Below are 55,565 nucleotides of genomic sequence, written 5' to 3' on the forward strand. Positions count from 1 at the left end.
GCCGTCCACGGAGGAGACGTCGGTGAGGACGTCGACCTCGACTCCGTCGATGCCGTGCCCGGCGAGTTCGTCCAGCAACGCGGTGTCCACCACCGCGCCCGGCGGAGCCGAGGCGCTCAGGTCGCCGCTGTGCGGACGGGCGCGCGTCAGGCCCAGGCCGACGACGAGACGGCACCCCGCGGGCCGGTCGCCCGCCAGGGTGAGCAGGGTGCCGAGGTCGTTGACGACCACGGTGAGCGGCCCCCCTTCGGCCACCGCCCGCACCCGGGCGACGAGCGTGCCGGCGGTGCGGGGCCAGGCGATGGGGGAGACGAGCACGGCGTCGCGGCCGGTGGCCCTGATCGCCGCGAAGGCGTCGAGGAGGGCGTCGGTGTCGGGGAGTTTGGTCAGGCACCCCTCCTGGCCGATCCCGATCGCGTCGACCGGCAGGCCGAGCGCTTCGGGCAGTCGGGTGGGCGTGCTCAGGCGGACCTCTACGGTCGTCATCGGTGGCCTTTCACACGAAAGCGCGCTGTTGCGGGGTGTCGCGGAACCGGCAGCGGCTCTTCTCGCAGAGCCGGGGCACCCAGCCCATCTGCCACATGAGCTCGACCCGGTCGATCGCCTCGATGACGTCCCCGATCGGCATGCGCGCGGCGTGGCCGTCGAGGGCGCGGCGGTACATCTGGGTGATCTTGGCGTTCTGCCGCAGGTTGGGGCTCTCCCGCCCGGGGATCTGCACGGCGGTGACGCCGACGTCGACCAGGACGGGGACGTCGCACAGCGCGCAGTCGGACGCGCCGTCGAGGAAGGCCCCGAGGTCGACACCGTCGTCGGCCACGTAACCGGCCCGGCAGCCGAGCCCGACGTCCGGGGTGTCCTGGAGACGGCAGCGGGTGCAGTCGAGGCCGGAGCCGGTCTGCACCGGCATCTCGATCTCCAGGTCCTCCAGAGCGCAGAAGTCCCCGACCTCGCCGAGGGTCAGCGTGTGCGGCAGCACCACCCGCCGCACGCCGTAGGCGTCGCGCAGGTGGGCGGCGTACCCCACGGTGGACACGCCGAGCGCGCCTCCGGCGACCAGGCCCGGCCCGCCGTCCCGGCCGGCGAGCAGGGCGCAGGTGGCGAGATTCCCGGCCACCACCGTGTCCGCGCCCGCGTCGGCCGCACGCGCGACATGGTCGAGATAGGCGTCGTGGAAGGCGGCCGGGACGACCGGGGCGTCCGCGCAGAAGTGGACGCGCAGGCCCGCGGCGTGCGCGGCCGACACGAGTTCACCCAGGAGCGCCGGGTTGGAGACCTGGGTGGGCTCGGCGTCCCGGCGCGCGGGCAGCGCGTCGAAGCTGACCGGGACACCGGCCGGAGGGAGGAGGGCCAGGTAGACCTCGTCCGCACCGGCGGCGATCTGCAGTTCCAGCATCTTCAGTGACCGCACCGGCGCGTTGAGCCGTGGGCCGCCACCGCTCACGACGCCGCGCCCGTGGTGCTGAACGGACGGGCACCGGACACCTCGCGCAGCCGATGGACGGCGGTGACGATCCGGCGGGCGGCCGTGTCGATGTCCTCGACGGTGGTCGTGTGCCCGAAGGAGATCCGCACCGTGCCACGCGCGCGGTCCCTGTCGATGCCCATCGCGGTGAGCACGTGGGACGGCGAGTCGTCGCCGGAATGACAGGCCGATCCCGTCGAGACGCACACCCCCTGCATGTCGAGGACGTCGGCCAGCGCGTCGGCCCGCACCCCCGCGAAGAACACCGAGACGGTCTCGGCCATGACCGGATCGGACGCGTTGACCTGGACACCGCCGAGCTCGGCCAGGGCGTCCAGCAGACGCAGGCGCATCCCCCATCGCCGGGCGCGGTAACCGGGATCACCGGTGTGTTCCAGCGCGGCCGCGGCGGCCGAGGCCATGCCGAGGATGCCGACCAGGTTCTCGGTGCCCGCCCTGCGGCCCGCCTCCTGCCCGCCGCCGCAGACGATCGGCTCCAGCACGTGCCCCGCGCGCAGGCGCAGCGCGCCCACGCCCTTGGGCCCGCCGAACTTGTGCGCCGAGACCGACACGAGGTCGGCGTCGAGCCGGTCGACGGGCAGCTTGCCCGCCGTCTGCACCGCGTCGACGTGGACGGCCTTCCCGGCGGCGTGCACCAGCCGGGTGATCTCCTCGACGGGCTGGATCGCCCCGGTCTCGTTGTTGGCGTGCATCACCGACACCAGCACGGTGTCGGGCCGCAGTTCCCGCGCGACCGCGTCCGGGTCGACGTGACCGGACGGCAGCGGGGGGACCACCGTGACGTCCACCCCGCGACGGCGCAGGGCGCCGGCGGACTCCAGCACGGCGGAGTGCTCGATCCCGGTGGTGACGAGGTGGCCGCGGAATCCGGCGGCGGCGAACGTCCCGCACAGCGCGAGGTTGATCGCCTCGGAGCCGCCGCCGGTGAACACCACCTCCTCGGGCGCGCACCCGAGGAGGACGGCGACCTGGGCCCGCGCGGCGGCCAGGGCCTCGTGGGAGGTCTGGCCGACGCTGTGGCGGCTCGACGGATTGCCGAACAGGTCCAGCCCGCGCCGCATCTCGGCGGCGGCCCGGGGGTGCAGCGGGCTGGTGGCGGCGTTGTCGAGATAGATGACGGGTGGCTCAGAACGCGCAGGTGATGGGGTCATCGTCATTCATCCCCTTGCGGTAGTTGTCGACGAGACGGTGGGCTACGTCGGCGGCGAGCGCGGCGACGTGACGCTGGTCGGGGGACAGGCCGCCGGTGAGCGACTGGATCCGCTCGACGTCGAGCGCGCTGATGTCGTCGAGGGGCGAGCCTTCGAGGACGGTGGTCAGCAGGCTGGCCACCGCGAGGGAGGCCGAACACCCGAAGGCCTGGAAGCGGACCTCGGTGACGGCGTCGTCGCCGATCGCCGCGGTCAGCAGGATCTGGTCACCGCAGACCGGGTTGCCCACGAAGGCCCGCACGTCGGCGTCCTCGATCCGGCCGGGGTTGCGGGGGTTGGTGAAGTGGTCGACCACGACCGGGCTGAAGCGCGCCATGGCCGCCTACTCCGCGGACGCGGCGGCGGGCACCGCGCACTCGGCGACGATCTCCTGCGACTCGATGAACTTCTCGATCGACACCGCGCAGCACCCCAGCTCGGCGCCCTGCCGACGGCGGCGGAACGACACCGACTGCCCGGTGCGCCCGCACGCGCACGGCGACTCGTCGACCTCGCCGACGTCGTCGGACAGCAGGAAGCCGGGATAGGAGGTGTTGAGTGCGTCGAGGATCGCGATGCCGCCCGTGGCGCCGGGCTCCAGTTCCACCAGCGGGTCGGTGACGTCGCGGATGGAGATGTAGCACCACGGCGGCACGTGCTTGCGCTTGTACTCACACTCGATCGCGAGCATGTTCGACTCGATCATCCCGTACATGTCGCGGATGCGGTCGGGCGCGACGCCGAGGTAACGCTCCAGCTTGGCGTCGAAGTCCTCCCGGCTGATCGACTCGCCGGTGTACCGCTTCCAGCCGCCGAGCGTGATGACCAGCGACTCGGGGTCGAGCTTGAGCTCCCGCTCCTCCAGTTCGAGGAAGCGCAGCAGCCGGTTGACGAGGAACGGCGGGCCGACCACGTGGCGGGTCATCTCGCCGTCCCACCGCCGGAGGTAGTCGACGGCCTCCTCCGGGTCGAAGGCGTAGTCGCGTACGAGGTAGGTGTGGTCGTCGAGCAGGCCGTTGAGCAGGTTGAAGACCTTCACCATGCCCATCTCCGGCGTCTCCGCCGTCGACGGGCACAGGAAGAGGCCGGCGCCCTTGGAGACCGCGAAGAACTCGCGGTACTGGCTGAAGATGGCGCTCGCGGTGCGGGTCACCGTCTCGGAGTCGCGCCGCGCCACGCTCGGCACCCCGCCCGTTCCGGTGGAGCGGATCTCCAGCTCGATATCGGTCAGCGGCGCGGTGAGAAGCACATGCGCGTCGGGACGTTTGAACATACTCACCGGCAGCAGCGGAATACGCGCCAGGTCGTTCCGGGAAGAAATCTGAGCCGGAATCACGTTCACCGCATCGCATTGCGCACGGAAGAATTCGTTGCGGGAGAAATGATAGTCGAAGGCCTCGCGGAGCACCCCGGTCACCGCGGCCGGCCAGCCGCCGTCGGTGGAGCGCAGCGCCATTCCGGGCGCGCCGAGCATTGTCGCCAGTTCCATGCTGAAGGTTCCCCTCTATGGATCCCCATTAGCGGTCGGGAACGGAACTCCCAATTAGGTCAATTACTACGGCACCGTTACAGAGGTAGTCAACTACCATGGTAGTCACTACGTAGGTAGTCAACGCGTGTGAACTGACCTATACTCGGCGCCGTGGTACGGCGAGGGGAACTGGAACGGGCGGTCATGAGCTGCCTCTGGAGTGCTGGACGGCCGATGGCCGTGCGCGAGGTGCACGAGATCCTGTCGGCCGACCGGCAGATCGCGCCCACCACCGTGCTCACCACGCTGCAGCGCCTGACGCGCAAAGGCCTGGTGGAGCAGCTGACCGAAGAGAAGCCCCAGCAGTATCGGGCGCTGGCCACCCGAGGTGAGATGTTCGCCGAACTCCTCACCGACGCCCTCGGCGTATTGGACGGCGAACCGGGAGCCTTCGTCCGGTTCATCGATGAGCTCGACCCGGAGAATCGCACGGCTTTGCGCAGAGCGCTCGACGGCGAAGCCAGGAATTCACCGGCGAACGGAGAATTCACCGACATGTAACTCATGGCCTGAGCATGAAGCCCAGGAAGGCAGTGTATGGGGCCGTTAATTTCGACTACCATCACCATTTTGTGTGCTTACATGATTACAGAGGCGGTGGTGGGAGGTCGCTGGGCTTATCTCATTCCCCACACGGCGATCGTCCTGTGGGTGGGGGCGGTGCTCGCCGTCCCGCTGGCCGCTCTCAGCGCGACCGTCATGGTCCTGGTCGACAGGCACGCCGCCGACGCCGACTACCGCTGGGCCTCGGCCGCCGCGCTGATCGGGATCCTCGCCCTGGTGGCCGCGACCGTGCACGTCGGCCGCTCCTTCGCCCGCATCCACGCGGTGGCGCGGGAACGCTGCCGGCGGCACAACGTCCTCGTCGACCTGTTCGCGGTGGAACGTCCCGACCTCGGCAGAGTCGTGGTCGTGCCGGACGGGCGGCTGTTCGCCTACAGCCTGCCCTGCCTGATCTCGGGCCGGATCGTCCTGTCGTCCGGCGTGCTCGACCGGCTGGATGAGGAATCACTGGCCGCCGTGCTGGCGCACGAACGGGCCCACCTCGCCGCCCGGCACCATCTCATCCTCCAGCTGGCCACCGCGATCACCGCGGCCTTTCCCCGCGTCGCCCCCGGGCTGCCCAAGAAGATCGCCCAGCTGATCGAGATGGCCGCCGACTGCTCGGCCAGCCGCGCCGTCGGCCGGCAGCCCGCCATGAACGCCCTCAGAACGCTGGCCCACATGACGATCCCGCCGGGGGTCCTGGGGGCCGGCGGGCGCGCCGTCGTCCTGCGCCTGGCCCGGCTGCGCAGCGGCCGCGACTGTTGCGCGCGTTCGCTGTCGGTGGGCAACTACGCCGCCGCGGCCACCCTCCTCCTCCTGCCCGCCATGGTGGTGCTCGTCAACCAGAGCATCGACCTGTGTCTCTGGATGGCGACGCTGTGAACACCGTTCTGCGGGCCGCGCTCGGATCCCACTACGCCACGCTCACCTCGCCGCCGGTGCCGCACGGCGGTGCCGAGGAGGCCGCGTCGCCGGCGGAGTTCCGCGCCGTCATGGGCGCGCTGCCCACCGGGGTCAGCCTGCTCACGACCCGGCACGCGACCGGGGTGTGGGCGATGACCGTCGGGTCGCTGACCTCGCTGTCGCTCGACCCGCCGCTGCTGCTGGTCTGCCTGCGCCGATCCTCCGCGACCTTGGACATGATCGCCGGCCACGGCCGCTTCGCGGTCAGCGTCCTCGCCGCCGGGCACGCGGCCGTCGCCGACACCTTCGCCCGCCCCCGGGACCGGGCGGCGGTCGAGGCGACCCCGTTCTCGACCTTCGACGACCTGCCCGTGCTGCCCGGTGCGCTCGCCTGGCTCACCTGCGGCCACGAGCACACCTACACCAGCGGCGACCACGCCATCGTCATCGGCGCCGTCCGCCGCGCGCGCCGCGAAGGCACCGGCGAACCGCTCGTCCGGCACGACTCCCGCTACCGCGACTTCCGTTAGGAGGGCTCATGGCCCGGCAGACCCATGTCGAGGAGACCGTCGACATCGCCGTCCCCCCGGACACCGTCTACAGCCAGATCGTGGACGTCACCCAGATAGGGAGGTTCAGCCCCGAGTGCACCGGCGCCACGGTGCGGGGATCCGCCGGACCGCTCAAGGCCGGTGACCGTTTCACCGGCCACAACCGCCGCCAGTCGGTGCGGCGGTGGTCCACCCACTGCACCGTGGACACCGCGGAGGCGGGCCGGGAGTTCACCTTCACCAGCGCCGCCATCGGCCTGCCGATCGCCACCTGGAGCTACCGGCTGGAGCCGCTCGACCAGGGCGCGGCCACCCGCGTCACCGAGGTCTGGGACGACCATCGCGGCCTGTTCATGCGAGTTCTGGCGGTCATCGTCTCGGGGGTGCGCGACCGGGCCGCGCACAACCGGCGGACCATGCGGCTCACCCTGCGCCGGCTCAAGGAGCACCTCGAATGATTCAGGATTCCCTGAATTCAGGGTCTACTGTATTGTTCTAGACCTGCTGTAGCACCCACTTGCGGCCTGACGCGCCTCGCGATGCCACGCCGCCGGTCCGGCATGCCTTCGTCCATCCGAATCGGAGTTCGTCATGTCCCAGCTCACCTCGCGCCGACGATGGTTCGCGGTCGGCGCGCTGACGTTGTCAGTGCTCACCATCGGCTTCGACATCACCATCATGAACGTGGCGCTGCCCACCATGGCCGCCGAGCTGTCCACCGGCACCGACGGGCTGCAGTGGATCGTCAACGCCTACATCCTGGTCTTCGCCGGCCTGTTACTTCCCTTCGGCGCGATCGCCGACCGGGTCGGCAGGCGCCGGATCCTCCAGGGCGGACTCGCGATCTTCGCTTTAGCCTCCCTGCTGGCGGCGTGGGCGGACTCCGTCGGCCTGGTCGTCGGCGCACGCGCGCTGCTGGGCGTCGGCGCCGCGATGATCATGCCGAGCACGCTGGCCGCGCTCACCGGCCTCTTCCCGCCCGAGGAGCGGGGGAAGGCCCTGTCCATCGTGGTCATGGGCATGGGCGCCGGGGTCCCGCTCGGCCCGATCATCGGCGGCTACCTGCTGGAGCAGTTCTGGTGGGGCTCCATCTTCCTGGTCAACGTCCCCATCGTGGTGGCGGCCATGATCGCGATCGCGGTCCTGCTCCCCGAGTCGCGCGACCCCCACCCGCCGCGCACCGACGTGGTCGGCGCGCTGCTGTCCACCGCCGGGCTCATGATCTTCGTGTACGGCGTCATCGAGGCCCCCGACCTGGGATGGGGTGACCCGCTGGTGCTCACCGCGCTCGCCGTCTCGGGCGTGCTGATCGCCGCCTTCGTCTGGTGGGAGTTGCGCACCCCGCAGCCGATGATCGACCTGTCGCTGTTCCGCGGCCGGCAGTTCCTCTGGGGCAACATCAACGCCACCATCACCAGCTTCGCCCTGTTCGGCCTGCTCTTCGTCGTGCCGCAGTACCTCCAGTTCGTCCTCGGCTACGACGCCTTCGACAGCGGCGTGCGCCTGCTGCCCCTCATCGGCGGCTTCGTCGTCGGAGTCGGCGGCGGCACCCGCATCGCCGGGCGCATCGGCCACCGGATCCCCATCGTGGCCGGTCTGCTGATCACCACCATCGGCCTGGTCGTCGGCGCCAACACCGACATGTCCAGCGGTTACGAGTTCGCCGCCCTCTGGTACGCGATCGCCGGACTCGGCATCGGCGCCGCGCTCACCCCCTCGATGGACGCCGTCCTCGCGGTCCTGCCCCCCGAACGCGCCGGATCGGGCACCGCCATCACCATGACCCTCCGCCAGGCCGGAGGCGCCGTCGGCGTCGCCCTGCTGGGCAGCCTGCTCTCCCAGACCTACGTCGACGGCGTCGACACCACGGGCCTGCCGCAGGCCGCCGCCGACACCGTCCACGACTCGGTGGCCGGAGCCGTCGCCGTCGCGGCCCGGCTGGCCAACCCGGCTTTGGTGTCCACCGCGCAGTCGGCCTACATCGACGCCGAGAACGTCGTCCTGTACGCCTGCGCCGCCGTCACCCTCATCGGCGCGATCCTGAGCATCGTCTTCATGCCCGCCCGCCAGGCCAAGCACGTGGACGCCGCCGCCGAGAGCCTCACCGGCCGGTGAGGCCCCTTGCGCAGGCCCGCCCCGCAGTCGGGGCGGGCCCGCAGGGGGTCAGCCCTTGCGGACCAGACCGTTGTTGGTCCAGGCCGTCACGACCCCCGCGGCGGAGGAGACCAGGTAGTCGTCCCGGAGATCGCCGTTGAAGTCGGCCAGGAAGAGCCGGTCGCGGGTGGCGCCGACACCGGTCGCGATCTGGCCCTCGGAGATCCAGGTCGTGCCGCCGCCCCGGTTGTTGCGCCAGGCCCAGATCCGGCCCCACTCGCTGACCACGAGGTAGTCGTCGCGCCGGTCGCCGTCGATGTCGGCGAAGTCGATCAGCGCCGCGGGGATGCCGAAGCCCGAGGCGATCTCGCCCTGGGACACCCACGAGACGCCACCGCCACCACCGGGGGTGTTGAACCAGGCCGTCACCTGCGCCTGCGCGCCGACCACGAGGTAGTCGTCCCGGCCGTCGCCGTTCAGGTCGGCGAAGCGCACCTCGTCGCGGGTGGCACCCACGCCGGAGGCGATCTGGCCGTTGTGGCGCCAGCCGTTCATGGTGCTGGTCGTCGGGTTCTCCACGCCGCCCGTGGTGCCGCCGCCCGCGCCGGTGTCGGGGCCGATGCCGCAGGCGTCGGGGAAGCCGTTCTTGGCGCTGAAGACGCCGATGGTGCTGATCGTCCTGTGGAAGGCGTCGCCCATCTTGCGGAACCCGTTGGCGTTCGGGTGGAGGGAGTCGGTGAGGTCGGCCGTCCCCACCGCACTCATGTCGACCAGGTGGACGAACCGGCCCAGCCGCTGGAACTCCGCGACGATGCCTGGAATCGCCTCGTTGTAGCGCTGGATGCGGTTCATGCTCGTCGGGACCGTCGACGGGATGAGGGTGGAGACCAGGACCGTGGTCTCCGGAGCCTGGTCGGTGATCCTCCGGATGAGGGAGCGTAACCGGTCGGGGGCGGTGTCGACCGCGACGTTGCGCGCCATGTCGTTGGTGCCGATGTGCAGCGTGACGACGTTCGGCCGGTACTGCCGGATGGTGCAGGGCGCGATCGAGCCGATCTGGCCGATCGTCCAGCCCGGGTGGCCCTCATGGTCCTTGTCGGCCAGCGTGCCGTTCCGCTGCGAACCGACGTAGTCGACGCGGTCCACGCATCCGGCGAGGAGCAGGCTCGACAGCCGGGCCCGGTAGCTGGAGTTGTCCGAGGTCCCGACCCCGTAGGTGATCGAGTCGCCCTGTGGGAGGACCCGAAGACTCGACACGGCGCCGGGCGCGGCCGAACTCCACGCCTTGACGAGGGCGTCGACGAAGGCGCCGCCTTCGGCTTTGAGCTTCACCGAGAAGCGGTAGAAGGCGGCACCGACCCCCTCCCACCACTGGTTGAAGACCTCGGCCTGCTTCTCCAGCCAGGTCCCCACCACCCCGAACCACTTCGGCAGGAGGCCCTTGGCGAACTGGCTGACCTTCGCCTCCCAGGCCCCCGCTCCGAGGGCCGCGACGAGGGACAGCCCGAACGCCTCGCCCCACTTCTCCAATTTCGCCTGCTGGCCGGAGGTGAGGATGCGGATCATCTGGAAGACGAACTGCTGGAGGAAGGCGGCCCCGGCGGCACAGAGCGTGATGGCGGGGAGGGTCGCCGTGCCCCCGCTGGCGGCGGCGAAGAAGCCCACGCACATGGCGCGCATGACGATCTGCATCACCACGGTGGCGGCGTAGACCAGCACCGTCTGCCACCAGGTCAGATCCTGGGCGTGGGCCTCGTCGGGCTCGATCGTGAGCAGCAGCTCGGAGCCCGACACCGAGACGACGCCGTCGAAGTCCGCCTCGATCGAGAACCCGGCGTCGGGGACGGTGACCCCGTAGAGGTTCGACCACTCGTGGAAGCTGTCGCTCAGCTGCCCGGGACGACTGTTGATGTCGTCCACCAGCCCCTGCAGTGTGGCCCGGTCGACGTCCGCGGGGATCGGGAAGGACATCGTGTAGTCGGTGGGCAGCGTGTCGGCCGCGTGGGCGGTCTGCGCGGTCTGCGCCAGGTTCACCACCAGCGTGACCAAGACCATGACCGCGACCGCGATCCGTCTCCACCCGCGCACTCCGACGATACCGAAGGTCATTCCGCCTCACGGCGCACGCGCATGCGCCCGTCAGCAATGGCCTCGGCTCGCGCTTCGTACGCCAAGACCGTCGCGACAGCGGCGTCGATCTTCTTCTTGGACTTCTTCGATTCCTTGCGGATCAAGTGGCCCTGAGGGACTTCGTAAGTGACGGCGTGGCCGATGTGGCGGGCCAAGTCCGGGTTGCCGTCGTGCTTGATGTCCTCGGCCAGATGGGCGGCGGTGTGCAGCCGTTCGACGGCCTCGCACATCTGCTTGGCTCGGGCCGGGCTGAACTCGAAGACGATGTCCCGGGTGTCCCGGTCCTTCTCCCTGAAGTCGAGAGCCCAGTTGCCGACGACGTTCTGCCAGTACGAGGGGTCGGCGTAGACCCGCTCGACGCGGTAGGTGGCGAACGCCTCGCGCATCCTCTTGTCGACCAAGAGGGTGTCGACCTGCCATTCGTCGGCCCGCTTCTGGCCGACTTCCTTCGGGTCGGGCTGCTCGTCGAGGTGGATCAGGAACAGCTTCCCGTCGCGCTGCCTCGCGCCGACGATCGCTGTGGAGTCGGAGTAGAGCGAGCCGTCGAAGCCGATGGCGATCTGGTCGTCGGCCTTGATCGGGTCGTCCGAGTCGGCCAGGCCATCCCAGATGGGCCGGGCCATCCACTGGTCCGCGCTCTCCTGAATCTTGTCCAGGTAGAAGCGATACGCCTGCGCCTGCGAGGTTCGAGGGTCCTGGATGGCGTCGAGCAGGCCCTGGATGTCCACCCAGTGTGAGTCGCCTTAAGCCTGCTTCAGGCCCGGCTCGACGGCGTCCATGTCGGTGAGGTCAATCTCGTCCGACTCGGCCTCAACGCAGTCGTACAGAAGCTTGCCGCTCGGCTTCTTCTGGTACGCCTCGTAGGTGCGCTGGGCGACGCTATCTTCATTCGGGTTGTGAGCATTAGTGGACTCCACGAAGCGTGAGCCCGCGCCCGAGGTCTTACGGACGTTACGGTCGAGCGTCTCGAATACCGTCGTGCCGCCGTTGCTCGGGACCCAGTGATGCGTCTCGTCGCCGACCACGAAGGTGGGCCGCGCACCTTCCAGGGTGCGGCTGGAGCTGGTCACCGGCTCGATACGCCCGGGGCGGCCGGAGCGGAACTGGATTCTCTCCTTGCCGATCTCAAGGTCGTACTCGACCTCGGCCGGCGAACTCGCCTGCATGCCCCGGATCATGTCCCGCGTGTTTGCGGTCTGGTCGATCGAGGTGGCCGCGATCTGGATCAGTGGGAGGCGGACCGCCTTGCCGACCGGGAAGCCGTTCTTGTCGAAGTGGCTGAACCGCGCGGGCCCGATGAACTCGATGATGGCCAGCGCCGCCAGGACCGGCGTCTTGCCCCACCCCTTGCTCCGCCGCAGGCAGGCCGAGTTGTAGAGCCACTTGCCCTTGGCGTCGATTGCGTAGAGCCAGAGGATGAAGCGCTTCTGCTCGGTCGTGAACTGCCAGGGATCTCCGGCGGTCTCGCCGTCCGGCTGGACGATGTACTTCTCGGCCCAGCGGAGGATCTGATATCCCAGGCTGCGGGACGGATGTGGTACGCCCTCAGGGAGGTTGCCTGTTTGCAACAGACATCACCCCCCCGGCCCGCGGGGGGCGCTACTACGATCTGGAATTTGTGACGGAGTTAACGAGCGGTACCGCCCGGACCTCTTGGATCGTTGAGGTGACCTGGAGGCGGGAGAATGCCTGGCCATTGGAGGATGTGGTTGCGGCGCTTGACGATCTGAGCAACTACGCCGTAACGATCGTTAAAGCAGGCCGTCTGAAACGCATCGAAGCATCAGTAATAGACACGTCGGAGACCTATCGCAGAAAGTACTTTGCTAGCTTCAGGCGGCCGGTCGTGAGCCGAGTATCGGTGAACAGCCCTCTTACGGTTGAGCTGCTCATAACCGGTGTGCTCGGCACTGGCGGAGTATCCACCCTCGTATACCTCTTCAAGAACCCGGAGAAGCTGGGCGAGTGGTGGCCAAAGCTTCAGACCTCCTGGTATGACGGCAGATCCGAGGCTGAGAAGGCGAGGCGCGCGTACAAAGCACTTCGAGCGGGGAAGGCAGACATGCGCGAGCTCGAAGGTGAATCAAGTCCCGCTGAGTGACCGGTAGAGCTCCAGGTCCTTCACGTTCTCGGGGAGCGTGTCTGGGACCTCGTCGCCCTTCTTGGGCTCGGCCTTGTTCATGCGGAGGCGCATCCGGTCCGTGACCGTAGCCCCCAACAGCGATTCGTTCTGCCGGATCTCGGCCAGGGCGTTGTGACCTGGACGCCGGAAGTACGCCTCGACGAGCGGGGCGAGCATCTGGAGCCGCTGCCAGTCGGTGGCCTTGAAGCTCTCGGCCTGGTCACTCTCCGCCCAGGTGTCCCACCACCTCTGGGTCGCTACCGAGTAGCCATCCCTCTTGAACACCTTGCGCATCCGGTCGGGGACGTCGGGGTCGCCCTCCAGATGAGACAAGTCGACGGCGTTCCTGCGGACCGCGTTCTCCTTCGGGGCCGGTCCCCGGCCCGCCATCAGAGTTCCCGGACAAAGCGGTACCGCCCGGACCGTGCGACGTACACCGGCTCGGCCGGGTGGACGAGAGTCTCGGCGTCCTGAGACTCCGCGAACTCCTCATCGGCAGGCTTGATGTGCTTGGCCATGTGCGACCCCCAGGGGAGAAGAAAGAAGGAAGGGGCCTACGAGGCCCCGTCGTCGGAGGCGATCTCTCGCCAGCAGAAGAAGTTTGCCGATGCACGCGGCGGCTGAGCAGGTGGCGCTCGGGTTCTCCCAGCGCTTGCAGCCCAGGGCGTCGGCGTCGGGCTTGCTCAAATCGTCGGCCAGGTCGCTGTAGGCGACCTCGGGGACGACCACAATGCGCAGGAAGCAGGGGGTCGGACAGGAGCCGCAGTAGCCCGGACAGGAGGTCATCGGCGTCTCGACCTCCCTCGTGCAGCTTCTTGGGCTGACTTCGTCTCGTGGCATGGATCGCAGATGCAGGCCAGGTTGCTCATGTCCCAGGAGCCGCCCTCAGCGACGGGGATCTTGTGGTCAACGATCCGGCCGGGGCGCCCGCAGACGTAGCAGCTCTCGCGGTCGCGGAAGCGCACTCTGCGGATCAGGGTCGCGGCGTTCTTGGGCCGCGTCTGGTTGCGGGCGCTGATGACCGTCCAGGGCACGTAGTGGATCTCACACCGGCCCCGGGTGAAGGCTGGCCTTCGGCAGCCTGACTCTAGGCATTTGGAGGGTGCCTTGGGCACGGCGAAGCACCCCCAAGCTGGAGTCGTAGTGGGGTTGGGGGAACGGTTCCAGAGGGGCCTTCAGGCCCAGAAGGACTCTCTAGAATCGCCTGGAGGCGATCCAGTAATCGGAGTTCTTGTAGGGCCCGTGAGGGCCCTTAGATGGAGTAAGTAAGTCCCTGGTTAGAGGCTCTTGAGGGAGCCTCTTGTCACCCCGGTACCCCATCCCCCTATCCCCTTCCCCACAGCTATCTGTCGGACTTTCCAGAAAGGTCCGAGGGGGAGGGGAGCGCGTCGGCTCCCGGTGGGGGTGAGGTCTTCACGAAGTCAGCACTGGTGCTGAGAAGGACCGCAATCAACCGCAAACAACGAAAGCCCCAGACTCTCGGCGGGTGCCGTGAGCTGGGGCTTCTGTTCGTATTTGACCAGGTCAGACCTGGCGTGCTGTGCGAACTGGTGGACGATACAGGGATTGAACCTGTGACCTCTTCCGTGTCAGGGAAATATCGCAGGTCGATGCAAGTCGGGCTGAGTCGATTCGTGAGCCTCTCACCTGTAGCAACACTCTGAGGGGGTCGCGGCGGGTCCAAGGGCGCCAGAAGACGTTGGCTCCCCGGATTGGCTCCCGGGACCCCCAGAGAGCAACATCGCTGGGCACTCCCGACCCTTGCGCTGCCCAATCGCTGAGTGCGATTTGGCGACATGCCCATCATGCACTTTGGTTGCTAGATTGCTGAGACTCCAATCTTGCGCGAAGCTCCGCTGCGAATGAATCAATGCTACCTATGAAGAGAGAGGCGCTCCAGTCGCCAGGCAGGCGAGACATCACCAAGTCCACTAATTGATCGCGGGATGCATTGGACGTGTCAATAGTAGATGAATCGATGACGAATATATGGCGTCGCCGGTTACTCCTAGGGATTCTTCGTGCCGCCCCTTCTAGAATTCCATGTGGTGACCATATCGCTGGGCCAATAAAAAGTAAGGGGCGACTGGAAATGCTAGAACGGATATGGATGGGCCAGTGATGTTGTCCAACCCATTCACTTTCAGCTTCCCTAAATCTTAAGTTCACATGATCGCTGTATCTCAGTATCATGGTTTCAGGGGCAGAATATGCTCCCATATAGTGGAAAATAAGTGGGCGCTCCGGCGTGGGATTTTCAATCGCTGTTCCGCGACCCCATAACTCGTCAAATAGATCCGATATTCTAGTTGCCGGGATCCGCCCGGCCTCTTCGAGACCACGTTTCAGGCTGCCGTCAAAAGTTTCAATGAAATAACTGTCAATGGGGAATGATGACAGCAGTCTCTGTATCTCAGTTGGATCATCCTGTAACTCTTCCCTGATTAGGTTGGCAACATAGTGTCCGAAATCGCTCCTGCTGGGCATGCTCATGGACGCATATTCGGCGACGTAGGGTAGTGCTGTGACATCGTTTCCGGGATATCCGCACTCGTGTGCGATCCTTTTGCTGACTGATCTCAAGGCATCTTGATATTGCTTTGATGAGTCTGGTCCAAAAATTGGAAAGCAATCGCCGCGTGCCAACTGCTTCGTAAGTCGAAGCCAATCCGAATCCTCTAGGTTGATCAAAATTGATGTGCCGGCACTGCTTGGATGCCATTGGCGGCTAGTCGTTCGGATTTCATCGGCAGTAGGCGACTGAAGATATTGATCGAGTACGCCTGAAAGAGTTTTGGCTGCCGAGTTACTGCATCGGTTAAGTTGGGATGCGTGTGCGTGTCCGACTATCTGGCTAAGTATTGGGTCGTTATTTGATTCCATCGACTTGCTCTTGTATGCACCGACCAGTAGTAGGTGCACATCATGGCGACACGACTGGCGCAGTCGCTTGCTCATTTTTTGGCGTAATAAGGAACGAAGAAGCCGATGCATTTGGAGTCTGAGTTCCCCGGCATCCATGCGCATTAGCCCAAAACGTTGAAGCTCTCGGATTGCAACGCCGAGCATAAGCGGATCGCGAAATACTTCAGCTGAATCACCCGCTAGGGGTAGAGCACCCTCTTTGAGTAACTCTCGCGGAATGGATTCAGCTCCGAAGAATGCGCATCTGTGCAGGAGGCTGACAGCGGGAGGACAGGTCTTAGCGAGGTGATCTAGAGAGAGAAGCCATGTAGACGTAAGTGAGGCTTGATAGTCTGCGGGAAGTCCCTCGTCAAGAATTTCAGCAGTGCGTTCATCCAGGAGGCGCATATATTCCGGCGCGGAAATTCCTGTCTCCGCTATGTAAGTAGCCGCTTGAACTACGGCGATGGGCAAGTCTCCAACTTTATCAGAGATCAACTGCGATTCGATCTCAGATAAATGCGGCGCCCTGTCTAGTATTACCGCTACGCTATCGGCTCGCGAAAAACTATCTATTTCAATGATGTATCCAGCCTGGATCCATCGCCTATCTCTAGTAGTGATGAGAACATCCCCACCACCTAGTGGAAGAAATGGTGTAATGGAGCTTGGGTCTTCGACATTGTCGTAAACTATGAGCCATCGCCCAGTATGCTCTGGTGACCGTAGCGTATCGAATAGCACCTGACGAAAATGCGGATCTGTGATGTCTAGATTGAGTTGGCTGGCAAGGGATGCCAGCGACGCGTTAATTAGGGACGGATCCTCCGCCCGCACCCACCAAATCACCTCATAAATTGATTCGAAGCGACGAATATATTCTCGGGCGATTTGGGTTTTTCCGGTTCCTCCTTGTCCGACCAGGCAAGTTGGGGCGTCGTGCCGGCATGCCAGTACATGTCTTAATCGCAAAACCTCACCCGCCCTTCCAGTGAAATTGACTTTTACGGGAAGTTGACCTCCGATGATTAGTGGTTCCATATCGCTGGCAGCAGCAAACGGAGTCAGTGGGTTACGTGGCCGACTTCCGGCATTGGCGGATTCGTATGCCATCCTCCAAGTGTCCATGGTACCCAGAATTAGGTCTGAGTTACTTATGCCTTTGGTCTCCACCAATTTTCGGAATGCTCCGAGAAAGGGGGCGATGCACTCGTCCCAATCCGGTAGTTGATTAGGCGGGTAATTCATTAAGCGTTCAATGGCGAGAATGGGTAATCCTGAAAGCTCGCTTAGCTGATCGTTCGATGGATCGCCAGTGATTAGCCGCAGCTGATTTATGTGATTCAGGAACAAGTGGCGGGAATGTTGAGGGGGCTCAATTGAGGCAGTAGGCTCTGTAGTCAAAGCATCGGCTGGTTCGACAGCGTTATGCTTTCGCCGAAGCTGGGCCCACAAGCCGGCACCAGTCAACACTAGTCCGAAAAGACCAATGAACATGCTAGCCACGCTTGCGCGTTTATCTAGGACCTCCAGGGTAGCGCCCGAAGCAATAAGGTCCGTTAAAAAGATACCCGTTAACCCAGCCGTAAAAAGAAGACATGAGAATGACACTCCGACCCATCTCAGGATGCGCCGGTAGCCAGTTCGTTCCTTAGCCTCATGAATCCGCACGATCCAATCTTGCCGTGTGAGACAACCAGATGGGGAGGCTTGTCGCCCATCTAGTTCAGAGATGGCCTCGTGCGCGCACAGAAGTTCAGCTAGGTATGGATCTAGCTGGCTCGTTCGTCTTCGCTACCCGGGAGGTGGGATGTGCGGTATCGACACCAAAGACCACCGCCTCGCGCCGTACCCTCGACGTTCCCACTCACGGGGCCACGTTGCGACGCCAACACACCCGACAGGCTGAACAGGAACTCCGCGTCGGTAGGGTGTGGCGGGAACGCGGCATGGCCTTCGCCGACCGTACCGGAACCCGAAGGGCGCCGCCAACGGTCCGCAAGTCGTTCCAGCGCATCACCGCGAGCGCTGGCCTCGACGGCACGTGGACGCCACGCGAACTCCGGCACTCATTCGTCTCGATCATGAGCGCCTATGGCGTCCGTATCGAGACGATCGCCGACCTCGTCGGCCACGCCGGCACCCGCGTCACCAAGTCGGTCTACCGACTCCAGCTCAGCCCGGAGATCACCCAAAGTGCAGAGGCAATGAACGAGATCTTCGGGGTACAGGGTAAGTTCGCCTGAGTTGGCTCCCCGCGACCTTCTAAGATCAAAAAAAGGGCTCCGGAGATTCTCCGAAACCCTTCCTGACCTGCAACAACTGGTGGACGATACAGAGATTGAACCTGTGACCTCTTCCGTCTCAGGGAAATTTCGCGGTTTCGTACAGGTCGTGCTGAGTCGATTCGTGGGTCTCTCACCTGCATCAACGCCTGAGGGAGGTCGCGGTGGGTCTGTGGGAGCCGGAGGGTGTTGGCTCCCACAACTGGCTCCCGTGGCGCGTAGGCGACGGAGGAGGCCGCCTGACCTCCAACATCGATTTTCACAGTGCCCGCTGGTCGGGATGGTGTCGAGCTCGCAACGCTTGGTATCCGCCGCTAGCCGACGTCTCCTCACCGTCCGTCACGTGGCCCTTCCGACGCCCGGTGCATGTCACTGGTTAAGCGTTACTTTCGATAAGTAATTTGCAGAGGGTTTTTTTAAATGGTGAAGCAGCTAGCACCGCAGTGGTCGCACACGCAGCGAGCCCGAACATGATCTGAGGCAAGGTAGGAAACTCACTGAAGTTCGCGGCAACGCTGAAGAGCATCGTTGCGCCTGACAGGAGGATCACACGCCAAGGACGCTGCGGGCTATTGCCCTGCTGGCGTCGCGTGCGTGCCCTCATGCCACGATGGTAACCGCCGTCAGAAGCTCCGCGCGGGCGAGGCGTGGCAGGAACACGGCGTGGTGTTCTCCACCCGCACCGGCACTCCGAAGGACGCCGCCAACGTCCGCAAGTCGTTCCAGCGCATCACCGCGAGCGCCGGCCTCGACGGCACGTGGACACCACGCGAACTACGGCACTCGTTCGTCTCGATCATGAGCGCTCACGGCGTCCGTATCGAGACGATCGCCGATCTCGTCGGCCACGCCGGCACCCGCGTCACGGAGTCGGTCTATCGGCTGCAACTCAGCCCGGAGATCACTCAAGGCGCGGAAGCAATGAACGAGATCTTCGGAGCAGCGGGTAAGTCCGCCTGAGTTGGCTCCCCGCGACCTTCTAAGATCAAAAAAGGCCCCGGAGAATCTCCGGAACCCTTAGTGACCTGCGGCTATCTGGTGGACGATACAGGGATTGAACCTGTGACCTCTTCCGTGTCAGGGAAGAGCCGGTAGAGGTAGTCCTGGGAGATTCCGGCGGCCTTGGCGACGTCCGTCGTTGAGGTGCCGTGGCCTGGCGCTCGACCGCCGCCTCTCCTTCACCCGGTTCAGCTGAGCAACACGTCAAACAGCCGGGCCGTGGACGATCTGCTCCAGGCAGTCGCGGAACAGGTCGTCGACGGTATTGCCTGACTGGAAGTACTCCGTCACGCCGCCGATCACAGTGGGATACGCCGCGGCGTACGCGGCCATGTCGAAGTCCTTCAAAGCGTCCGCGTCAGGCGGACCGGTCTGCTCTTCCAGGACATAACCGACCGTGAACCGCAGCACCGTCAGCACGATCAGGCGGGCCCTGCGCAGGGGGATCCCCCGCGTGACCAGGGTGCTCATCGCCAGTTCGGAGATGCCCGCCATCTTGAGGGACAGCTGGGAGGCCGAGATGATCCGGGCTCCGTCGGGGTGGGCCAGCAGCGCGCGGCGCAGCCGCTCGGCCAGGCCGATTAGCCATTCCTGCCAGGGCTCGTCGGGCGACGGCGGGGTCATCTCGGGGAACTGCTGCTCGAGGATCGCCTCGGCGATGGCATTGACCAGTGCGGCCTTGTTCGGGATGTGCCAGTAGAGGGTCGGCGACCGGACGCCGAGGCGGGCGGCCAGTTTGCGCGTGGTCACGCCGTCGAGGCCTTCGGCGTCGAGGAGCGCGACGGCCTCGGTGATGATCCGCTGCTTGTCCAGAGCCACTTCCGGCACCTCCCTTGACACTCTATCAGCGATAGAGTTCTCTATCAGTGATAGAGAAACCAGGGAGGCAACGATGAGTCATCCACTCCGTGACCTGCTGCACCGGGCGACCCACCGCGTTCCGGGGGTTCCCGCGCACGCCGAGCGGGCGGCCGGGCACCGGGGGCGGGTCCGCCACGGCCATGGACGGTTCGGTCACCGGCCGCCCCGCGTCCTGGTGGGGTGGCAGACGTGGATCGCCCGGCTGTTCGGGGCGTCGATGTGAAGGCGGCGGTGCTTCACGAGGCCGGTGGCGTCCCTCGCTACGAGGACTTTCCCGATCCGGTCGCCGGTGACGGCGAGGTGGTCGTCGAGGTCAGGGCGGTCGCGGTCGAGAACGTCGACAAGGCGATCGCGGCCGGGACCCACTACGCCAGTGAGAAGTACATCGGCCGGTTTCCGGTGATCCCCGCCTTCGACGGGATCGGGGCCCTGCCCGACGGCACGCTCGTCGGGTTCGGCAACATCCGGCCGCCCTACGGGGCGCTCGCGGAGAAGGCGGTGGTGTCCGAGGGGTCGTACATGCCGATTCCCGAGGGCATCGACCCGGCCGTGGCGAGCGTGATGGCCTCGGCCGTCGCGGCGATGTCGATGCGGACGGCGGCGGGGCTCGCCTCCGGCGAGACGGTGCTGGTGCAGGGGGCGACCGGGGTCGCGGGGCGGCTCGCGGTCAAGGTGGCCCGGCTGCTGGGTGCCGGGCGGATCGTCGCCACCGGGCGCGACGACGAGCGGCTGCGCGAGGTGCTTGACCTCGGGGCCGATACGGTGATCAACACCTCGGTCTCCGACGAGGCGCTGGCGCGGGCCTACCTCGATGCCCGGGGTGACGGTTACGACGTCGTTGTGGACTACCTGTGGGGGAGGCCCGGCGAGATCCTGCTGCGGGCCCTGGTGCCGAGGTCGTTCGCGTTCGGCAGGCCGACCCGGGTGGTGCAGATCGGCGAGTCGGCCGGGGCCGAGCTCACCGTCGCCGCGTCGAGCCTGCGCACCTCCGGCGTGGAGATCTACGGCGCCGCCAAGGGCCTCGATCCGCAGACCATGGGTGAGGTGTACGGGCAGGTCGTGACCTGGACGCGGTCCGGTGAGCTCACCTTCGACGTGGAGAAGGTCCCGCTGAGCGACATCGAGACCGCCTGGCAGCGCACCGACCTCCACGGCAGACGCCTCGTCGTGACGCCCTGACTCCTCGGCAGTGACCGGCAGGTCATGGGGCGGCCGGGCGTTTGATCAGCGCGCCGAACGCGGCCGCGGTGAAGACCTGGATGATGCCGTACACGGCGCCGGGGACGGCGATCTCGGAGCTGTTCAGCAGGTCGGGGCTCAGGGCGATCGCGACGGCGAGCGCCGTGTTGTGGATGCCGATCTCGAACCCGGACGCGGTGGCCGTGCCGTGGTCGACCCCGGCGAGGCGCGGTACGCCGTAGCCGACCACCAGGCTGACGACGTTGAAGGCCAGCACGGCCAGGCCGACCACGGCGAAGTTGCCGGCCAGGTTGTCGCGTTCCGCGTACAGGACCGAAGCGACGACCGTGAGCAGGACCACGATCGAGAACACCCGGACCGGGAGGTCGAGCCGCCCGGCCACCTTCGGTGCCAGGGCGCGGACGAGCATTCCGGTGACGACGGGGACGATCACCATCAGGAAGATCTGCTGCAGCTTGCCGGCCTGCAGCCCGATGGCCGCCCCGCCGGAGAGGAAGTATCCGGACGAGAGGTTCACCACGATCGGCAGGGTGACCACGGCCAGCACCGAGTTGATCGCGGTGAGGGTGATGTTCAGGGCGACGTTGCCGCCGAACAGATGGCTGAGCAGGTTGGCGATGGGGCCGCCCGGCGAGGCCGCGACCAGCATCAGCCCGACCGCCGGCTCCGGGGGGAGCCGGAAGGCGAGCACCAGCGCGAAGCAGATCACCGGCAGCAGCAGAACCTGGCACAGCAGGGCGAGCGCGACCGCTTTCGGGAAACGGGCCACCCTGCGGAAATCGTCGATGGTCAGGTTGAGACCCAGTCCGAGCATGAGGACGCCGATGGCGAAAGGCAGACTGCCGAGGATCAGCGGGGAATCCACGATTCACCATCCTTGTCGTGGACGCTCCAGTAATGGAACGCGAGCCCGACGCCCCAGAAGACGATCGACCACAGGGGCCAGAAGAAGGCGCCGGGATCGTCGAGCAGCCACACGCAGATGGACGCGCATTGTTTGCATATGCGGCACGTTAGGCCGCGCGAGTTGACGACGAGTGAATCAGGCGGCGGCCCGGACCTTGCGCACCATGTCGGCGGAGAACAGGGCGGTCTCCTCCTCGCAGTGCCGCCGGATGAAAACGCCCAGCAGGATCAGGCGGGCCAGGACCGCCGGCACGGGCGGCAGGATGACCTCGACCGAGCACGAGAACCTCGACGTCGTCGCGGAATCGGGGGTGATCGTGAGCGTCCAGCGCACCGCGCCGGACACCGGGACGAGGTGGAACAGGTAAATGCGGCTCGCCGCCGAGTACATTTCGACGAACGACTTCTCCGCGCGCACGGGGCGGTAATGCTGGACGATGAGGTGCCCGCCCACCGATTCGGTGTTCACCATGCCGCGGCCGAGGTCGTCGACGAAGGTGCCGGCGCCGTGATGGCCTCGTGCGCAGGCCTGGTATTCCTCGTCGGAGAGGGTGAACAGCCAGTTCTCCAGGTCGATGTCCGCGACGGGCACGTCCGGCGTCGCGTATGCGGTGTGTTTTATCGCCATGCGCACAAGCTAGGCGGGCGGAGTTCCCGGCCAGTGAATCCGGGAATTCACTGGAAATCCACGATCAGCCGGGTGCGAGACGGCTGAGCCGTTCCCAGGAGCGATAGAGATCGGCCTGGGCCCTGTCCATTTCCAGCACGTGGTCGAACGACTGACTGCCGATGATCAGGCGCCGGGGCGGGTCGGGCAGCGTGGCCAGTTCCATGATGACCGGGGCGGCGGTCTCCGGTTCGGGGCCGACGGCGTCGCCCCACATCGCCTCCATCTCGGTGCGCAGTGGCCGGTAGAGCTCCAGGGGATCGGTGGACGTCATCCCCGCGGTGAACAGGCCGGTGTTGTAGCCGCCCATCTGGACGATGGTGACCTTGACGCCGAACCCCTCGACCTCCATGGCCAGCGCCTCGCTGACCGAGTCGAGCGCGGCCTTGCCCGCGCCGTAGAAGCCGACGGTGGCCATGCCGCCGCCGCTGCCCATCGAGGTGACCTGGAGGAGACGTCCGCTCCGGGCGCGCAGGTGGGGGAGGACCGCCTGGGCCACCCACACGGCGCCGAAGAAGTTCACGTCGAAATGGGCCCGGATCTGCTCCTCCGAGGACTCCTCGACCATGCCGTAGAGCATCGCGCCGGCGTTGTTGACGACGACGTCGAGCCCGCCGAACGCGGCCGCCGCGCGGGCCACGCCGTCGAAGACGCCCTGACGGTCGGTGACGTCGAGGGACAGGGGGAGGAGACGGTCAGGGTACTTCCCGGCCAGGTCTTCCAGGGGGCCGACGTCGCGGGCGGCGGCCACGACGCGGTCGCCGCCCGCCAGGGCGGCCTCGGCGAAGGCCCTGCCCAGGCCCCGGGACGCTCCGGTGATGAGCCAGGTTCTCACGGTCTCTCACTCTCAGTAAATGAAACGGCCCGTCTCGTTTCGTTTACGAACCTAGCATGCCGAGCGATACGGTGGGCGCATGTCCATCGAGACGGGGCCCGACCACTCCCGGCGCAAGGAGCGGTCCCGGCAGGCGATCTTCGCGGCCACCCGCGCCCTGGTGGTGGAGGAGCCCTACGACAAGGTCACGGTCGAGGCCATCGCCGGCCGCGCCGGGGTCGGCAAGCAGACGATCTACCGGCGCTGGCCGTCGAAGAGCGCGGTCGTCTTCGCCGCCTTCCTGGCGCTGAGCGAGGACCCCGACGGGCAGTCGGTCGCGCTGCCCGACACGGGCGACCTCGAAGCAGACCTCAGGCTGGTGCTGCGGGCCACGGCCGAGGAGTTCGCCGACCCGTCGTTCGACCGGCTGATCCGGGCACTCAACACCGAGATCTCCAACGACGCCGCGCTGGCGGCCGAATACCGCGAGAAACTGGCCCTGCCGCTCGAAGAGGCGAAGAAGGCGCGGCTGCGCAGTGCCCAGGAGGCCGGTCAGCTCGACGCCGACGCCGACCTCGACCTGGTCCTCGACGTGCTCTACGCCCCGCTCTTCCAGCGGTGGCTCCACCGCAGCGGCCCGCTGACCGCCGCCTATGCCGACTCGCTGGTGGACGTGACCCTCAGGGCCTTCCGCCCCCGAACCGGCTGACCGTCAGTAGACGTCGCGGACGTAGCGTTTGGTGGCGGTCAGCCGTTTCACGTAGGCGGCCGCCGCGTCCTCGTCGAGGCCGCCGTGGGTGGCCACGACGTCGCGCAGCGCGCGGTCGACGTCCTTGGCCATGCGGGAGGCGTCGCCGCAGACGTACAGGTGAGCGCCCTCCTCGAGCCAGGCCCACAGCCGGTGGCCCTGTTCGCGCATGCGGTCCTGGACGTAGATCTTGGCGCGCTGGTCGCGGGAGAAGGCGGTGTCGAGGCGGGTGAGGGTGCCGTCCTTGGTGAATTCGGCCAGTTCGTCCTCGTAGTAGAAGTCGGTCGCCCGGTGTTGTTCGCCGAAGAAGAGCCAGTTGCTGGCGGTGTGGCCGAGGGCGCGGCGTTCGTACAGGAAACCCACGAAGGGAGCGACCCCGGTGCCCGGACCCACCATGATCATCGGGGTGCGGGGGTCGGCGGGCGGGCGGAAGTGCGGGGCGGGGCGCACGAGGATCGGCATCGCGGTCTCGGGGGCCGCGTCGGCGAGGAACGTCGAGCAGACGCCCTTGCGGGCGCGCCCCCCGAGGCTGTCGTACCGGACCACCGAGACGGTCAGCGAGACCTCGCGCTCGTCGGTGAGCGGGCTGGAGGAGATCGAGTACATCCGGGGCTGGAGCCGTTTGAGCGTGGCGACCCACTCCTGCGGGGTGGCCCGCACCGGATGTTCGGTGATCACGTCGACCGCCTGGCGGCCCCACGACCACTGGGCCAGTTCGTTCTTGTTGTCGGGGCGGAGGAGTTTGCGCAGCTCACGGCCGTCGGTGCGGTCGAGGACGAACCGCAGCAGGTCGGGGGTGATCTTCGTGATGTCGAGGTGGCGGTGCAGCGCCTCGGCCAGCGGCAGGCCGCCCAGGCCGTCCACCTCGATCTCGGCGGCGCCGTCGAGGCGGGTGACGGCGAGCCACTCGTCCACCAGATCGGGGCAGTTGTCCGGGCGGACGCTCAGCGCGTCGCCCACCTGGTAGGCGAGCGGGTGGTCGCGCAGGTCGAAGGTGAACTGCCGCACCTCTTTCACCGCGCCCGAACGGCTGAGGAGCCGGTTGCCGACCAGGCGGGCGGTCACGTGTTCGCCGGCAGGGGTGCGTTTCGGTGCCGGGGCGGGGCGGGAGCCGAGCGCGCCGAGGATCTCCGACAGCCACTGCTGCGCCGTGGTCTCGAAGTCGGGTTCGCAGTCGGCACGTGCCGCGATGCGGACCCCGCCCAGATCGGCGAGCCGCTGGTCGAGGCGGCGGCCGTGGCCGCAGAAGTCGTCGTAGGAGGAGTCGCCGAAGGCCAGCACGGCGTAGCGCACGCCGTCGAGGCGCGGGGCGTCGGGGGCGGCCACGTTCTCCCAGAAGCCGACGCCGTTGTCGGGTGACTCGCCGTCGCCGAACGTGCTGGTGATCAGCAGCAGGTCGGTTCCGGTTCCGGGGAACGCCGTCGTGTCGGACATGCCGACCAGGGTCACCCGGTGGCCCGCCTCCTTCAGTCGCTCGGCGGTGACGGCCGCGAACTCCTCGGCGTTCCCGGTCTGCGACGCCCAGAGCACCGTCACATGGGTGCCGCCCTCCTCCTGCTGCGGCGCCGAGGGCAGGCGGGAGTACATCCCGGCCAGCAGGCCGTTCACCCACGACGCCTGCTCCGCGGTGAACGGCGCCCCGGCGGGCAGGACCGGGACGCCCGGCGCCCCCGACTCCAGTCCCGTGAGGAATCCGGCCAGGTAGAGGCGTTCCGGGTCGCCGAACGCGGGCGGGGAGATCTCGGCCAGGCCGAGGGCGTCCGTTCTCACCGCCGCCGCGACCCGGGTGAGCGACACGGCGCAGACCTTGAGTTCGGGCTGGAAGGAGAGCGGGTCGACGGCGTCGCTGGTGACCGCGTTGACGCTGAGGTACTCGCCGAACACGTCGTTCCAGTGGAACGGCGCGAAGCAGTTCCCGGGCATCACCCGGTCGGTGAGCACGGCGGGCAGCACGGCCCGGCCGCGCCGGGAGGCGACCTCGACCGAGTCGCCCTCGGCGATGTCCAGCGCCTTCGCGTCGGCGGGGTGGAGTTCCAGGAACGGGGCGCCGTTGAGCTTGTTGAGCTTTCCGACCTTGCCGGTCTTGGTGAGGGTGTGCCACTGGTGCTGGACCCGCCCGGTGTTGAGGACGAACGGGTAGTCGTCGTCGGGCATCTCCTTGGCGGCCATGTGGGGGCGGGGGTGGAAGACCGCGCGGCCGCTCGGGGTCGCGAAGCGCAGGGTGCCGTCGGGCCGCCGGTAGCGGATCGGGTTGCGGTCGGGGCCGCCGACGGCCGCCGGCCACTGGACGGGGGTGGCCCGCAGCCGGTCGTAGGTGACGCCGCGCAGGTCGTAGCCGGTCTTCGGGTTGGCGGCGCGCTTGATCTCCTCGAAGATCTCCTCCGCGCTGTCGTACGAGAAACCCTGCTCGAAGCCCATCGCACGGGCGACCCAGGCGATGAGCCGCCAGTCGGCGGTGGCCTCGCCGGGCGGGTCGACCGCCTGCGGGGCCAGCGTGAGGTTGCGCTCGCTGTTGATCAGCACGCCGTCGGCCTCGACCCACATCGCGCCCGGCAGGATGACGTCGGCGTAGGCGTTGGTCTCGGTCTCGGCGAAGACGTCCTGGGTGACGACGAACTCGGCCGCCTCCAGCGCCTCGATGACGGTCCGCCGGTTGGCCACCGACGCGATCGGGTTGGTGCAGATGATCCAGCAGGCTTTGATCTCGCCCGCGGCCATCCGCTCGAACATCTCGACCGTGCCCTTGCCCGAGCCGTCGGCGCGGATCGTGCCCGGGGCCAGCTCCCACAGCTCCTCGGCGAACGCGCGGTCCGCGTCCACCAGCACCGACCGCTGGCCGGGGAGGCCCGGACCCATGTAGCCCATCTCCCGGCCGCCCATCGCGTTGGGCTGGCCGGTCAGGGAGAAGGGCCCGCTTCCCGGACGGCAGATCGCGCCCGTGGCCAGATGCAGGTTGACCAGGGCGTTGGTGTTCCACGTGCCGTGGGTGCTCTGGTTGAGCCCCATGGTCCAGCAGCTCATCCACTCGCCCGCCGCGCCGATCCACTCGGCCGCCTTCCGGATGTCCGCCTCGGGGATGCCGGTGATCTCGGCGACCGTCGCGGGCGGATAGTCGGCCAGGAAGTCGGGCATCGCCTCCCAGCCCTCGGTGTTGGCGGCGACGAACGCGTGGTCGACGTGCCCGTTCTCGACCAGCAGGTGCAGCAGGCCGTTGAGCAGCGCCAGGTCGGTGCCCGGTTTGATCTGGAGGAACAGGTCGGCCTTGTCGGCGGTCGCGCTGCGGCGGGGGTCGACCACGATGAGCCGCGCCCCGGCCTTGATCCGGTCCAGCATCCGCAGGAACAGGATCGGATGGCAGTCGGCCATGTTGGCGCCGATGACGAAGAAGACGTCGGCCTTGTCGAAGTCGTCGTACGACCCGGGCGGCCCGTCGGCGCCGAGCGACAGCTTGTAGCCGGTGCCCGCGCTGGCCATGCACAGGCGGGAGTTCGACTCGATCTGGTTGGTCCCGATGAACCCCTTGGCCAGCTTGTTCGCCAGATATTGGGCTTCGAGGGTCATCTGGCCCGACACGTACAGGGCGACCGCGTCGGGGCCGTGCTCGTCGATGATCGCCCGCAACCGCCGCGCCGTCTCGGCGATCGCGTCGTCGAGGGGGACGGCCGACGGTTCGGCGCCCCGTTCGCGGCGCATGAGCGCGGTGTCGAGGCGTCCGGGCGCGGCGAGCATGTCGGCCGTGGTCGCTCCCTTGGTGCACAACCGGCCGAAGTTGGCCGGATGCTCCTTGTCGCCCGACACCTTGCGGACCGTCCGGCGTCCGTCGGGCCCTTTCCCGATGTCGAGGACCATCCCGCAGCCGACCCCGCAGTACGAGCAGACCGTCCGCACCACGAGGCATCCCCTTCCGCCGACTGATCATGCCGAACGTATGAAATGCCCGTTACGTGACTGTGTCGGCCGAGGGTGGCGGCGTGTTTCCGTCGTCAACCGGACGGCACACAGCCGCAACGTGCGATAACCGTAGGGTCGCCAGAGCAAGATCCTTGAGGAGGTCGCCCTGGTCTTCCGCAGGAACGCCGACCTGATCGCCTTCCTGGTCGTGACCTACGGCCTGGCCTGGGTGGTCGCCCTGCCGCTGTGGGCGCGGGGCGATCGGCCGGGCCTCGTGTTCGCCACGCCGCTCTCCTCGATCCTCACCTCGGCCGCGCTGATGACCCTGCCGGCGTTCGGGGTCGTCGCGGCCTGGCTGGTCACCCGAGGGTCCGGACTGCCCTGGAGCTGGGGCGCCGACGCCGGGCTGACGTGGGGGCCGAGCAGGCGCCGGACCCTCGGGCTCATCGGGCTCGGCTGGTTGGGGACCGTGCTGCTCGTCTTCGCCTCCATCCTGCTGAGCGCGGCGGCCGGCCTGCTCGCGCTCGATGTCCACGGTCCGAGCGCGTCGCCGGCGGAGCTGCTGCCCGGGGTCGCCTCGACGGTCCTCCTCGATCCGCTGCTGCTCCTGCTGCCCGCGCTGGGTGAGGAACTGGGCTGGCGCGGCTGGCTGGTGCCCCGGCTCCGGCGCTACGGGATCTGGGCGGCGTTCCTGCTGTCCGGGGTGATCTGGGGGGTCTGGCACGCGCCGTACACCCTGCTCGGTTACACCTACCCCAACCTCGGCGCCTGGGCGGTGCTGACGATGACCGGGCTGTGCGTCGTCTACGGGATCATCCTGGCCTGGCTGCGGCTGAGCAGCGGCAGCGTCTGGCCCGCCGCCGTCTCGCACGCCGTGTTCGACGGCGCCGCCGGAGTCGTGCTGGTGATCGGCCACGCCGGCACGCCCTACAACCCCGCCCTCGCCAACGTCACCGGTGTGATCGGCTGGCTGGTCCTGGGCAGCGTGGCGGCGGTGCTGCTCCGGCGCGGTCCGCTGCGGGGAGCCGCCTAGCCGTGGTCGGCGAGCAGGCTCTCGGCCCGCGCCGCGAAGAGCAGGGCGCCGCGCTCCCGCGACAGGGTGAGCGCCCGGCGGGCGGTGCACGCCGCCGACCCGGCGTCGCCCCCGGCGCGGAGCGCCCGCGCGCGGATCAGCAGGACCAGGCCCTCGGCGTAGCGCTCGCCGTAGGTGCCGATGAACGTCTCGGCCCGGTCGAGCGCCGTCATCGCCGCCTGGACGTCACCGGCGCGCAGACGGACCTCCGCGAGGAGCGCGTACCAGGTGGCCAGGTTCGACCGGGGCGGGTCGACCAGCGTGGACTCGACGATGCGCTCCATCGCCGCGGCAGACGCGACCGGATCGCCGCCGCTCATGGCCGTCGCCCAGTGCCGGGCGAGCCTCGGATAGCTGCCGGAGAAGGTGAAGGAGAAGTCGGGATCGGCGTTGATCGCCGTCTCGGCCGCCCCCGAAGCCCACACGGGGTCTCCCGCCGCGGCGGCGGCAGTGACGGCGAACGAGCCCCAGATGCTCAGGGCGTAGGGGTCGTCGCCCGCCTCGACCTCCACCGCGTCGAACAGCCGGCGGGCGGCGACCAGATCGCCGTGCAGCGCGGTGTTCAGCGCCAGCATGACCGGCGTCGCCATCTGCAGCCGGTGCCGCAGCGGCTCGGCGTCACGCCGGGCCCGGATCAGCGAGTCGGACCGGCTCAGGTTCAGGAACGCCTCCCCGATGTTCCCCGAACTCCACTGGTGGACGCCCCACGCGTGATGACCGGAGGCCCGCACGACGGGATCGGCGGAACGCTGACCGTGAACGAGCAGGCGGTGCGCCAGCCGCCCGGCGGCGTCGAGCCGGATGCCCTGGGCGTGGGCCAGGAACCGGGAGAAGAGGAACCCGGTGGCCTCCCGCTCCTTGCCGAGCGCCCGCGCGACCTGCTCGGCGCGGTCGAGATGGTCCATGGTGGCACCGACGAACCCCGCGTGGATGCCCGCGACGGCGGTCAGCTCGGTGAGCGCGGTCAGTTCGAGGTCGAGGAGCCCGGCGCCGCGCGCGATGCGGGCCGCGGTGTCGAACTGCTTCTCGGCGGTCTCGTAGGCGGACCGCCGCGCCGCGATGCGGGCCGCGACGACGAGCGCCCGCGCCGTCCGCCCCGGCTCGGCGAGCGGACCGGCCGCCCACAGGTGGTGGGCGAGCGCCTCGGCCGGTTCCCTGGTCTGCTCCAGTGCCACCGCGATGGCCAGGTGGAAGTGGCTCGCGTTCGCCCGCGACGTCGACCCCGCCACCGACTCGCGGACGAGGTCGTGGACGAACCGCCAGTCGCCCAGCGACCCCGGGGTCACCTCGACCAGCCCGAGCGCTTCGAGCCCCTCCAGGCGGGCGAGGCACTTCGACGTGTCGAGCCCGGCCGCCCTCGCCAGCAGCCGGGTGTCGATGTCGCGCCCCATCAGCGCCGCGATCTCGACGAGGCGCCGGTCGCCGTCGTCGAGCCTGCTCGTCCGGTCACGGACGATGTCGCGCACCGTCGAGGGGACGGCCACCTGCGCCGCCGCCGGGTCGGACAGGTGGTTCTCCTCGGCCAGGAAGCGCGCGAGTTCGCGTACGAAAAGGGGGTTGCCCTCGGTGCGGGCCTGGATGTTCCGCGCGACCCCCGCACTCGGCGACCGCCCGGTCTCCTGCCGCACCAGCTCGGCGACCTCGGCCGGTCCGAGCGGGCCGAGGACGACGCGGCGGTGCCGGTCCTGCCGCGCGACCGCCGCCAGCATGTGCCGCACGTGGGGGCTCGGCGTCGGCGCGTGCCCGCGCAGGGTGCCCATGAGCACGGTCCGGTCGGGCAGCGACTCGGCCAGGTGCGAGAACAGCTGGAGCGAGGCGGGGTCGGCCCAGTGGAGATCGTCGACGACCACGACCAGGGGCCGCCGCGCCGCGGCCGCGCGGAACAGCGCGACCACGCCGCCGTAGAGACGGAACCGCGCCCCGGCGTCCGGCGGCGTCGGCTCCTCGGGCTCGGAGTGCCGCAGGAGATCACCGAGCTCGGCGGTCCAGCGCTCCCGGTCGCTCTCCGGCAGCGCCCCGATCAGCGCCTCGGCGATCTGGACCCACGGCCACATCGACGGCGCGCCCTCCCCGTCGTGACACCGCCCCCAGAAGACGAAGGCCCCGTCCGCGGCGGCCTCGTCGGTGACCTCGGCGAGCAACCGGCTCTTCCCCACCCCCGGCGGCCCCTCGACGAGCACGATCCGCGCCCGGCCGGACACGGCCTGCCGCAGGAGCGCGAGCTCCTCCACCCGCCCCACCAGCCGATCGGCCCGGCCGCCGGCGGGCCGCCGGGGCGCGGGTTCCGGGAGACGCCCGGTGTCGAGCACCCGTCGATGCGCTTCGACGAGCGCCGGACCGGGATCGATGCCCAGGTCGCCGGCCAGCCGGGCGCGCACCGCGTCGTACACCGACAGCGCCTCCGCCTGCTGCCCCGACGCCGCCAGCGCGGTCATCAGCGTCGCCTGGACGGTCTCGTCGATCGGCGCGATCCACGAGGCCAGCCGCAGCGGCTGAAGGATGCGCTTGGCCTGCCCCCGGGGCACGACGACCCGCGCGGCTTCGACACAGGCGTCGAGCAGCTCACGGTTGACCGAGGCGAACAGCGGCCCGGCCGCGGCACTGAGCGCCAGCCCGTCACCCGCCGACCCCCGCCACCGCGACAGCGCCTCGGCGTAGGCGACGACGGCGTCGTCGAGCCGCTCGGCGTCGACCGCCTCCCGGGCCTGTCCGAGCAGCCGCCGGAACTCGGCCAGGTCGAGGGCGACCTGGCCGTCGTCGAACTGGTAGCCGTTGTTGCGGCGGTGGAGGTAGGACCCGGGGGACCGGGCGGGCAGGTCGGGTTCGAGCAGCCGCCGCAGCGTGCCGACGTATTTGTGGACGATGTTCAGCGCCGAGGTGGGCATGCCGTCGTCCCAGACGAGGTCGATGAGCTCGGAGGAGCTGACCGGACGACCCGCGCGCAGCAGCAACAGGGCCAGCAGATAGGTCTGCTGCCGTGGCCCGGTGTCGACCTCGACGCCGTCACGCCAGACCCGCAGAGGGCCGAGGACCTGAACGGTCAGCCGGGAGGGTGGGGCGGCGGTCATCGAGCCTTCCTCGGGGGGTGGACGCTGAGGAAAAGGCTACGCCGTGCCCGTGAACGATCAACTCCGCGCGTCGCAGGGGTCCTCCGCCGTCCGCCTGCCGACCATGGCGTCCTGGAGGGCGGCGGCGAAGGTGCCGAAGTCGATCTCCGACTGGCCCAGGATCGCCGGGCGGGTGCACCGTCGGAACAGCTCGCTGAAAGCCGAATAGGAGGCCGCCGGTGGCCGGATCTCGGCGGTCCGCAGCCCGGTGTGGATCGCCTCCGCGAAGTCGGCGAGCTGTTCCCCGGTGATCTCCCACTTCGGGTTCTCGGCCCTGCCCCGGTCGCAGGTGACGGGCTGTCGCCGGTAGGTCTGATAGACGCTTTCGAGCACCGGGGGGTAGGCGCCACAGGCGAACAGCCTGGTCTGGGCGTCGGGCGAGGTGAGGAACTCGATGAGCTTCATCGCCTGGTCGGCGTAGGGGGAGTCGGCGACGACGGCGAGATTGAATCCGCCCAGGATCCCCTTTCCGGGGAAGGGTGCCATGCGGAAGCCGAGACTCCCGTCGTCGCGGCGCATGGAGGAGCCGGACGCCAGCCGGAAGAAGCTGAACGGCCAGTTGCGCATGTAGCCGACCTCATGGGACCGGAAGGCCATGAAGCTGCTCTCCTCCCTGAGGTTCGTCGCCATGGGCCTCCCCGCCGGTTCACGGCTCGCCATGGCCTTCCACTTGGCGATCGCCCGGCCCGCCTTCTCCGCGTTGCCCGGTTCGGCGAGGACGACCCGGTCACCGTCGACGATCCGGGCGCCCTCCGACAGGATCGCCTCCAGGATGTTGACGGTGCCGCCCTCGTAGTCGGCGAACTGCGCGGCGTAGCCGTGCCTCTTCGCGTACTCCATGAAGTGGTCCATGGTGTCCGGCAGCGGCAGGCCGGTCTTGTAGAACAGGAGCGGAGTGTCGGTGACGAAGGGCACCCCGAACTGCTTTCCGTCCACCTGGCCGGTGCTCAGCACCTTCGGCACGAAGGCCGCCTTCTGCGCCTCGCTCAGCCGGATCTCCCTGAGGTAGCCGTGCTTGGCGAATTCGGGCATCCAGGCGACGTCCAGGAGCACGATGTCATAGGCGCACCGGCGCGCCTGCACGGACGCCGCCATCTCGGCGCGCTCGACGTCGGTGAGATCCGAGATCTCCACCAGTTCGACCGACGGGCTGCCCTCGCTCTTCGTCTCGTTCCACTCTTTGACGAGATCGCCGCGGTAGCTGCCGCTGCTGACGTCACTGCCGGTGCCGATGGTGATCACCCCGTCCTTCCGGCACTGCGCCGAACCGGCCTCGCCCTCGAACGAACCGGAGATCATGAACACGGCGGCGGCCAGGAACCCGCAGGTCCCGATCAACGCCTTCCCGGCCATACGTGGCATCAGGACCAGTTCCTCGTCGTCGAGATCATGCGGGTCAGGGCTTTTTCGAGGTCGGTCCCGGCCGGGACGCACACCACTCTCTGGCCGGTCGCCAAGGTCCGCTCACTGGCCAGGCGGGCGGGGCATCCGGTTTCGCCGAGCACGAGAAGGTAGAGGTTCTCGACAGTGGGCGTGTCGGCCAGCGCTTTCAGAACGGGCCCGCTGGGATCGTCGTTTCCCTCGTCGTTGTCGAAGGGGCCGCCGTCGGTGATGACGGCCATCGACCGGCCCGGGCGGCTGATCCGCCCGCCCATCTCTCTGATCATCTCGGAGACCCTTCCGTCGCCGCCGTAGAACGGGCCGATCTCCTGGATCATCTGGTCGAGATCCGTGGACGAGGACGTCGGCGATATCCGCACCCTCGTCTTCTTCTCATCGGTGTAGAACCAGCCCAGCCGCAGCTCGTCGGCCGGAACGAGCGTCCGCTTGACGACGGGGAACGCCTCGCGCGTCCGGACCGACAGCGCCAGGTGCTCCGACATCGACTTCGAGCCGTCGAGCATGATCTGAAGGCGGAGGGGCGGCAGCTTGCCGTCGAGAACGGCGCGGGTGGCGGCGAGGCCGAGCGCCGTCCGATCGCCCGCCGGGCCGGGGTCGCCGAACAGGGGGTTCTCCGCGAGCCAGGCGCCGAAGTGCGTCAGGGCCGCCTGCCGGGCGGGGTCGTCGTCACCGGCCCAGGCGATCCGCACGAACGGGTGGTCCATGGTGGCGATGGGCGGTGCGGGCACCGCTTCCAGCCGCGACTCTCCGTGGCTGGGGGTGTTCGGGCAGCCGGAGCTTCCCTTGTTGTATCCCTCGATGGTGTGCGACGGGATGATCAGGGCGAACGTCTCCCTGGTGGCTGGGTCGGCGCTGCCGAAGCGGCACAGCACGTCGCTCGTCGTGTCGCCGAAACCCGTGCTCTCGACGATCTGCTGCCCGGTGTCCCCACGCGCCAGGGTGGCGACCGCGATGAGCCCGGCGGTCGACAGCCCGGGCTGCGGATAGACGACGCGCATGTCGAGCCGCTCGCGGATGACCTGCGTCAGGTCGTCGGACGAGGGGTGGAGTCTCCGCAGATCGTCGAGGCGTTTGCGGACCATGGCGATCACGAGTTCGTCCCGCGCGACGCCACCCGTCGAGGTGAAGGTGGCCATCTGCTCCGTGACGTCCTGGGTGGCCAGGTTCTTCTCCTCGGTGCTGACCGCTATCCACGCGTCCGGGCGTTGCGAAAGAAGGCGGACGAACGGCTCGTCGTCGTGCCGTTGGTAATCGCGCTCCCACTTGTTCTTGAAACCGTGGTTCATATCCGTGATCGACGGGGCGGCGGCCACGGAAATGCGCCGGGTCGCGCAGCCGTCCACCAGATTCGCCGTGGTGTATTCGTCGGCCCGTTCCCTGAGCACGGGTACGTTCTCCGGCGCGATGACGACGAGCAGTTCCATCGGCGGGTCACACGGGGGCGGCGAGATCGTCCGCATGAGCACTCCGGCGCCCTGGACCGTTCCCCAGAACGCCAGGAACACCGCCACTCCGATGGTCAGGGAAACCCAGAGCGCCCACACCTGGGGTAATCGGAGCCTGCGGGCGATCTCGGGAAGGCGGCCGGGCAGTTGACGGCGGAACCATTCGGCCGCTTTACGCCTCGTCAGGAATCGCAGGAGCGCGATCGCCGTGGCCAGCGTCAGCAATGCCGGGTAGAGACCTCCGGGGAATCGTTCGAGAATTCCTTTCAGGTCGTCCCACGCGGTGGCGGTGACCGCGCTGGTGCCGGCGGCGACGAGCGCGGCCCGCAATACCACCTTGAATTCCTCGCGCGGCGGAGAACTTTCTTCCGGAGCAGGAGGAGGCATGGACGATCCGATTCATGGCGGGAAGTGGTGAAGAATCGGCATCTTAGCCTGCTGGGGAGAGGTGGCGTCCCTTGGATGATGATTTTGATAAATCGTACAAATTGCGACAATTAATTTCGTTTTACCGCAAGAAGGACAGAACGAAATCCGTCGCGAGGTCGTGCCAGTAGCCGGGGTTCCTCAATAGAGCGTGGTTCTCGCCGGGGACGTCCACGACCTCGACGTCCCTCGTGATCTCCCTGGCCCGCTCCGCGTAGTAGTGCGTCGCCCGGGGAGACGTCGTCCGGTCCTCCGTCCCGTGGGCCAGGAGGAGGCGCCGGTCCCTGAGCTGCTCCACCGGTTCGCCCTTCGGCAGCCACGGCGCCAGTGCCGCCACGCCCCGCACGTTCGGGTGCCCCGCCACCCGCAGGGCGGTCCGGCCGCCCATCGAGTGGCCGACCAAAACCACCCGCACGTCGATCCCGTGCGCCAGGCGCACGTCTTCCAGCACGTTGTCCACGTCGGCGACCGGTGAGGCGGCGGGGCCGTTCCAGCCGCGGAAGCGGTAGCGCACCCGCCGGACCTCCAGCCCCTGGCGCGCCCCGGCGCTCCGCAGCGCCCAGGCGAACGGCATCATCCGCAGCACGGCCAGTTGCAGCGCCGTGGTGGGGGCGACGCTGGTCTCCCGGCCGCCGTGCAGAACCAGTGCCACCAGGCGTGTCGCGCCCTGGGCGGGGTGGATGGTCGTGTGCGGCATGCTCTCCATACCACCGCATTCGGAGCAGTGGCCGGAACGGATGGGTGCCTAGACGGCGGTCAGGATCCTGGGCCCCTCGTCGGTGACGGCGATGCTGTGCTCGACGTGGGCGGCCTGGCTGCCGTCGATCGAGTGGAGGGCCCAGCCGTCCTTGGCCGTGCGGTAGCGGTCTTTGCCGCCGGCCATGAACATCGGCTCGATGGCCAGGGTCATCCCGGCCTTCAGGATCATGCCCCGGCCTGGGCGGGCCTCGTTGGCGACGTGGGGATCCTCGTGCATGTGGCGGCCGATGCCGTGGCCGCCGAAGTCCTGGGGGATGCCGTAACCGGCGGCCCGGCCCACGGCGGAGATGGCGGCGCCGATGGCGCCCAGCCGGGCTCCCGGGACGGCGGCGGCGATGCCGGCGGCCAGGGCCCTCTCGGCGGTGGCGACGAGTTCCACGTCGGCGGGGCGGCCGGGGCCGACGATGGCGGTGAACGCCGAGTCGCCCGCCCAGCCGTTCAGGTAGGCGCCGCAGTCGATCGTGACGACGTCGCCCTGGCGGAGGCGGTAGGCGTCGGGGATGCCGTGCACGATCACGTCGTTGACCGACGCGCAGATCACCGCGGGGAACGGGGTCGGCGCGAAGCCGGGCTGGTAGTGCAGGAAGGCGGGTTTGGCGCCGCTCTCCCTGATGACGGTGGCGGCGATCTCGTCGAGTTCGGTCAGTTTCACGCCGGGGCGGATCGCGCCCCTCACGGCGGCGAGGGCGTGGGCGACGACGCGGCCGGCCTCGCGCATGGCGTCCAGTTCGGCGGCGGTCTTGATCTCAACCATGGTGTTCTCCCGTGCGTCCAATAGTTATACCGGTATTGTTATCACGGGTTGCTATGATCCCGTCCATGGTCCGACCACCTCTCACCGAACTCGACCACGAACGCGGTCACCGCCTCGGCACCGTCATCCGGCAGGCCCGGGGCGACCGCAGCATGGCCGAGGTCGCCGCCGCCGCCGGGATCAGCCCGGAGACCCTCCGAAAGATCGAGACCGGCCGGGTTCCGACCCCGGCGTTCTTCACGATCGCCGCGCTGGCGACCGCGCTGGGCATCTCCCTCGACGTCCTTGCCGAGATCACCACGGCGGAACGGGCGGCCTGAGATCCACCGATGGAGAACCGGCCGCTGATCCTCGTCGACGTCGACGGCGTGCTCAATCCGTTCCGGCGTCCGGGGGCGGATTGGCGGGCGTACACGTGCCTGGCCGCCGGGCACCCCTTCGAGCTGTGGCTGAACCCTGATCACGGCCCGCGCCTGCTGGCCCTGGCCGCCGAGACCGGGGCCGAGCTGGTGTGGGCGACCACGTGGGAACACGACGCCAACGCGAGCATCGGCCCGATCCTCGGCCTGCCCGAACTGCCGGTCATCGAGGTCCACAAGGGCCGGGGCTCCGAGGGGCCCGGCTGCTGCTGGAAGATCCCCTCCGTGGCGGAATACGTGAACCGCCGCCCTTTCGTCTGGTTCGACGACGGCCTCGCCCGCGTCGACCGCCTCTGGCTCCAGGCCCACCCGAACGTCGGCCGCTTCAGCCTCCTTCACATAGGCGGCAACCGCGGCATCCGCGACGCCCACTTCCGTCAGGCCCGCGACTGGCTCACGAGCCTCGCCGACCCGCGCTGAGCGCCGTTCCGCCCGTTCGCGCCGCTCCGGTGAAGATCCTTTTGGCTCCTGTACGGCTCCGCCCGGCCGGCCACACGACCGGCTCCGGCCACATGTGGGCGGCGCTTCGCGCGAGTGGCCCGGGGGAAAGTGGTCGGGCCCTGACCTGCGGGTTCACCGCTACGTCCACGATCTTCAAGTTCGGTGCAAGGTGAGCGCCCGACGGTGATCTCACCAGACATCAGAAGGCACCGGAGGAAGCGATGTCCCCGCTCAAGAAGCTCACCCACGTGGCCGCCGCCCTCGGTGTCGCCACCACCGCCGCCCTCGCCCTGGCCGCCCCCGCGCGGGCCGCCGACGAGCCCGGTAAGCTGACCGCCCGGCTGACCGTCACCGAGCTCAAGACCGGCAACGACTGCCGGGTCTTCACCGTCGGCAAGATCGGCATGACCAACTCCCAGGCGCAGTACCTGATCGACAACGGCGCCACCGCTCGCGTCGAGATCTGGGGCGAGGACGTCGCCTACGACAACCGCATGTACAAGGGCCGGAACGCGACGCTGACCGCCGTGTCGGACAAGAACGGCGGCGGGCTCTTCATCGTCTCCGACTACACCCTGTTCTGCGCGAAGTACCTCGACGAGGACGACATTCCGGTCTACGACACCGGCGACGAGGTCTACACGAAGATCATCTTCGATGGTCCCGGCTACCCGCGCATGACCAAGAAGTCGAACGTGGTCCACGGCTCGTACGGCCTCTTCGGCACGTGACGACCGCGGCCAGAGGTCGTCGTCGCCGAAGCGGATCTCGTCGGCGGCCGCTGGGACGATGCCCGGCCCGCCTCATGCAACGATCTGGTCGATCTCGATCACCCAGGCCGCGCCGTCGCCACCCGCCGCCAGCAGACGGCCGTCGGCGGAGAAGGCGAGCGCGCTCGCCCCGACCCTGACCACGCCCGCCGGTTCCCCGGTGCCGGTGTCCCACAAACGGACGTCCCGGCCGTCACTGGAGGCCAGCAGGGCCGAGTCGGGGGAGAAGGCGACCGCCCAGACCTCGCGGCGGGTGTGGCCGGTGAGGTTCCAGCGCACCTCCCCGCCGGGCAGCGAGAAGATCCGCACGGTCCGCTCGTCTCCTCCGGTCGCGAGCATCGACTCGTCGGGGGAGAGGTCCAGGCTGAGCGGCGGCTTCCCCGGCGTGACGCACCGGGCGACGACCTCGCCGCCCGACCAGACGAGGATCACCTGGTCACCCCGCCCGGCCGCGACCAGCCGGCCCGAACGCGAGAAGGTCATCGCGTAGGGGTGGTGGCGGGTGCCCTGGGGGAGGTCGCGGCAGGGCTCGCCGGTCGTGGTGTCCCAGAGGCGGACCCCCTTGTCCGCGCCGACGCTCGCCACCGTCCGCCCGTCGGGGGAGAGGCCGGGCATCCGGTGGAGGGCGCCGACGGGTTCGCCGAGGGGCCGTCCCGACGGCAGGTGCACGACCCGTCCCTGGTCCGGTCCCGAGACCAGGGCGGCGGTCGCGTCGGGGGTCAGCCGCACCGTTCTTCCCAGGGGCAGGCTGAGATCGAGGGTGCCTTCGGGCAGCGTCCACCGGCGGGCCGAGGTCAGGTCGGCCGTCCACAGGGCGGTGCCGCCGGGCTCGAACGCCACGGCGTTGACGCCGGTCGACAGGCCGGGCTCGGGGGTGCGGCGGGTGAGGGTGTGGCCGTCGTACAGGTCGATGGTGAATCCGATGGCGACGGCGAGGACCGCACCGTCTTCCGAGACGGCCAGCCGACTCCGCCCGGGGAACTCCCGCCGGACCTCACCCGAGGTCAGATCGACCAGCAGAGTCGTGTTCCGGATCGAATGCACGGCCACCGCGCCGATCGGCGCGAGCAGGCGGGGGACGCGTACGGGTCGGCGTCCGGGACGTCGAGGGTGCGGCGGGTGAGGGGCATGCCCCGCTCCGTCCACATCGTGAGCAGAGTGAGCCCGAGGCAGAGCAAGATACCGCCGTCCGGCGCGAACGCCAGGTCCGACCAGGCGAGGTCGTCGTCGGGCCCGAGGTCGGCCGCCGCCCGGACCGCACCGGTCGCCGCGTCGAAGAGACGCACCCGCCGGTCCTGGAAGGCGACGGCGATCAGCCCGCCTCCCCCGGCCCGGACGTCGCGCACGGCGAGACAGCGGGCGGCGGCGCCACCACCCGCCCGGATCTCGCGGATCGCACCACTCGCCGTGTCGGCGACGGAGACCGCCCTGACGTTGGCGCCCACCAGGGTGTGCCCCGCGAAGGCGAGCCCGGAGTGCCCGATGTCGGGGATCACCATGCCGGGGAGCCGGATCCCGGCGTAGTGCCGGGCCGCGAACACCCGGCCGTCGCCGGAAACGGCGACGTCCTGGATCGCCCGCCCTCTCCGCACCTCGGCGGGCGGCTTGTGCTCCCGGCACCGCCCCGTGACGACGTCGAAGACGCGAACCACGCCCTTCTCGTCGCCGGTCACCACCGTGCGCCCGTCGGCGGAGATCGCCAGACACCCCACGAAGGTGTTCTGGCGCAGCACTCCCGGCGTCTCCCCGATCCGGTGAACACCGGGCGGCAGCTTCGTGACCATGGCCGCGGAGCCTAACCGCCCCCACGGGAAACAGCGGAGTGGCCCGGCCCCAGTGGCCCGATGCGCCGAGCGCCCTGGATCGCGATGACTCGCGCCCGCGCCGGGTCTGGTCGGGAGATGTGTTCACTTCTAGTGGCAAAGTCATCACTATGAGTGCTCATGAGGTCCCGGTCGGGCTGGTCGAGGCGCGGGTCGCCGACCCGTTTCCCTACTACGCGTGGTTGCGGGAGTGGTCGCCCGTGCATCGGGAGGTCACCTCGCGCGGAACGGTGGTCTGGCAGGTCACGCGGTATGACGACGTGCGGGCGCTGCTGGGTGACGACCGGTTGGGCAAGTGTCCGGGCGCGGGGAGGGTGTCGGGGCCCGAAGGGTTGCAGCGGAACCTCGTGCACTGCGATCCGCCCGACCACACGCGGCTGCGGCGGATGGTCAACAAGGCGTTCACCCCGGCCCGGGTGGCGGCGCTGGAGCCGCTGGTGGAGAAGACCGCCCGAGAGCTGGCCGACCGGTTGCCCGAGCGGTGTGATCTCATCGCCAGCTTCGCCGGGCCGTTGGCGTTCGGGATGATCAAAACGGTCCTCGGGGTGCCCGCCGACCTGGAGACCCCGGGGCTGCGGCGGTTGCTGATCGACAGCCTCGCGGGCGGCGCCGACGTGACGGCCCGGCTGCACGGCTTCCTCACCGACCTGCTGGCCGCCAAACGGGAGCGTGGCCCGGTCAGCGACACCGACCTGCTCAGCGTGCTGATCGCGGCCGGGGACCTGAGCGAGGAGGAGCTCCTCGGCACCGCCTACATCCTGCTGCTGGTCGGGCACGACACGACCGTCAACCTCATCGGCAACGGCATGGTCGCCCTGCTCGACCATCCCGGCCAGATGGCACGGCTCCACGAAGACCCGGCGCTCGCCGTCGAGGAACTGCTCCGCTACGACGCGCCCGTGCGGACCGCCACCTATCGCCGCGCCGCCGCCCCGATTCACCTGGAGCGCGGGACCATTCCGGCGGGTGACGTCGTCAACCTCGTCATCGCCTCGGCCAACCGCGACCCGGCCCACTTCGACCGGCCCGACGACCTCGACCTGGCCCGCGACCCCAACGACCACCTGTCGCTCGGGCGCGGGCGGCACTTCTGCGTCGGCGCGGCCCTCGCCCGCATGGAGGCGAGGATCGCCTTCCCGATCCTGCTCGACCGGCTCGGCGACGCCCGTCTCGACGTGCCGAGGGCGGCCCTCCCGTGGAGAGCCGCCCCGGTCATGCGCGGTCTGGAGTCGCTGCCCGTCAGCGCTTCTTGCGGCCGTCGTCGGTGAGGCCCGCCCGGCGCAGCGCCTCGGCCATCGCGTTGTTCTGCGGCGGGGGCGACTGACGGCCACCGCCGCCGCCTCCACCACCGCGACGGTCCTGGCCCTGGCGGGGCTGGCGGTCCTGTCGGGGCTGCCGTTCGCCGCGCTCCTGGCGCGGGGCGCCCGGGGCGTTCCTGGCGGGTTCGTCTTCCAGGCGCAGGGTCAGCGAGATGCGCTTGCGCGGGATGTCGACGTCCAAGACCTTGACCCGCACGATGTCACCCGGCTTCACCACGTCGCGCGGGTCTTTGACGAACGTGTTCGACATGGCCGACACGTGGACCAGCCCGTCTTGGTGGACGCCGACGTCGACGAACGCGCCGAAGGCCGCCACGTTCGTGACGACTCCTTCGAGGAGCATGCCCTTGGTCAGGTCGGAGATCTTCTCGACGCCCTCCTTGAAGGTGGCCGTCTTGAAGGCGGGTCGCGGGTCGCGGCCCGGCTTCTCCAGTTCACCCAGGATGTCGGTCACCGTCGGCAGACCGAAGGTCCCGTCGACGAAGTCGGCCGGCTTCAGCGAGCGCAGCGCGGCGGTGTTGCCGATCAGGGTGCGCAGGTCGCTGCCGGTCGTGGTCAGGATCTTGCGGACCACCGGATAGGCCTCCGGGTGGACGCTGGAGGCGTCGAGCGGGTCGTCGCCCCCCGGGATCCGCAGGAAGCCCGCGCACTGCTCGAACGCCTTCGGCCCCAGCCGGGCCACCGACTTCAGGGCGGTGCGCGACCGGAACGGGCCGTTGGCGTCGCGGTGCTGGACGATGTTGTCGGCCAGCGTCGAGCCGATGCCCGACACCCGCGTGAGCAGCGGGGCCGACGCGGTGTTGACGTCGACGCCGACCGCGTTCACGCAGTCTTCGACCACGGCGTCGAGCGACCGGGAGAGCTTCTGCTCGGCCAGGTCGTGCTGGTACTGCCCGACACCGATCGACTTGGGGTCGATCTTGACCAGCTCGGCCAGCGGGTCCTGGAGCCGCCGGGCGATCGAGACGGCGCCGCGGATCGACACGTCGAGGTCGGGGAGCTCCTGCGAGGCGAACGCCGACGCCGAGTAGACCGACGCGCCGGCCTCGGAGACCATCACCTTCGTCACGCCGGGCACGAGGGCGGCCAGCTCGCCGGCCAGCTTGTCGGTCTCGCGGGAGGCGGTGCCGTTGCCGATCGAGACCAGCTCGACGTTGTGCTTCTGGCACAGCGCCGCGAGCACGGCCAGCGACTGGTCCCACTGGCGCTTGGGCTCGTGGGGGTAGATCGTGGCGTGCTCGACGACCTTGCCGGTGGCGTCGACCACGGCGACCTTCACGCCGGTGCGCAGACCGGGGTCGAGGCCCATCGTGGCCCGGGTTCCGGCGGGAGCCGCGAGCAGCAGGTCGCGCAGGTTGGCGGCGAACACCCGGACGGCCTCGTCTTCGGCCGCCTGCCACAGGCGCATCCGCAGGTCGATGCCCAGGTGGACGAGGATCCGCGTGCGCCACGCCCACCGCACGGTGTCGCTCAGCCACTTGTCGCCAGGACGGCCCTGGTCGGAGACCCCGAACCGGGTCGCGATGCGCACCTCGAACGTCGAGGGGCCCTCGGTCGGCTCCTCGGGCTCCAGCGTGAGGGAGAGGATCTCCTCCTTCTCACCGCGGAACATCGCCAGGATGCGGTGGGAGGGCAGCTTGCTGAACGGCTCGGCGAAGTCGAAGTAGTCGGAGAACTTGGCCCCGGCCTCCTCCTTGCCCTCGCGTACCGAGGCCATGAGCCGCCCGCGGGTCCACATCGACTCGCGGAGGGTGCCGATCAGGTCGGCGTCTTCGCCGAAGCGCTCGATCAGGATCGCGCGGGCGCCTTCGAGGGCCGCCGCGGCGTCGGCGACGTTCTCGCCGATGAACTCGGCCGCCACGGTGGCCGGGTCGAGGTTCGGGTCGCCGATCAGCTTGTCGGCCAGCGGTTCGAGACCGGCCTCGCGGGCGATCATCGCCTTGGTGCGGCGCTTCGGCTTGTAGGGGAGGTAGATGTCCTCCAAGCGGGCCTTCGAGTCGGCCGCCATGATCTGCGCCTCGAGCGCGTCGTCGAGCTTGCCCTGCGTCCGGATCGACTCCAGGATCGCGGCGCGGCGCTCCTCCATCTCCCGCAGGTAGCGCAACCGCTCCTCCAGCGAGCGCAGTTGCGCGTCGTCGAGCATTTCGGTCGCTTCCTTGCGGTAGCGGGCGATGAACGGCACCGTCGCGCCGCCGTCGAGCAGATCGACGGCCGCGGTCACTTGCCGCTCACGTACGCCGAGTTCCTCGGCGATCCGCTGGTTGATCGACTGGATCACTAGCTTCCTTCTCCCTAGGCTCCGGCCCATTCTGCCGGACCCGCGTCCCCGCCGAGCCTGGTCGGCCACAGCCGGGTCGTGCAGTCGTCGGACGTCGTGGCCAGCAGATGGCCGTCCGGATGGAACGCGGCCCCGTTGACGGCGGAGGTGTGGCCGGTGAAGCTGCTCAGTTCCGCGCCGCCGATCGTGTCCCAGATTTTGACCGTACGATCGTCGCCCGCCGTCGCCAGGAGCTCACCCGTCGTGTCGAAGGCGAGGGCCCGCACGTCGGCCGTGTGGCCGGTGAGTTCGGTCAGCGCGTCGGTCCGCAGGTTCCGCAGGAGCACCGCCCCGCCGGGAAGGGCGTTGGCCAGGAGGTGGCCGCAGGCGGCCTGGGCGTCGACGACCAGGTCGTCACCGGCGTAGACCGCGAAGGCGCCGGGGCGCTCGCTCAGCTGGCGGCCGCTGACGGTGTCCCACTCGCGGACGGTGCCGTCGTCGCTCGCGGTGGCGATCGTGTCGCCGGAGGGGTGGAAGGCGATGGAGGTGATCGCCGCCAGGTGCCCGGCCAGCGGTTCGCCGAAGGAGCGGCGGGTCTCCGGGTCCCACAGCCGGACCGTGTGGTCGGCGCAGGAGGCCGCCAGCAGGTGGCCGCGCGGGTGGAAGGCGACGGCGGGGCCGCCGGGCAGGGGGTCGCCGATCTTGTCGCGGGTGACCGGGTCGAACAGCCGGACCGTCCTGTCGGCGGTGGCGAGCATGTGGCCGCGCGGGTGGAAGGCCACCCCGTGGACGGGCGCGTCGTGGCCGGTCAGGCGGCGGGCGATCACCGCCGAGGTCATCCGGTTCTCGAGTTCCTCGACGCGGGCGGTGAGGTCGCGTACGAGGGAATCGCGCTCTTCGAGACGGCGGTTCAGGTCGTCGCGGACCCGGCGGGCCACCGCGTGGGTGTGCTGGAGGGTCACCAGCGAGCGGCGCAGGCGGGCGACCGGGTCGGGTGGCTCGGTGGGTGGCAGTCCGTCGATCCGCCAGCGGCGCACCTCTCCCAGGTCGTCGACGCTCACCATGAGGTCGTCGCCGAGGGCCAGCGCCTGGACCACTCCCGCGTGGCCGGTCACCCGGGCCAGGGGGGTGGCGCTCAGGTCGTACAGGGAAATGGAGTCGTCCCAGCTCACGGCGGCCAGCACATCGCCGCGACCGGCCAGCCACGACACCGGCTCGGGGGTGATGACCTGGCCGTCGACCCGGGCGAGGCGGTCGACGCCGATGATGACCAACTGGCCGCCGAGGAAGGCGATGCCCTCACCGGGGACGGGGTCGCCGAGCGGCTGGGCGGTCCCGGCGTCCCAGAGGCGGATCATGCCGTCCTTGCCCGCGGTGGCCAGGAGGTGCCCGGCGGGGTGGAAGGCGAGCTCCACCACTCTTCCGGTGTGCCCGGTCAGCGGGTCGCCGACCGGCATCCTGGTCACCGGATCCCATAAGCGGACCGAATGGTCCCAGCTCGCACTGGCCAGCAGATGGCCGTCGGGGTGGAAGGCGACGGCCGTGACCACGTCGTCGTGCCCCTTCAGGGGCTCGCCCACCGGGTCACCGGACAGATCCCACAGGCTGACGGCGCCGTCTTCACCCCCCGAGGCGAGCAGATGTCCGTCGGGATGGAAGGACAGGGTCATCGTGTACGGGGACCCGCTCATCTCCACACCCGTGGAATAGCGGATGAGGCCCGAATCGTCGGAGGTGGCGATCAGATCGCCGCCGGGATGGATGGCCACCCCGGCGACGGGGGCGGAATGGCCGGTCAGCGGTTCGCCAAAAGGCGTGACTCTTACGCGCATATGACCGGCAGCATTCCAGATTGTCTGGATTACGGCAGGAGAACGAGCCGTCCGCGCAGTCCGCCTTCGGCCATCCGGGCGTGCGCCTCGGCTGCCTGTTCGAGCGGCAGCGTGCCGGCCACCCGGATCTTGACCTTGCCCTCGTCGACCAGGGTCACCAGCGCGTCGAGCTGCTCGCGGGCCGAGTGGGCCCACATGACCTGCGACGCGATGTCCCGGCCGTCTTCGGGGGAGCCGTTGGCGACCACCGCGACGAACTTCCCGCCGTCGCGCACGGCGTCGTGGGCGGGCTGCACCAGGCAGGCCGGGTCGACGGCCGCGTCCACGCCCTCGGGCAGCAGGTCGCGGACCTTCGCGATGTCGTCGACGACGTGTTCCGCGCCGAGTCCGCGCAGGTACTCCTCGTCGCTGGAACGCGCCAGTGCGACGACGGTGAGGCCGCGCAGCGCGGCGAGCTGCACCAGCATGGCGCCCACCCCACCGGCGGCACCGGTGACCAGCAACGTCGACCCCTTCGCCAGGTCGACGATGTCCAGGCACTGCCACGCGGTGAGCCCCGGGAGCGGCAGGCTCGCGGCCTGCTCGGCGGGCCATTCGGCCGGGGCCGGGGCGAGCTCGCCGACGGCGATGACCGCCTGCTCGGCGTACGGGCCGAAGTCGCGGTTGAAGCCGCCCCACGTCGAGGCGGCCATGACGCGGTCGCCGACGCCGACTCCGGTGACGTCCTCGCCGAGCGCCTCGACGACGCCGACGACGTCGCACCCCATGCCGGTCTGCTCGCGGGCGGGGGCGCCGTGCATCAGCAGGCCGCCGCCGCGGATGAACAGGTCGACGGGGTTGATCGCCGCCGCCTCCACCGTGATGCGGACCTGGCCCGGGCCCGGTTCGGGGGCGGGTACCTCCACGATCTCGAGGGCCTCCGGGCCCCCGTATTTCCTGACGACCACCGCGCGCATTGGTTCTCCTCCAGATGAGTCCGGGGGTCTGAGGCCCATGATCGTAGTAGATATTTCAACCAAAAGATCAAAAAAAGAACCCCGGACATAACTGTCCGGGGTTCCTCTGATTTGACTAGGCGAGGCCGTTCTTCATGGCCGTGATGAGTTCGCCGTTGCTCGTGTCACCGCTGAGCTCCCAGAAGAACGAGCCGCCGAGGCTCTGGTCCTTCGAGTAGGTCATCTTCCCGGTGATCGTGGCGGGGGTGTCGTAGCTCCACCAGTTGCTGCCGCACTTGGCGTAGGCGGTGCCCGCGATGGTGCCGGTGGCCGGGCAGGTGTTTTTCAGGACCTTGTAGTCCTCGTTGCCGGCCTCGTAGGTGCCCGGTGCCGCGCCGGTCGCGCTGCCGCCCGGGGTGGCCTGGGTGACGCCGGTCCAGCCGCGTCCGTAGAAGCCGATGCCGAGGAGCAGCTTGGACGCGGGCACGCCCTTCGACTTGAGCTTCTGGATCGCGTTGTCGCTGTAGAACCCGGCGGTCGGGATGCCGGAGTAGCTGGTCAGCGGGGAGTGCGGGGCGGTCGGGCCCTGCGCGGCGAAGGCGCCGAAGTAGTCGTAGGTCATGACGTTGTACCAGTCGAGGTACTGGGCCGCGCCTCCGTAGTCGGCCGCGTCGATCTTGCCGCCGGTGGTGCCGTCGGCGGTGATGGCCGCGGTGACCAGGTTGTTGCTGCCGAAGCGGGTGCGCAGCGCCTGCATCATGTTCTTGAAGGACGCGAAGCCAGAGGCGTCACACGACAGGCCGCAGGTGTTCGGGTACTCCCAGTCGATGTCGATGCCGTCGAAGACGTCGGCCCAGCGCGGGTCCTCGACCAGGTTGTAGCAGGAGTTCGCGAACGCGGTGACGTTCTGCGCGGCCTGGCCGAAGCCGCCCGACCAGGTCCAGCCGCCGAACGAGAACAGGATCTTGATGTTCGGGTAGGCCGCCTTGAGCTTGCGCAGCTGGTTGAAGCTGCCGCGCAGCGGCTGGTCCCACGTGTCGGCCACGCCGTCGACCGACTCGGCCGCCGTGTAGGCCTTCTCGTAGTCGGCGTAGCTGTCGCCGATGGTGCACTGGCCGTTCTGGACGTTGCCGAACGCGTAGTTGATGTGCGTCAGCTTGCTGGCCGAGCCGCTCGTGACGATGTTCTTCACGTGGTAGCCGCGCTGGTAGACACCCCACTGGACGAAGTAGCCGAGCAGCTTCTTGTTGCCGCCGGTGCCCGTCTGCGAGGTGGTGCCGGTGACGCTGCTCGACAGCGCCGACTGGTTGTTGGCGGCGTCGCGCGCCCGCACCTGGTAGGTGTACGCGGTGTTCGCGGCCCGGCCGGTGTCGGTGAACGAGGTGCCGGTGATGGTCGTGACGAGCGTGCCGCCCCGGTAGATCAGGTAGCCGGTGACGCCGACGTTGTCGGTCGAGGCGTTCCAGCCGAGCGAGACGCTGTTGCTGGTCACGCCGGTCACCGTCAGGCCGCCAGGCGTCGAGGGCGCGGTCGTGTCGGGGCCGCCGGTGCCTGAGGTGGTCCCGGTGACGCTGTTCGACAGGCCCGACTGGTTGTTGGCGGCGTCGCGAGCGCGCACCTGGTAGGTGTACGCGGTGCTGGCCGCGCGGCCGGTGTCGGTGAAGGTCGTGCCGGTCACGGTGGTGACCAGGGTGCCGCCCCGGTAGACGAGGTAGCCGGTGACGCCGACGTTGTCGGTCGAGGCGTTCCACGACAGCGAGACGCTGCTGCTGGTCACACCGGTCACGGCCAGGTTGGCGGGGGTCGAGGGCGCGGTGGTGTCGCCGCCGCCGGTGCCGCCGGTCACCGCGATCGCCGAGACGATGGCGTAGTTGGCGCCGCCGTTCATGTTGAACTGCACGTTGAGCTGGCCGTCGCTGACGGTCGCCGTGTAGGTACGGTCACAGGCGTTGAGCGCGCCGCAAGCGGCGAACACGTCGAACGCCGACTGGACCACGGTGTTCTCGATCCGGATGTCGAACTTCCGCTGCCCGGCGGCGTTCGCCCAGTCCTCCACCATCTTCACGGTGACCTGGTAGGTGCCGTTGGCGACGTCGAACTTGTAGCCGCCCCAGCTGCTGAACAGCTGGTAGTTCTGGTAGAGCGCGTCGTCGGTGGTGCCGCCGATCGCGCTCCCCGTAGAGCCGGCGCCGAACGACGTCTCGTAGCCCCAGGTGCCGCTGGAGTACGCCTTGTCGGCGAGCCAGGCGTTGCCCCCGCCGTCGGTCAGGGCCGGGCCGTTCGCATTGGCCCGCAAGGGCACCGTCACCGCGCCGTACGCCGCGTTCTGCGCGAACATCAGCGGCAGTATCAGCGCACCGATCGCCGTCAAGAGGGTCAGGACTCTTCTCATCGTGCTACTCCACGTGGGGGAGGAAGGGATGCGGCGGGACGCACCGGGAACAGGGGGTTCCCGTCCAACTAATAGGAAGCTTTCCTTTTAATTAGTGCGAACGTAACCCGCGTCACACTCCCCGTCAATGGGCCTTCAGCGACCGCCATATCGGGCCAGGCAGAACCCGGGCCGCCTCGTCGAGATCCAGGCCCGCGACCCCGGCGAACACCCGCCGCGTGGTCTCGGCGAGCGGCCCGATGAGCAGCATCTCGATCAGGGCCGGCGGCAGGTCGGCGATCGTCCCGGCCGCGATGTGCGGTGCGAACCAGGCGGCCAGCCGGTCGACGCGCGGCGCCTTCCCGGCCGCGATGGCGGCGGCGTGGGGCTCGATGAGGGGCGCGGCGTGGATGAACCGGGCCCGCGCGGTGTCGTCGCGGGCGAACGCGAGATAGGCGCGCACGATGGCGTGCACCCCCTCTTCTGCGGTCTCCGTTCGCTCCACGTGGTCGATCAGGCTCGTGAGCAGGTCGTCCATGCACTCGGAGTAGAGCGCGGCGGCGAGCCCGTCGAAGCTGCCGAAGTGGTGGTAGAGGCTGCCCATGCTGACCCCGCTGCGTGAGGTCACCGAGCGCAGCGTGAAGTCGTCGTCGGTGAACGCTTCGAGCGCGGTGTCGAGCAGCCTGCGGATCGTGGCCTCGCTGCGGGCCTGCCTCATGCGACTCCGGAGAGCTTCTCCGCCTGCTCCCACAACCGGAGGCCCAGTTCGCGGTCGGCGGTCATCGGGATCTCCTCCAGTTCGTCGTAGTAGCGGCCGGTGGTGGACTTCGTGGTCAGCGCGACCACGGGGGCGGCGCCCTGGTCAGGAGTCTTCCAGAACCGCTTGGCCACTTTGAGCAGCACTCCGACCGGCCCTTTCCGATCACCCAGCCCGGTGTTGATCACCCCCGGATGCACGGCGTCGATCGTCACCCCGCGCGCCCGCCACCGTTCGGCGAACAGCGGCAGCATCAGCACGTTGCAGAGCTTGGTGTCGGCGTAGGTGCGCAGCGGGTGGAAGTCCGCGCCGTAGGGGGTCCGTTCGGGGTCGGCCTTCCCCTTCACATAGAGCCCCGCGCTGACCTGCACGACCCTCTTGAGCCGATCTTCAAGCAGCCGGTTCAGGGTGTACGGCGCCAGATGATTGACCGCGAACGCCTGCTCCAGCCCGTCGCCGGTGAGGGTCAGCCTGGAGGGCCACAGCCCGGCGTTGTGCACCAGCACGTCGATCTCCGGGCACACGACCATGAGCCGCTCGGCCACCGACCGCATGCCCGCCACGGTCGACAGGTCGCCGAGCACGAGCCCGGCCTCACCCGGCAGCGACCGCAGCGCCTCTTCCCCCTTGGCCGCGTCGCGCGCGACGACGACCACCCGATGCCCCTGCCGCGCGAGCTCGGCGCAGACGGCGTACCCGATTCCCCGGTTTCCCCCGGTGACCACCACGTTCATGGCCGGAGCATAAATTAGAGCAATTCTTTAGAGCAACTCTCTAGATATCCTGATCTCCATGGACGCGGCGGACCTGCAGCGGGCCCTCGACGAGATCTTCGACATGGGCCTGAGGCGCCACGGGTTCACCCCGTACATGCGCGACTACGAGTTCGTGGTCGACATGGCATCCGACGTCGTACCGTCGCAGCGGCGCTACCTGTTTCGGCACTGTGTCCAGGTCTCGGTGGTCTCGGCCGTGCGGACCGAGACCTGGAAGGAGTCCCTGGACGACCGGCTCACCGTCTACGAGACCGGAGTCGATCTCGACGGATACGTCTGGGGAGTGGAGTGGCAGGAGCTCTACCCGGGCGGCACGATCGTCGAGGACTCCCCGGCGGCGCGGCGGTGGGCCGAGGCGATCGGCATCGACTTCCACGAGGTCCGCTTCGAGACCAATGCCCACGACATCACGCTGATCTTCTCCGATCTGCTGGTCGAGGAGCTGCCGGAGTGAGGATGCCGTCGACGGCCGAGAGGGCGAGGGTCTTGTAGCCGACGCGGTCGAACAGGACGGTCACGCGGTCGGGTTCGGCGCTCATGACCTGGCCGGGGCCCCAGGCGGCGTGTTCCACCAGGGATCCGGCCGCGAACGGGCCCTCGGCGACCGGTTCCGGGGGCGCCGCCGAGGCGCACGTGTCGCAGGTGCCGCACGAGCCGCCGTAGGGCTCGCCGAAGTACTCCAGCAGGAAGCGTCTCCTGCACCCCGTGGTCTCGGCGTAGCCGCGCATCATGTCCAGGCGGGAGTCGTCGATGCGGTGCCTCATCTCGTCGAGTTCGATCGCCTTCTCGACGGCCTCCTCGGCGGTGAGGTCGCGGGAGGTCCAGCGCAGTTCGCCGGGGGTCAGCGCGCCCGCGCGTTCCAGCAGGTTGGCCAGGGCGGTCAGGCGGGTCGTGCCGATGCCGAGCAGGTCGCGCAGTTCCCCGGCCGGGACCAGGCCGCCGTGCTCCCTGACCAGGACCGCGACGCGCAGCAGGAGCGCCGGGTCGGCCCGGCCGCCGATCTGGAAGCGGCGCAGGCCCAGGTCCTCCGGGCGGTAGAAGAGGATCGCCTCGGCCGGGGCGCCGTCGCGGCCCGCGCGGCCGATCTCCTGGTAGTAGGAGTCGGGCGACTCCGGCGGGCCCGCGTGCAGCACCCGCCGCACGTCGGGGCGGTCGATGCCCATGCCGAACGCGGAGGTGGCGACCACGACGTCGAGCTCACCGGCCGCGAAGCGGGCGTGGGTGGCGTTGCGGTCGGCGGTCTTCAGGCCCGCGTGGTACGGCTCGGCGCGCTTCCCGGCCAACAGCGCGCAGTACTCCTCGGTCTCGCGGCGGGTCGGCACGTAGATCAGGGTCAGGCCGTCGCTCGCGAGGGCGTGCTCGACCAGGGCCTTGCGGCGGTCGTCCTCCGAGGTGAAGCGGCGGGCCGACAGGGTCAGGTTCGGGCGGTCGAAGCCGCGCACGAGCTCCACCGGGTTCCGCAGGCCCAGCGAGCGCACGATCTCGGCTCGCACGTTCGGCGCCGCCGTCGCGGTCAGCGCCACGACCGGCGGGTGGCCGAGCTGCTCGATCACCTGGCCGAGCCGCAGGTAGTCGGGGCGGAAGTCGTGCCCCCACGACGACACGCAGTGGGCCTCGTCGATCGCGATCAGCGACGGCCGGGCCGCCTTGAGCCGGGCGACCACTTCCGGCTTGGCCAGCTGCTCCGGGGAGAGGAAGACGAACTCGGCCGTCCCTGCGGTCACCTGGTCGAGGCCCTTGTCGATCGACTGGGTCGAGTTGACCGCCACCGCGCCGGTCCCCGCCTTGAGCAGGGCCATCACCTGGTCGCGCTGTAACGCGATCAGCGGCGACACCACGACCGTCGGGCCGTCGAGCAGCAGGGCGGGCACCTGGTAGACGGCCGACTTGCCGCCTCCGGTCGGCATCACCAGCAGCACGTCACGCCCGGCGACCAGATGCCGCATGGCCTCCTTCTGGCCGGGCCGCAGCCGCTGCCAGCCGAACACGCGCTTCGCCGTCGAACCGAGCCGGAACCTCGCGAGCAGTCTCCTCATGGCCGCCCTCTATGCCCGGCCGTGAGCGGTTCAGGCCGGTCTGAGCGGGGTTCGTGCGGTGACCAGCGCGAGATCGGTCTCGACGGCGAGTGCGGTGGCCTGGAGGTGGGCCAGCAGACCCGGCCTGACCTGGCCCGTCGTCGCGACGTTGACGGCGGCGACGACCCGCCCCTCCCGATCGTGGATCGGCACGGCCAGCGCCCGCAGCCCTTCTTCGAGCTCGTCGTGGACGGTCGCGTAGCCGTCGGCGCGGGCCTGCCGGATCAGCTTCCGCAGCTGGGCGTGGTCGGTCACGGTGTGACGGGTGAGCTGCGCGGTCTCGCCCAGCTCGGCGTCGTCGGACAGCAGCACCCGGCCCATCGACGTGGCGAAGGCCGGGAAGCGGGTGCCGACCGTGATGTCCACACTCATGATCTTGTACGCGGGTGCGCGCGCCACATAGCGGATGTCGGTCCCGTCGAGCACCGCCACCGACGCCGACTCGCCGACCGCCCCGGCCAGCGTGGTCAGGTGGGGCGTGGCGATCTCGCCCAGGGTCAGCGACGACAGCCGGGCGTAGCCGAGCTCCAGCACCTTCGGCCGCGCGACGAAACGGTTGCCGCTCCGCGCGGCGTACCCGAGTTCGACCAGCGTCAGCAGGGCCCGCCGGGCGGTCGCCCGCGCCAGGCCGGTGGCCTCGGCGATCTCCGCCAGCGTGCCGCCCAGCGCGGTCAGCACCGCCAGCCCCCGCGCCAGCGACTGCACCGGCGTGTCATCGGGGATCTCGACGGGACACGACGGCTCCGGTGTGTACGCCGCCAGCCGCCCCTCCATCAGCGCCGTGTCGAGATGGGGGAGCGCCAGATCGGCCAGCGACTCGACGGTGTGCCTGCTGCCGTGCGAGACCACGCTCACCGCGCAGGCCACCCGGCCCCGCGCCCGCACCGGCACCGCGATCGCGATCAGGCCCGGCTCGATCAGCTGGTCGTCGCGGGCGTGGCCCATGACGAGGGCCGCCAGGGCCCGCTCGCGGAACGCCTGCTCACCCGCGAGATCGGAGGCCACCACGGTCTCGGGGGTGGACGTCCGCCAGCGGGCCCACCCCGCCTCGGTCCACTCGGACGCCAGCAGCGCCCCCGCCGCGCAGCGTTCGGCCGGCACCAGGTCGCCCACCCGGAACGTCAGCGAGCGGGTGCGCCGCCGGGGGAGCTGGGTGACGAACCGGACCGCCGTGCCGTCGGCCACCGCCAGCGAGACCGACTCGTCGAGGGTCTCGGCCAGCCTGCGCGCCTCCGGACCCAGCGCGCCGGGGACGCCGCTGCCCGACAGATACGTGTTCCCGATGGTCAGGACGCGGGGCGTCAGCCGTACAGAGCGATCGGGGCCGGAAGGACGGGCGAAGCCCATCGCGACGAGGGTCGCCACCACCCGGTCGACGGTCGAGCGGGCCAGCCCGGTCACGCGGGTGAGGTCGCTCGGGCGGCACGGCTCGCCCGCCGCCATCGCCCGCACCACCGCGAGTCCGCGCTCCAGCGGGCCCACCACATCGTCGGTCATTGACACACGTCCAAAGGGGGTAGCAGACTCCTGACCTATCGCAATTGTGAACAATAGTTCACCAGGCGAACAAAAGCCATCCGAACAGGGAGAACATGGCGGAGATCCACAACCTGCGGGACGCGGTGGCCGCCCTCGTGCACTCCGGCGACACCGTGGCGATGGAAGGGTTCACCCACCTCATCCCCTTCGCCGCCGCACACGAGGTCATCCGGCAGGGCGTGACCGACCTCACGCTCGTCCGGATGACCCCCGACGTCATCTACGACCAGCTCATCGGCATGGGCGCGGCCCGCAAACTGGTCTTCTCGTGGGGCGGCAACCCCGGCGTGGGCTCGCTGCACCGCTTCCGCGACGCGGTCGAGAACGGCTGGCCGCGACCGCTGGAACTCGACGAGCACAGCCACGCGGGGATGGCCAACCGCTATGTGGCCGGGGCGTCCCGGCTGCCGTTCGCGGTGCTGCGCGGTTACCGGGGGAGCGACCTGCCGTCGCGGTCGGAGACGATCTCGACCGTGGTGTGCCCGTTCACCGGAGAGGAACTGGCGGCGGTGGCCGCGATCAACCCGGATGTGACCGTGATCCACGCCCAGCGCGCCGACCGCGAAGGGAACGTGCAGCTCTGGGGCCTGGTCGGCATCCAGAAGGAGGCCGCGCTGGCCGCCTCCCGCGTCCTGGTGACGGTCGAGGAGATCGTGGACGAGCTCACTCCCACCCCCGGCGCGGTGGTGCTGCCCTCATGGTCGGTCGACGCGGTCGCCCTGGCCCCCAACGGCGCCCATCCGTCGTACGCGGCCGGATACACAGTTCGCGACAACGACTTCTACCAGGCGTGGGACGCCATCTCCCGCGACCGCGCCACCTTCCAGACCTGGATGCGCGACACCGTACTGGCGGCGTCATGACCCTGACCTGGACACCTGACGAGCTGATGACCGTCAACGCCGCCCGTGCCCTCGCCGGGGCGCGCACGTGTTTCGTCGGTATCGGCCTGCCCAGCGCCGCCGCCAACCTCGCCCGCCGGACCATCGAACCCAAGCTGGTCCTCATCTACGAGTCCGGCACCCTCGGCTCGAAACCGTCGCGCCTGCCCCTTTCGATCGGGGACGGCGAGCTCGCGGACACGGCCGACGCCGTGGTGTCCGTACCGGAGATCTTCAACTACTGGCTTCAGGCCGGGCGCATCGACGTCGGATTCCTCGGCGCGGCCCAGGTCGACCGGTTCGCCAACGTCAACACGACCGTCATCGACCGGGGCCCGGACCGGCCCGAGGGCCGGCTCCCGGGTGCCGGTGGCGCGCCGGAGATCGCCGCGAGCTGCGGGAAGGTGCTGCTCGTGCTGCGCCACTCCACCCGGAACCTCGTCGGGAAGCTCGACTTCGTCACGACCGTCGGGCACGGCGACGGGCCCGGATCGCGCGAGCGCCTCGGGCTGCCCGGTGCCGGACCGGTCGCGGTGATCACCGATCTCGGGGTCCTGCGGCCCGACCCGGAGACCGCC

Annotated in this window: 52 protein-coding genes and 1 pseudogene (2 of these 53 only partly in view); 19 read left to right on the top strand and 34 right to left on the bottom strand. The window is 69.1% G+C overall.

Annotated elements, in window-relative coordinates:
• The 5 genes in view from ACYQ78_RS06905 to ACYQ78_RS06925 are tightly spaced (at most 10 nt apart) and all read right to left on the bottom strand, a layout consistent with a single transcriptional unit that may run on beyond the window.
• Nucleotides 1–486, bottom strand: the 5' portion of a protein-coding gene (locus ACYQ78_RS06905; protein ID WP_459799874.1) for a hypothetical protein. It extends 324 nt beyond the left edge of the window; the window shows 486 of its 810 coding nt (coding positions 1–486); it begins with the start codon at nucleotides 484–486; its stop codon lies beyond the left edge, outside the window.
• Between the two features lie 10 nt (nucleotides 487–496).
• On the bottom strand, nucleotides 497–1,444 hold the full coding sequence (locus ACYQ78_RS06910; protein WP_459799875.1) for a hypothetical protein: 948 nt from the start codon (nucleotides 1,442–1,444) through the stop codon (nucleotides 497–499).
• Nucleotides 1,441–2,637, bottom strand: coding sequence for a cysteine desulfurase family protein (locus ACYQ78_RS06915; protein WP_459799876.1), 1,197 nt, complete (start codon nucleotides 2,635–2,637; stop codon nucleotides 1,441–1,443). Before ACYQ78_RS06915 ends, ACYQ78_RS06910 begins: the two co-directional genes overlap by 4 nt.
• Nucleotides 2,612–3,013: an iron-sulfur cluster assembly scaffold protein gene (locus ACYQ78_RS06920; protein WP_459799877.1), complete on the bottom strand. Its 402-nt coding sequence runs from the start codon at nucleotides 3,011–3,013 to the stop codon at nucleotides 2,612–2,614. Before ACYQ78_RS06920 ends, ACYQ78_RS06915 begins: the two co-directional genes overlap by 26 nt.
• A 6-nt stretch (nucleotides 3,014–3,019) precedes the next feature.
• A complete protein-coding gene (locus ACYQ78_RS06925; RefSeq protein ID WP_459799878.1) occupies nucleotides 3,020–4,165 on the bottom strand; it encodes a LuxE/PaaK family acyltransferase in 1,146 nt (381 codons plus the stop codon).
• Between the two features lie 153 nt (nucleotides 4,166–4,318).
• Here ACYQ78_RS06925 and ACYQ78_RS06930 point away from each other — a divergent pair, with 153 nt between their 5' ends.
• The 5 genes from ACYQ78_RS06930 (at nucleotide 4,319) to ACYQ78_RS06950 (ending at nucleotide 8,322) form a co-directional block, all read left to right on the top strand.
• Nucleotides 4,319–4,708 (top strand): BlaI/MecI/CopY family transcriptional regulator, encoded by a 390-nt coding sequence (locus tag ACYQ78_RS06930; RefSeq protein WP_459799879.1) that lies wholly within the window; start codon nucleotides 4,319–4,321, stop codon nucleotides 4,706–4,708.
• A gap of 81 nt (nucleotides 4,709–4,789) precedes the next feature.
• Nucleotides 4,790–5,635, top strand: a complete 846-nt coding sequence (locus ACYQ78_RS06935; protein ID WP_459799880.1) for a M56 family metallopeptidase — start codon at nucleotides 4,790–4,792, stop codon at nucleotides 5,633–5,635.
• On the top strand, nucleotides 5,632–6,186 hold the full coding sequence (locus tag ACYQ78_RS06940; RefSeq protein ID WP_459799881.1) for a flavin reductase family protein: 555 nt from the start codon (nucleotides 5,632–5,634) through the stop codon (nucleotides 6,184–6,186). Before ACYQ78_RS06935 ends, ACYQ78_RS06940 begins: the two co-directional genes overlap by 4 nt.
• A gap of 8 nt (nucleotides 6,187–6,194) precedes the next feature.
• Nucleotides 6,195–6,665 carry an SRPBCC family protein gene (locus ACYQ78_RS06945; protein ID WP_459799882.1) on the top strand — a complete coding sequence of 157 codons (471 nt, stop codon included), beginning with the start codon at nucleotides 6,195–6,197 and terminating at the stop codon, nucleotides 6,663–6,665.
• Between the two features lie 133 nt (nucleotides 6,666–6,798).
• Nucleotides 6,799–8,322: a DHA2 family efflux MFS transporter permease subunit gene (locus ACYQ78_RS06950; RefSeq protein ID WP_459799883.1), complete on the top strand. Its 1,524-nt coding sequence runs from the start codon at nucleotides 6,799–6,801 to the stop codon at nucleotides 8,320–8,322.
• Nucleotides 8,323–8,370: 48 nt separating this feature from the next.
• Here ACYQ78_RS06950 and ACYQ78_RS06955 read toward each other — a convergent pair whose 3' ends face one another.
• From ACYQ78_RS06955 to ACYQ78_RS06965, 3 genes are read right to left on the bottom strand one after another with little or no spacing between them, the layout of a single operon-like run.
• The gene (locus tag ACYQ78_RS06955) at nucleotides 8,371–10,410 is read right to left on the bottom strand and encodes a GDSL-type esterase/lipase family protein (protein ID WP_459799884.1); all 2,040 of its coding nucleotides are present in this window, start codon (nucleotides 10,408–10,410) and stop codon (nucleotides 8,371–8,373) included.
• Nucleotides 10,407–11,159, bottom strand: coding sequence for a terminase TerL endonuclease subunit (locus ACYQ78_RS06960; RefSeq protein WP_459799885.1), 753 nt, complete (start codon nucleotides 11,157–11,159; stop codon nucleotides 10,407–10,409). Before ACYQ78_RS06960 ends, ACYQ78_RS06955 begins: the two co-directional genes overlap by 4 nt.
• 15 nt (nucleotides 11,160–11,174) lie before the next feature.
• On the bottom strand, nucleotides 11,175–11,999 hold the full coding sequence (locus ACYQ78_RS06965; protein ID WP_459799886.1) for a hypothetical protein: 825 nt from the start codon (nucleotides 11,997–11,999) through the stop codon (nucleotides 11,175–11,177).
• A gap of 50 nt (nucleotides 12,000–12,049) precedes the next feature.
• Here ACYQ78_RS06965 and ACYQ78_RS06970 point away from each other — a divergent pair, with 50 nt between their 5' ends.
• Nucleotides 12,050–12,532, top strand: coding sequence for a hypothetical protein (locus ACYQ78_RS06970; protein WP_459799887.1), 483 nt, complete (start codon nucleotides 12,050–12,052; stop codon nucleotides 12,530–12,532).
• Here ACYQ78_RS06970 and ACYQ78_RS06975 read toward each other — a convergent pair.
• From ACYQ78_RS06975 to fxsT, 4 genes are all read right to left on the bottom strand, one after another.
• Nucleotides 12,515–12,943 (bottom strand): phage terminase small subunit, encoded by a 429-nt coding sequence (locus ACYQ78_RS06975; RefSeq protein WP_459799888.1) that lies wholly within the window; start codon nucleotides 12,941–12,943, stop codon nucleotides 12,515–12,517. The genes ACYQ78_RS06970 and ACYQ78_RS06975 overlap by 18 nt on opposite strands.
• Nucleotides 12,943–13,071 carry a hypothetical protein gene (locus ACYQ78_RS06980; RefSeq protein ID WP_459799889.1) on the bottom strand — a complete coding sequence of 43 codons (129 nt, stop codon included), beginning with the start codon at nucleotides 13,069–13,071 and terminating at the stop codon, nucleotides 12,943–12,945. Before ACYQ78_RS06980 ends, ACYQ78_RS06975 begins: the two co-directional genes overlap by 1 nt.
• A gap of 264 nt (nucleotides 13,072–13,335) precedes the next feature.
• A complete protein-coding gene (locus tag ACYQ78_RS06985) occupies nucleotides 13,336–13,668 on the bottom strand; it encodes an HNH endonuclease (RefSeq protein WP_459799890.1) in 333 nt (110 codons plus the stop codon).
• Nucleotides 13,669–14,356: 688 nt separating this feature from the next.
• Nucleotides 14,357–16,570: an FxSxx-COOH system tetratricopeptide repeat protein gene (fxsT, locus tag ACYQ78_RS06990; RefSeq protein WP_459799891.1), complete on the bottom strand. Its 2,214-nt coding sequence runs from the start codon at nucleotides 16,568–16,570 to the stop codon at nucleotides 14,357–14,359.
• A gap of 653 nt (nucleotides 16,571–17,223) precedes the next feature.
• Between fxsT and ACYQ78_RS06995 the strand changes: the two genes are divergently transcribed.
• Both ACYQ78_RS06995 and ACYQ78_RS07000 read left to right on the top strand, forming a co-directional pair.
• Complete coding sequence (locus ACYQ78_RS06995) at nucleotides 17,224–17,703, top strand: tyrosine-type recombinase/integrase (protein ID WP_459799892.1); 480 nt, start codon at nucleotides 17,224–17,226, stop codon at nucleotides 17,701–17,703.
• Between the two features lie 633 nt (nucleotides 17,704–18,336).
• Nucleotides 18,337–18,702 carry a tyrosine-type recombinase/integrase gene (locus ACYQ78_RS07000; RefSeq protein WP_459799893.1) on the top strand — a complete coding sequence of 122 codons (366 nt, stop codon included), beginning with the start codon at nucleotides 18,337–18,339 and terminating at the stop codon, nucleotides 18,700–18,702.
• 71 nt (nucleotides 18,703–18,773) lie between these two features.
• Here ACYQ78_RS07000 and ACYQ78_RS07005 read toward each other — a convergent pair.
• Together ACYQ78_RS07005 and ACYQ78_RS07010 are read right to left on the bottom strand one after the other, a co-directional pair.
• Nucleotides 18,774–18,881: pseudogene (locus ACYQ78_RS07005) on the bottom strand (hypothetical protein); the annotation flags it as partial.
• 64 nt (nucleotides 18,882–18,945) lie between these two features.
• A complete protein-coding gene (locus ACYQ78_RS07010; protein WP_459799894.1) occupies nucleotides 18,946–19,560 on the bottom strand; it encodes a TetR/AcrR family transcriptional regulator C-terminal domain-containing protein in 615 nt (204 codons plus the stop codon).
• A gap of 73 nt (nucleotides 19,561–19,633) precedes the next feature.
• On the opposite strand from ACYQ78_RS07010, the gene ACYQ78_RS07015 reads away from it, so the two are divergent.
• A complete protein-coding gene (locus ACYQ78_RS07015; protein ID WP_459799895.1) occupies nucleotides 19,634–19,825 on the top strand; it encodes a hypothetical protein in 192 nt (63 codons plus the stop codon).
• The gene (locus ACYQ78_RS07020) at nucleotides 19,792–20,781 is read left to right on the top strand and encodes a zinc-binding dehydrogenase (protein ID WP_459799896.1); all 990 of its coding nucleotides are present in this window, start codon (nucleotides 19,792–19,794) and stop codon (nucleotides 20,779–20,781) included. Before ACYQ78_RS07015 ends, ACYQ78_RS07020 begins: the two co-directional genes overlap by 34 nt.
• A gap of 22 nt (nucleotides 20,782–20,803) precedes the next feature.
• Here the strand turns inward: ACYQ78_RS07020 and ACYQ78_RS07025 are convergent, their stop codons facing one another.
• The 4 genes from ACYQ78_RS07025 to ACYQ78_RS07040 all read right to left on the bottom strand — a co-directional run bounded on the left by ACYQ78_RS07025 (nucleotide 20,804) and on the right by ACYQ78_RS07040 (nucleotide 23,210).
• The gene (locus ACYQ78_RS07025; protein ID WP_459799897.1) at nucleotides 20,804–21,667 is read right to left on the bottom strand and encodes a bile acid:sodium symporter family protein; all 864 of its coding nucleotides are present in this window, start codon (nucleotides 21,665–21,667) and stop codon (nucleotides 20,804–20,806) included.
• On the bottom strand, nucleotides 21,652–21,780 hold the full coding sequence (locus tag ACYQ78_RS07030) for a 2TM domain-containing protein (RefSeq protein ID WP_459799898.1): 129 nt from the start codon (nucleotides 21,778–21,780) through the stop codon (nucleotides 21,652–21,654). The genes ACYQ78_RS07025 and ACYQ78_RS07030 overlap by 16 nt, the downstream gene beginning before the upstream one ends.
• 64 nt (nucleotides 21,781–21,844) lie before the next feature.
• Nucleotides 21,845–22,336 (bottom strand): hypothetical protein, encoded by a 492-nt coding sequence (locus ACYQ78_RS07035; protein WP_459799899.1) that lies wholly within the window; start codon nucleotides 22,334–22,336, stop codon nucleotides 21,845–21,847.
• A gap of 64 nt (nucleotides 22,337–22,400) precedes the next feature.
• The gene (locus ACYQ78_RS07040) at nucleotides 22,401–23,210 is read right to left on the bottom strand and encodes an SDR family NAD(P)-dependent oxidoreductase (protein WP_459799900.1); all 810 of its coding nucleotides are present in this window, start codon (nucleotides 23,208–23,210) and stop codon (nucleotides 22,401–22,403) included.
• Between the two features lie 79 nt (nucleotides 23,211–23,289).
• Here ACYQ78_RS07040 and ACYQ78_RS07045 point away from each other — a divergent pair, with 79 nt between their 5' ends.
• On the top strand, nucleotides 23,290–23,898 hold the full coding sequence (locus ACYQ78_RS07045) for a TetR/AcrR family transcriptional regulator (RefSeq protein WP_459799901.1): 609 nt from the start codon (nucleotides 23,290–23,292) through the stop codon (nucleotides 23,896–23,898).
• A gap of 3 nt (nucleotides 23,899–23,901) precedes the next feature.
• Here the strand turns inward: ACYQ78_RS07045 and ACYQ78_RS07050 are convergent, their stop codons facing one another.
• A complete protein-coding gene (locus ACYQ78_RS07050) occupies nucleotides 23,902–27,828 on the bottom strand; it encodes a molybdopterin-dependent oxidoreductase (protein ID WP_459799902.1) in 3,927 nt (1,308 codons plus the stop codon).
• 208 nt (nucleotides 27,829–28,036) lie between these two features.
• Between ACYQ78_RS07050 and ACYQ78_RS07055 the strand changes: the two genes are divergently transcribed.
• The gene (locus tag ACYQ78_RS07055) at nucleotides 28,037–28,861 is read left to right on the top strand and encodes a CPBP family intramembrane glutamic endopeptidase (protein WP_459799903.1); all 825 of its coding nucleotides are present in this window, start codon (nucleotides 28,037–28,039) and stop codon (nucleotides 28,859–28,861) included.
• Here ACYQ78_RS07055 and ACYQ78_RS07060 read toward each other — a convergent pair.
• From ACYQ78_RS07060 to map, 5 genes are all read right to left on the bottom strand, one after another.
• The gene (locus ACYQ78_RS07060; protein ID WP_459799904.1) at nucleotides 28,858–31,968 is read right to left on the bottom strand and encodes an AAA family ATPase; all 3,111 of its coding nucleotides are present in this window, start codon (nucleotides 31,966–31,968) and stop codon (nucleotides 28,858–28,860) included. The two genes, ACYQ78_RS07055 and ACYQ78_RS07060, sit on opposite strands and share 4 nt — an antisense overlap.
• A gap of 57 nt (nucleotides 31,969–32,025) precedes the next feature.
• Nucleotides 32,026–33,369 (bottom strand): extracellular solute-binding protein, encoded by a 1,344-nt coding sequence (locus tag ACYQ78_RS07065; RefSeq protein ID WP_459799905.1) that lies wholly within the window; start codon nucleotides 33,367–33,369, stop codon nucleotides 32,026–32,028.
• A complete protein-coding gene (locus ACYQ78_RS07070) occupies nucleotides 33,369–35,189 on the bottom strand; it encodes a hypothetical protein (protein ID WP_459799906.1) in 1,821 nt (606 codons plus the stop codon). The genes ACYQ78_RS07065 and ACYQ78_RS07070 overlap by 1 nt, the downstream gene beginning before the upstream one ends.
• Before the next feature lie 172 nt (nucleotides 35,190–35,361).
• Nucleotides 35,362–35,976 carry an alpha/beta hydrolase gene (locus tag ACYQ78_RS07075; protein ID WP_459799907.1) on the bottom strand — a complete coding sequence of 205 codons (615 nt, stop codon included), beginning with the start codon at nucleotides 35,974–35,976 and terminating at the stop codon, nucleotides 35,362–35,364.
• 48 nt (nucleotides 35,977–36,024) lie between these two features.
• Nucleotides 36,025–36,792 (bottom strand): type I methionyl aminopeptidase, encoded by a 768-nt coding sequence (map, locus tag ACYQ78_RS07080; protein ID WP_459799908.1) that lies wholly within the window; start codon nucleotides 36,790–36,792, stop codon nucleotides 36,025–36,027.
• Nucleotides 36,793–36,857: 65 nt separating this feature from the next.
• On the opposite strand from map, the gene ACYQ78_RS07085 reads away from it, so the two are divergent.
• From ACYQ78_RS07085 to ACYQ78_RS07095, 3 genes are all read left to right on the top strand, one after another.
• Nucleotides 36,858–37,112 carry a helix-turn-helix domain-containing protein gene (locus ACYQ78_RS07085; protein WP_459799909.1) on the top strand — a complete coding sequence of 85 codons (255 nt, stop codon included), beginning with the start codon at nucleotides 36,858–36,860 and terminating at the stop codon, nucleotides 37,110–37,112.
• 9 nt (nucleotides 37,113–37,121) lie between these two features.
• A complete protein-coding gene (locus ACYQ78_RS07090) occupies nucleotides 37,122–37,631 on the top strand; it encodes an HAD domain-containing protein (protein ID WP_459799910.1) in 510 nt (169 codons plus the stop codon).
• Nucleotides 37,632–37,873: 242 nt separating this feature from the next.
• On the top strand, nucleotides 37,874–38,383 hold the full coding sequence (locus tag ACYQ78_RS07095; RefSeq protein ID WP_459799911.1) for a hypothetical protein: 510 nt from the start codon (nucleotides 37,874–37,876) through the stop codon (nucleotides 38,381–38,383).
• A gap of 72 nt (nucleotides 38,384–38,455) precedes the next feature.
• Here the strand turns inward: ACYQ78_RS07095 and ACYQ78_RS07100 are convergent, their stop codons facing one another.
• Both ACYQ78_RS07100 and ACYQ78_RS07105 read right to left on the bottom strand, forming a co-directional pair.
• A complete protein-coding gene (locus ACYQ78_RS07100; protein WP_459799912.1) occupies nucleotides 38,456–39,466 on the bottom strand; it encodes a WD40 repeat domain-containing protein in 1,011 nt (336 codons plus the stop codon).
• Nucleotides 39,427–40,206 carry a WD40 repeat domain-containing protein gene (locus tag ACYQ78_RS07105; protein WP_459799913.1) on the bottom strand — a complete coding sequence of 260 codons (780 nt, stop codon included), beginning with the start codon at nucleotides 40,204–40,206 and terminating at the stop codon, nucleotides 39,427–39,429. Before ACYQ78_RS07105 ends, ACYQ78_RS07100 begins: the two co-directional genes overlap by 40 nt.
• Before the next feature lie 149 nt (nucleotides 40,207–40,355).
• Between ACYQ78_RS07105 and ACYQ78_RS07110 the strand changes: the two genes are divergently transcribed.
• Nucleotides 40,356–41,513 (top strand): cytochrome P450 family protein, encoded by a 1,158-nt coding sequence (locus ACYQ78_RS07110; RefSeq protein WP_459799914.1) that lies wholly within the window; start codon nucleotides 40,356–40,358, stop codon nucleotides 41,511–41,513.
• On the opposite strand, the gene ACYQ78_RS07115 is transcribed toward ACYQ78_RS07110, so the two are convergent.
• The 6 genes from ACYQ78_RS07115 to ACYQ78_RS07140 form a co-directional block, all read right to left on the bottom strand.
• Entirely contained in the window at nucleotides 41,485–43,842 is a 2,358-nt protein-coding gene (locus ACYQ78_RS07115) for a Tex family protein (protein ID WP_459799915.1), read from the bottom strand. The genes ACYQ78_RS07110 and ACYQ78_RS07115 overlap by 29 nt on opposite strands.
• Before the next feature lie 14 nt (nucleotides 43,843–43,856).
• A complete protein-coding gene (locus ACYQ78_RS07120) occupies nucleotides 43,857–45,653 on the bottom strand; it encodes a hypothetical protein (RefSeq protein ID WP_459799916.1) in 1,797 nt (598 codons plus the stop codon).
• Between the two features lie 29 nt (nucleotides 45,654–45,682).
• Nucleotides 45,683–46,609: an NADP-dependent oxidoreductase gene (locus ACYQ78_RS07125; RefSeq protein WP_459799917.1), complete on the bottom strand. Its 927-nt coding sequence runs from the start codon at nucleotides 46,607–46,609 to the stop codon at nucleotides 45,683–45,685.
• A 115-nt stretch (nucleotides 46,610–46,724) separates the two neighbouring features.
• The gene (locus ACYQ78_RS07130) at nucleotides 46,725–48,980 is read right to left on the bottom strand and encodes a glycosyl hydrolase family 18 protein (protein WP_459799918.1); all 2,256 of its coding nucleotides are present in this window, start codon (nucleotides 48,978–48,980) and stop codon (nucleotides 46,725–46,727) included.
• A 124-nt stretch (nucleotides 48,981–49,104) separates the two neighbouring features.
• Complete coding sequence (locus ACYQ78_RS07135) at nucleotides 49,105–49,677, bottom strand: TetR/AcrR family transcriptional regulator (protein ID WP_459799919.1); 573 nt, start codon at nucleotides 49,675–49,677, stop codon at nucleotides 49,105–49,107.
• The gene (locus ACYQ78_RS07140; RefSeq protein ID WP_459799920.1) at nucleotides 49,674–50,450 is read right to left on the bottom strand and encodes an SDR family NAD(P)-dependent oxidoreductase; all 777 of its coding nucleotides are present in this window, start codon (nucleotides 50,448–50,450) and stop codon (nucleotides 49,674–49,676) included. Before ACYQ78_RS07140 ends, ACYQ78_RS07135 begins: the two co-directional genes overlap by 4 nt.
• A 58-nt stretch (nucleotides 50,451–50,508) precedes the next feature.
• On the opposite strand from ACYQ78_RS07140, the gene ACYQ78_RS07145 reads away from it, so the two are divergent.
• A complete protein-coding gene (locus ACYQ78_RS07145; protein WP_459799921.1) occupies nucleotides 50,509–50,946 on the top strand; it encodes a YxiG-like protein in 438 nt (145 codons plus the stop codon).
• Here the strand turns inward: ACYQ78_RS07145 and ACYQ78_RS07150 are convergent.
• Both ACYQ78_RS07150 and ACYQ78_RS07155 read right to left on the bottom strand, forming a co-directional pair.
• The gene (locus ACYQ78_RS07150; RefSeq protein WP_459799922.1) at nucleotides 50,900–52,528 is read right to left on the bottom strand and encodes a RecQ family ATP-dependent DNA helicase; all 1,629 of its coding nucleotides are present in this window, start codon (nucleotides 52,526–52,528) and stop codon (nucleotides 50,900–50,902) included. The genes ACYQ78_RS07145 and ACYQ78_RS07150 overlap by 47 nt on opposite strands.
• A 30-nt stretch (nucleotides 52,529–52,558) precedes the next feature.
• On the bottom strand, nucleotides 52,559–54,064 hold the full coding sequence (locus tag ACYQ78_RS07155) for an IclR family transcriptional regulator domain-containing protein (protein ID WP_459799923.1): 1,506 nt from the start codon (nucleotides 54,062–54,064) through the stop codon (nucleotides 52,559–52,561).
• Between the two features lie 95 nt (nucleotides 54,065–54,159).
• Here ACYQ78_RS07155 and ACYQ78_RS07160 point away from each other — a divergent pair, with 95 nt between their 5' ends.
• Nucleotides 54,160–54,969, top strand: a complete 810-nt coding sequence (locus ACYQ78_RS07160; RefSeq protein WP_459799924.1) for a CoA transferase subunit A — start codon at nucleotides 54,160–54,162, stop codon at nucleotides 54,967–54,969.
• Nucleotides 54,966–55,565: the 5' portion of a CoA-transferase subunit beta gene (locus tag ACYQ78_RS07165; protein WP_459799925.1), read on the top strand. Its footprint extends 165 nt past the window's final position; the window shows 600 of its 765 coding nt (coding positions 1–600); the start codon lies at nucleotides 54,966–54,968; the stop codon falls past the right edge of the window. The genes ACYQ78_RS07160 and ACYQ78_RS07165 overlap by 4 nt, the downstream gene beginning before the upstream one ends.

Source organism: Herbidospora sp. RD11066, from assembly GCF_054661255.1.

Coding starts and splice junctions, on each gene's coding strand:
- ACYQ78_RS06980 (WP_459799889.1), bottom strand. CDS start 13,071: ATGGCCAAGCACATCAAGCCTGCCGATGAGGAGTTCGCGGAGTCTCAG.
- ACYQ78_RS06950 (WP_459799883.1), top strand. CDS start 6,799: ATGTCCCAGCTCACCTCGCGCCGACGATGGTTCGCGGTCGGCGCGCTG.
- ACYQ78_RS07130 (WP_459799918.1), bottom strand. CDS start 48,980: ATGAGAAGAGTCCTGACCCTCTTGACGGCGATCGGTGCGCTGATACTG.
- ACYQ78_RS07060 (WP_459799904.1), bottom strand. CDS start 31,968: ATGACCGCCGCCCCACCCTCCCGGCTGACCGTTCAGGTCCTCGGCCCT.
- ACYQ78_RS06915 (WP_459799876.1), bottom strand. CDS start 2,637: ATGACCCCATCACCTGCGCGTTCTGAGCCACCCGTCATCTATCTCGAC.
- ACYQ78_RS07125 (WP_459799917.1), bottom strand. CDS start 46,609: ATGCGCGCGGTGGTCGTCAGGAAATACGGGGGCCCGGAGGCCCTCGAG.
- ACYQ78_RS07145 (WP_459799921.1), top strand. CDS start 50,509: ATGGACGCGGCGGACCTGCAGCGGGCCCTCGACGAGATCTTCGACATG.
- ACYQ78_RS06945 (WP_459799882.1), top strand. CDS start 6,195: ATGGCCCGGCAGACCCATGTCGAGGAGACCGTCGACATCGCCGTCCCC.
- ACYQ78_RS06935 (WP_459799880.1), top strand. CDS start 4,790: ATGATTACAGAGGCGGTGGTGGGAGGTCGCTGGGCTTATCTCATTCCC.
- ACYQ78_RS07065 (WP_459799905.1), bottom strand. CDS start 33,369: ATGCCACGTATGGCCGGGAAGGCGTTGATCGGGACCTGCGGGTTCCTG.
- ACYQ78_RS07095 (WP_459799911.1), top strand. CDS start 37,874: ATGTCCCCGCTCAAGAAGCTCACCCACGTGGCCGCCGCCCTCGGTGTC.
- ACYQ78_RS07135 (WP_459799919.1), bottom strand. CDS start 49,677: ATGAGGCAGGCCCGCAGCGAGGCCACGATCCGCAGGCTGCTCGACACC.
- ACYQ78_RS07015 (WP_459799895.1), top strand. CDS start 19,634: ATGAGTCATCCACTCCGTGACCTGCTGCACCGGGCGACCCACCGCGTT.
- ACYQ78_RS06955 (WP_459799884.1), bottom strand. CDS start 10,410: ATGACCTTCGGTATCGTCGGAGTGCGCGGGTGGAGACGGATCGCGGTC.
- ACYQ78_RS07120 (WP_459799916.1), bottom strand. CDS start 45,653: ATGCGCGTAAGAGTCACGCCTTTTGGCGAACCGCTGACCGGCCATTCC.
- ACYQ78_RS07045 (WP_459799901.1), top strand. CDS start 23,290: ATGTCCATCGAGACGGGGCCCGACCACTCCCGGCGCAAGGAGCGGTCC.
- ACYQ78_RS06925 (WP_459799878.1), bottom strand. CDS start 4,165: ATGGAACTGGCGACAATGCTCGGCGCGCCCGGAATGGCGCTGCGCTCC.
- ACYQ78_RS07035 (WP_459799899.1), bottom strand. CDS start 22,336: ATGGCGATAAAACACACCGCATACGCGACGCCGGACGTGCCCGTCGCG.
- ACYQ78_RS07110 (WP_459799914.1), top strand. CDS start 40,356: ATGAGTGCTCATGAGGTCCCGGTCGGGCTGGTCGAGGCGCGGGTCGCC.
- ACYQ78_RS07160 (WP_459799924.1), top strand. CDS start 54,160: ATGGCGGAGATCCACAACCTGCGGGACGCGGTGGCCGCCCTCGTGCAC.
- ACYQ78_RS07075 (WP_459799907.1), bottom strand. CDS start 35,976: ATGCCGCACACGACCATCCACCCCGCCCAGGGCGCGACACGCCTGGTG.
- ACYQ78_RS07085 (WP_459799909.1), top strand. CDS start 36,858: ATGGTCCGACCACCTCTCACCGAACTCGACCACGAACGCGGTCACCGC.
- map (WP_459799908.1), bottom strand. CDS start 36,792: ATGGTTGAGATCAAGACCGCCGCCGAACTGGACGCCATGCGCGAGGCC.
- ACYQ78_RS06920 (WP_459799877.1), bottom strand. CDS start 3,013: ATGGCGCGCTTCAGCCCGGTCGTGGTCGACCACTTCACCAACCCCCGC.
- ACYQ78_RS07105 (WP_459799913.1), bottom strand. CDS start 40,206: ATGGTCACGAAGCTGCCGCCCGGTGTTCACCGGATCGGGGAGACGCCG.
- ACYQ78_RS07150 (WP_459799922.1), bottom strand. CDS start 52,528: ATGAGGAGACTGCTCGCGAGGTTCCGGCTCGGTTCGACGGCGAAGCGC.
- ACYQ78_RS06995 (WP_459799892.1), top strand. CDS start 17,224: ATGGATCTAGCTGGCTCGTTCGTCTTCGCTACCCGGGAGGTGGGATGT.
- ACYQ78_RS07140 (WP_459799920.1), bottom strand. CDS start 50,450: ATGAACGTGGTGGTCACCGGGGGAAACCGGGGAATCGGGTACGCCGTC.
- ACYQ78_RS06975 (WP_459799888.1), bottom strand. CDS start 12,943: ATGGCGGGCCGGGGACCGGCCCCGAAGGAGAACGCGGTCCGCAGGAAC.
- ACYQ78_RS07155 (WP_459799923.1), bottom strand. CDS start 54,064: ATGACCGACGATGTGGTGGGCCCGCTGGAGCGCGGACTCGCGGTGGTG.
- fxsT (WP_459799891.1), bottom strand. CDS start 16,570: ATGGCATACGAATCCGCCAATGCCGGAAGTCGGCCACGTAACCCACTG.
- ACYQ78_RS07090 (WP_459799910.1), top strand. CDS start 37,122: ATGGAGAACCGGCCGCTGATCCTCGTCGACGTCGACGGCGTGCTCAAT.